Raw genomic sequence first — 51,972 nt, forward strand, 5'->3', positions numbered from 1 at the left:
TGACCCGCCCACCACCTAGATCTACCCCTCCCTCGGCACACACTTACCCTACACCACGCTCTCCCTATCTGCGCCCGCGCCCGTATCGGCGGTGCACGCGCGCGTGCACCGCCTCGGCTCACCTGGCACGCCCGGTGGGCCCGCCGGGCCGACCGGGCCGACCGGGCCGACCGCGCAGGGCACGTGCGGGAGCGCTGCGGCGTCGCGGAAAGGTGATGCCGTGGCGCTGACCGGCTCGCGCACCGGCGGGCGTACGGCCGGTGCACGTACGGCCGGTGGGCGACGAGGTGGTGCCAGGGGCCGGGTGCCGGCGGCTGCCCCGCCGCCCGGCGGGGGCCCGAGCAGGCTGCCCGGAGCCGGGCCCGGACCCGGCTCCGGGCCCCGGCTCGGCATCGGGATCGGGCTCGGGATCGCGGCGCTGGGCGTCGCCCTCGCCTGGGCCGTCCACCGTCTCGTGCCTGCCGTGCCGATGCTGACCGCAGCTGTCGTCCTGGGCGTCACGGCGGGCCATCTGCCCGGCGTGCGGGGGCTCGTACGGGGGCGCGGCTGTCCCGGGCTGTCCCTCGCCGCCAAGCGGCTGATGCGCCTCGGCATCGTGCTGCTGGGCCTGAAGCTGAGTCTGGACGACGTGCTCGGGCTGGGCTGGGCGACCGTGGTGATGGTGCTCGGCGTGGTGGCGGCCACCTTCCTCGGCACCTGGTGGCTCGGCCGCCGGATGGGTCTGCGCGGCGACCAGCCGCTGCTGATCGCGACCGGTTACGCGATCTGCGGGGCGTCCGCGATCGGGGCCGTCGGCGAGGTGACGGACAGCGACAAGGAGGACGTGGCGACCTCGGTGGCCCTGGTCACGCTGTGCGGCACGCTCGCGATCGCCGTGCTGCCGCTGCTCCAGGATCCGCTGGGGTTGAGTGACGCGCAGTTCGGGCGGTGGGCGGGGGCGAGCGTGCACGACGTGGGACAGGTCGTGGCGTCCGCGCAGTCGGCCGGTCCCGCCGCACTGGGGGATGCGGTGCTGGTCAAACTGATGCGGGTGGCACTGCTCGCGCCGCTGGTCGCGGCGGTCGCCCTGGCGGTACGGCGCCGGTACGGCGCGGCGTCGCCGGGGACGTCCCGCGGAGGCCGACGGCCCTCGCCCGTACCGCTGTTCGTCCTGGGATTCCTTGCGATGGTGGCGCTCCGGAGCACGGGCGGTGTTCCGGCGGGCGCGCTGCTCGGGGCCCAGACCGCGCAGGAACTCCTGCTCGCGGCGGCGCTGTTCGCCCTGGGCAGCGCGGTGCACCTGCCGTCACTGGCCCGTACGGGCGGGCGGGTCGCGGCGCTGGGGCTCAGCGCGTGGGCGGTGGTCGCCGGCGTCTCGTACGCGGGTGTGCTGCTGACGACCTAGGTGTCTGACACATCCCGCCTGGTCCGTGGCGCTCCCCGGACTCCGTCTGGGAGGTGCCCCAGGCACGCTCTCCCAGCCTTCGGCCGGGTGCGGGGGACCCCCCAGCGGTAGCCGGGGGAGGGCCCCAGTTGCGTTGTCGCATCGTCCGAGTAGCCCACTATGAGGACACTTCTCCGCCTTGCAGCTGCACGCACCAGACGCCAAGGGCCCCGCCTCGGGGCGGACGGGTGCCTTTTGTGGGACGGGGCCTAGGACCGACGACCGACCCGATTACGGTCCAGCGGCACGGGCGGGGGAGCAAGGTGCCGCCTACGGTTGCGGAATGGCCGCTTTCGACCCGGACGACGCCGCTCCCGACGCCGACCCAGACGCCGCTCCCGACCAACCACCGCTGCGCGGCACCGCCGCGACACGCAGGGCACCGGCCCGGCGCCCAACTGCCGCGGGACCGGGACCGGGACCGGGACCGGGAACAGGACCGGGACCCGGAACAGGACCGGGGACAGGACCAGGAGCAGGACCGGGGGCGATGGCAGAAGCAGGACCAGGACCAGGACCGGGGCCAGGACAGGACGCGCCGGCCGAGGCGCCGTCTCGCCCCGCACCGAGCGAGCCCCGGTCACCACGGCACCAGTCGGACAGCGCACCGCAGCCGGACGGTGACGGCACCATCCTCAGCCGCCCCTTCCGGGCGCTCACCTTCGGCATCATCTCCGTCGTATCCCTCATCGCCTTCGAGGCGAGCGCCGTACACACATCCATGCCCGTGGCCGCCCACGCCCTCGACGGCATCGGGCTCTACGCCTTCGCGTTCTCCGGCTACTTCACCGTCAGCCTCTTCGCCATGGCCCTGTCCGGCGAGTGGTGCGACCGCAAGGGCCCGCTCGCACCGCTCTTCACCGGGATCGCCGCCTTCGGCGCCGGGCTCGTACTCTCCGGATCCGCGCAGAACATGTGGACCTTCGTCGGGGGCCGCAGCGTGCAGGGCATGGGCGGCGGGCTGGTGATCGTCGCGCTGTACGTCGTCGTGAGCCGCGCCTACCCCGAGCGTCTGCGGCCCGCCGTCATGGCGTCGTTCAGCGCCGCCTGGGTGCTCCCGGTCGTCGTCGGCCCGCTCGTCGCCGGGACCGTCACCGAACAACTCGGCTGGCGCTGGGTGTTCCTCGCCATCCCCCTACTGATCCTGCTGCCGCTCGCTGTGATGCTGCCCGCCCTGCGCAAGCTTCCGGACGCCGACCGGACCCCGTCCATGAACCGCCGGCGTATCTACCTCGCGCTGGCCGTCGCCGCGGGCGCGGGACTGTTGCAGTACGCGGGCCAGGCCGTGTCCGACGGCGGCGTGACCTGGACCGCGCTCGTCCCGGCCGCGGCCGGGCTCGCGCTGCTCGTCCCGTGCGTCCTCCGCCTGCTGCCCCGCGGCACCTTCCGCGCCGCCCGCGGCCTGCCCTCCGTGATCCTGCTGCGCGGCATCGCCACGGGTTCCTTCCTCGGCGCGGAGACGTTCGTGCCGCTGATGCTGGTCACCGAACGCGGTCTGTCGGCGACCCTGGCCGGGCTCTCGCTCACCGGCGGCGGGCTCACCTGGGCGCTCGGCTCGTACGTACAGGCCCGGCCCCGTCTGGAGGCGTACCGCGAGCGGCTGATGACCCTGGGCATGACCCTTATGGCGCTCTCCATCGCCTGCCCCGCGCTCGCGCTCGTCGACGGGGTCCCCGCGTGGGCCGTCGCGCTGGCGTGGGTGGTCGGCGGCTTCGGGATGGGGCTGACCATCTCCAGCGGGAGTGTGCTGCTGCTCAAGCTGTCCCGGCCCGAGGACGCGGGCAGCAACTCCGCATCCCTCCAGGTCTCCGACGCCCTCGGCAACATCGCCCTGATCGGCCTCAGCGGCGTGATCTTCGTCGGCCTCGGCGGCGGGTCCGGCGCCATGGGCGCCCACGAGGTGCCGGCCGCGGGCATGAGCGGTACGGGCCACCCGGCGGCGTTCACCGCGGTGTTCCTGACGATGGCGGCCGCCGCCCTCGTCGGCGCGTACGTCACCACCCGCCTCCGGCCACAGGGCCGGCGCCGAGGGCAGGTGTGAGCTGGATCCCACTCCTGGGTGGTCCCGGGGCGTACCCCCGAAGCACGAAAGGCGCCACCGGTAGGCTGACGCGGTTCCCGAGCCCGATCCCGAACCCACGCCCGATCCCAAGCCCACGTCCGAGCCCGAACCGGAGCCCGCCGAGCACGAACCCTCGCGAGCCCGGGCCCGATCCTGATCCCCGAGCCAGCCCGAACCGGAGACCGTGTCTACCACCACCCCCAGCCACCATCTCTCACCCGCCTTCCCCGGCCGTGCTCCCTGGGGCACGGCCAACAAGCTGCGCGCATGGCAGCAACGCGCGGTGGATCAGTACGTCCAGAAGCAGCCGCGGGATTTCCTCGCGGTGGCGACCCCGGGCGCGGGCAAGACGACCTTCGCGCTCACCCTCGCCTCCTGGCTGCTGCACCACCACGTCGTGCAGCAGGTGACCGTCGTCGCGCCGACCGAGCATCTGAAGAAGCAGTGGGCGGAGGCGGCGGCACGGATAGGGATCAAGCTGGACCCGGACTACAGCGCGGGCCCGTTGGGCCGGGAGTACCACGGCGTCGCCGTGACGTACGCGGGTGTCGGCGTACGGCCGATGCTGCACCGCAACCGCAGTGAACAGCGCAAGACGCTCGTCATCCTCGACGAGATCCACCACGCCGGTGACTCCAAGTCCTGGGGCGAGGCGTGCCTGGAGGCGTTCGAGCCGGCGACCCGTCGGCTCGCGCTGACCGGCACCCCGTTCCGGTCCGACACCAACCCGATTCCCTTCGTCGAGTACGAGGAGGGGAACGACGGCATCCGGCGGTCCTCCGCCGACTACACCTACGGCTACGGCAACGCGCTCGCCGACGGTGTCGTCCGGCCGGTCATCTTCCTTTCCTACAGCGGCAATATGCGCTGGCGGACGAAGGCGGGCGACGAGATCGCGGCGCGCCTGGGCGAGCCCATGACCAAGGACGCGGTCTCGCAGGCCTGGCGTACGGCGCTGGACCCGCGCGGGGACTGGATGCCGAACGTGCTGCGCGCCGCCGACCGGCGCCTCGGCGAGGTCCGCAAGGCGATCCCTGACGCGGGTGGGCTGGTCATCGCCGCGGACCAGGACTCGGCGCGCTCCTACGCCAAACTGATCCGCGAGATCACCGGCAAGGGGCCGGCCGTCGTCCTCTCCGACGACAGCGGCGCCTCGCAGCGCATCGACGACTTCAGCCACTCCGACGAGCGCTGGATGGTCGCGGTCCGCATGGTGTCGGAGGGCGTGGACGTACCGCGGCTGGCGGTCGGCGTCTACGCCACGACCATCTCCACGCCGCTGTTCTTCGCGCAGGCGGTCGGCCGCTTCGTACGGTCGCGGCGGCGTGGCGAGACCGCGTCCGTCTTTCTGCCGACGATCCCGATGCTGCTCGGCTTCGCGAACGAGATGGAGGTCGAGCGCGACCACGTCCTGGACAAGCCCAAGAAGGACGGCGAGGAAGACCCCTACGCCGAGGAGGACAAGCTCCTCCAGGAGGCGGAGAAGGAGCAGGACGAGGACACCGGCGAGCAGGACCAGCTGCCCTTCGAGGCGCTGGAGTCGGACGCGGTCTTCGACCGGGTGCTGTACGACGGCGCCGAGTTCGGCATGCAGGCGCACCCGGGCAGCGAGGAAGAACAGGACTACCTGGGCATTCCGGGCCTTCTCGAGCCCGACCAGGTGCAGATGCTGCTCCAGAAGCGGCAGGCCCGGCAGATCGCGCACAGCCGGAAGAAGCCGGACGACGAGGCCGATCTGCTGGAGATGCCGGCGGAGCGGCGCCCGGTGGTCACCCACAAGGAACTGCTGGAGCTCAGGAAGCAGCTCAACTCCCTGGTCGGGGCGTACGTTCACCAGAGCGGCAAGCCGCACGGGGTCATCCACACCGAGCTGCGGCGGGTGTGCGGGGGGCCGCCGAGCGCGGAGGCGACGGCGGGGCAGCTCCGGGAGCGGGTCAAGAAGGTCCAGGAGTGGGCCACCCGTATGCGGTGACCGCTCGGGACCGGTGCCTTGTCCGCGCGTTCACGGTGCGCTCCCGGCGGCCGGGAGGGGGGTGGCGCTCTCGATCACCAGCGTGGGCACCGCCCCCGGGCCGGTCCGGGCCGGGGCCGCGCGGCCGACCCGGATTCCCCCGCCCCGCCGGAGGACGACGCCGAGGACCTTGGCGGTCCTCCTGCCACGCCGACGGGGCCGACTGTCCCGACTCCACGTAGTCGAACAGGACGACCTGGCATTCGGCGGCGACCGCCGGTGTCACGAGGCGCCACGGGTTTTGGTCACAGCCGAATCCGTGCGCCGGCATCACGGCGGGCCTGCCCGTCACTGCGCCCGGTGATCGTGACGTAGTTCCTGGTGCGCACATCCACGCGGATCACCCTTCCACCGCCTGCCGGGCCGGGCGACTGCTGACAGGCGTGCTCGCTCCACTCGCGCCGCCGTGGCCGGCCGTGGTGTCGCGGGCGGCGGATCGTGCGCGGAGGCAGGCGAGCGCCGAAAGAGCCGCCCGGTCTCGACATCTCGCGGTTGCAATGCGCGTAAACCGGCAGCGAACTGACCGGATTCTGGACGGACTCTTCCGCTGAGCGGGACAGGTCGCTACCTTTCCGGTACCCCACACGCCCCGTGGCAGCGCCGCCGCGGAGCGCAGCCGGTGCCATGCGACCGGCGGCCTCTCCGTGCGTTGCCGCTGGGACCGGCGCCGTACCCGCCGCGAGAAGCCGCCGTCACTCACACGAGGAGGGGGCGTCGTGACCGCGGAGACGTCTCAAACGCTCGACAGGGGACTGAGGGTCCTCAAGCTGCTCGCCGACACCGACCATGGGTTGACCGTGACCGAGCTGTCCAACAAGCTCGGCGTCAACCGCACCGTGGTCTACCGCTTGCTCGCCACCCTCGAGCAGCACGCCCTCGTACGCCGGGACATCGGCGGCCGGGCGCGGGTCGGGCTCGGGGTGTTGCGACTGGGCCGCCAGGTGCATCCACTCGTACGGGAGGCCGCGCTGCCGGTGCTGCGCGCGCTCGCCGAGGACATCGGGGCCACAGCCCATCTCACACTGGTCGACGGCACGGAGGCCCTGGCCGTGGCGGTGGTCGAGCCCACCTGGACCGACTACCACGTGGCGTACCGGGCGGGGTTCCGGCACGCCCTCGACCGGGGCGCCGCAGGGCGCGCGATCCTCTCCGCCCGGCGGGCTCCGGGCACCGACCCGGGCTTCTCGCTCACCCACGGTGAGCTGGAGGCGGGCGCCAGCGGCGCCGCGGCACCGCTCCTCGGTGTGACGGGTGTGGAGGGCAGCGTGGGCGTGGTCATGCTCACCGACTCCGTGCCGGAACGGGTCGGGCCGCGGGTCGTGGAGGCCGCGCGCGACGTGTCCGAGGCCCTTCGCTGACGCATCGCCCCGCGGGGGCGGAAGCCGGGCGGGGCAAGGCGGGCGACCATTGTGCAGCCGCGTCGCACGGCCCCGGACGCCGCGCAGCGCGTCGGCTCGCGCCCGCCTGCGGTCGCTCTGCGCACCGTTCGGCTGTGTGCTCCCGCGCTGGGGGGTGCGCCCTGCGCCGCGCCGTGGTGACCGGCCGGCTCGCTCGGTTGCTCGCTGGTTGCTCGCTCGGGTGGCTCGCGCGGAGTGGCTGCGCGGATGGCTGCACTCCGCGGGCCCTGCGCGCCTGCCCGGTCTCCGTACGTGCCCGGCTCCGCCGGGATGGCTGCGGAGGGGCGGGCTGTGAGGGCTCGGTCTTGGCGTGAACTAGATTCACTCCCATGCCAGCCGTCTTCCCCCTTCTCTCCGGCGGGGGTACCCGCAACCGCTTCCGGATCCTCGCTGTCTGCGCCGCACCGGTAGTCGCGCTGCTCGCCGTGGCCGCGTTCGCTCCGCTGCCGTTCTCCATCGCGCAGCCCGGCATGACCGCGGATGTGCTCGGATCGAATCAGGGCAAACCGGTGATCACCATCTCCGGTGCCGAGACCCGGAGGACGGACGGGCAGCTGCGGATGACGACCATCGCCGCGACCGGCCCGGACGCGGAGGTCGGCCTCGACGACGTCGTCGACGGCTGGTTCGCGTCCGACCGGGCCGTGCTGCCGCGCGACTCCGTCTACCCGGTCGGCGACACCACCAAGGAGATCGAGAAGCACAACGTCGAGGAGATGCGGAAGTCCCAGGGCACGGCCACCCAAGCCGCCCTGAGTCATCTCCACCGGTCGTCCGACGACGTACGGGTCACGTTGCGCCTCGCGGACGTGGGCGGGCCGAGCGCCGGGCTGATGTTCTCCCTCGGGATCGTCGACAAACTGGACGGCGACGGCCGCGGCGGCGACCTGACCGGCGGCCGTACGATCGCCGGAACCGGGACGATCACCGGCGACGGGAAGGTCGGCGCGGTCGGCGGCGTACCGCTGAAGACGCAGGCCGCCAGCCGGGACGGCGCGACGGTCTTCCTGGTTCCGAAGGCGGAGTGCGCCGATGCGCGGTCCGAGCTTCCGAAGGGTCTCCGGCTGATCCCGGTCACGACCCTCGACGGTGCGATCGACTCACTCAACGCACTGCAGTCGGGTGGCCGGGTCCCGCGCTGCTGACCCCCGGGTGCTGACCTCCGGGCCGCTGCTGACCCCGGGCCGGGTGCGTCGACCAGCAGTTGCTGGTGGCGGTTCCCGAGGTCGTCCCAGAAGCCCAGGAGAATCTCTTCGCCCGGTGACTCAGGGGAGGTCCTCCGACGCCTGCCGCACCAGCGGAATGATCCGGTGCGGCACCGGATTCTCCATGACGATCGCCGTCGAAGCCCGCACGATGCCATCAAAACCTACGACCCGGTCGATCACACGTTGGAGATCGGCGTTGGATCTGGCCACCAGACGGCAGAGCATGTCGCCGTGGCCGGTCGTGGTGTGCAGCTCCAGCACCTCCGGCACGGTGGCCAAATGGGTCCGTACGTCCGCGCCTTGGCCCTGCTTGATCTCCAGCGTCGCGAACGCGGTCACCGGGTAGCCCAGCGCCGCCGGATCCACCTCCGGCCCGAAGCCGCGGATCACTCCACTGGCCTGAAGCCGGTCCAGCCGGGCCTGTACGGTGCCGCGCGCCACCCCGAGCCGCCGGGATGCCTCCAGCACGCCGATCCGTGGCTCCTGCGCCAGCAGCTCGAGCAGCCGCCCGTCCAGCTCATCGATCCCCATGGCCCCGCCTTCCCGTGGTCATCATGTACAGAACGACCCGCTGTTCCCGTTGGTCGCTGTACAGAGTGTGCAGCGAATATCCCAACTCTTGCGCACCTTGTAAATCGGGGGGAGTCTGCCGATATGAGTGAGACCATCGATCACACCCCGGGCACCGCACGGCAGGCAGACCCCTTCCCGGTGAAGGGGATGGACGCGGTCGTCTTCGCGGTCGGCAACGCCAAGCAGGCTGCGCATTACTACTCCACGGCGTTCGGTATGACCCGCGTCGCCTATGCGGGACCGGAGAACGGCAGCCGCGAGACCGCCAGCTACGTCCTGGAGTCCGGCGGCGCACGGTTCGTCTTCACCTCGGTCATCAAGCCAACGACGGACCGCGGCCGGTTCCTCGCCGAGCACGTGGCCGAGCACGGCGACGGCGTCATCGACCTCGCCATCGAGGTCCCGGACGCGCGGGCGGCGTACACGTACGCGACCGCGCACGGCGCCATCGGTCTTGAGGAGCCGCACGAACTCAAGGACGAGAACGGCACCGTGGTCGCCGCCGCCATCGCCACTTACGGCAACACCCGGCACACCCTGGTCGAGCGCACCGGCTACGTGGGCCCGTACCTCCCCGGGTTCGAGGCCGTCGGCCCGATCGTGGAGCCCGGGCCCCGCCGCTTCCAGGCCATCGACCACTGCGTCGGCAATGTCGAGCTCGGCGAGATGAACAAGTGGGTGAGCTTCTACAACACCGTCATGGGCTTCACCAATATGAAGGAGTTCGTGGGCGACGACATCGCCACCGAGTACTCCGCGCTCATGTCGAAGGTCGTCGCGGACGGCACCCGTAAGGTGAAGTTCCCGATCAACGAGCCCGCCATCGCCAAGAAGAAGTCGCAGATCGACGAGTATCTCGAGTTCTACGGCGGACCGGGCGTGCAGCACATCGCCCTCGCCACCAACGACATCGTGGCGACGGTGCGGGCCATGCGCGCGGCCGGGGTGCAGTTCCTGGAGACCCCCGACTCGTACTACGACACGCTCGGCGAGTGGGTCGGCGAGACCCGTGTGCCGCTGGACGAGCTGCGGGAGCTGAAGATCCTCGCCGACCGCGACGAGGACGGCTATCTGTTGCAGATCTTCACCAAGCCGGTCCAGGACCGCCCCACCGTCTTCTTCGAGATGATCGAGCGGCACGGTTCGATGGGCTTCGGCAAGGGCAACTTCAAGGCGCTGTTCGAGGCGATCGAGCGCGAGCAGGACAGGCGCGGCAACCTCTGATCCCCCACAGCGCGGCAACCTCTGATCCACGCACCCGCGGAGGCCCGCCCCCCGTAACTGCGGCCCCACGGCTCCTGATCCGTGGGGCCGCAGGTCTGCCGTAGGTCCGTCCGTGCGCTCGCCGGTCGCCGATCTTCCCAGCCGGGCGGCCGAATGCAAGGGTGGATCCATGGACCAGTTGATCGATCTGCTGCGCGACGGTCTTCCGGACGAAGCCGTGCTGACCGACCCCGACGTCACCGCGGCCTACGCCAACGACATGGCCAGTTTCTGCGAGGCGGGGGCCCCCGCCGTCGTCGTCATGCCGCGCACCGTCGAGCAGGTCCAGCACGTGATGCGCACCGCTACCGCGCTGGGCGTACCTGTCGTGCCGCAGGGGGCGCGTACCGGCCTGTCGGGCGCTGCCAACGCCTCCGAGGGCTGCATCGTGCTGTCCCTCGTCAGGATGGACCGGATCATCGAGATCAACCCGGTCGACCGGATCGCGGTCGTCGAGCCGGGCGTTGTCAACGCCGTGCTCTCGCGTGCCGTCGCCGAACAGGGCCTCTATTACCCGCCGGATCCCAGCAGCTGGGAGCAGTGCACCATCGGCGGCAACATCGGCACGGCCTCCGGCGGCCTGTGCTGTGTGAAATACGGCGTGACGGCCGAATACGTCCTCGGCCTCGATGTCGTCCTCGCCGACGGCCGGCTGCTGACCACCGGCCGCCGTACGGCCAAGGGCGTCGCCGGATACGACCTGACCCGCCTCTTCGTGGGCTCCGAGGGCAGCCTCGGCATCGTCGTACGGGCCGTCCTCGCGCTCAAGCCCTCCCCGCCCGAGCAGCTCGCTCTCGCCGCCGAGTTCCCCTCCGTGGCCGCGGCCTGCGACGCCGTCTGCGAGATCATGGCCCGCGGCCACGCGCCGTCCCTGCTCGAACTCATGGACCGTACGACCCTGCACGCGGTCAACAAGATGGCTCAGATGGGTCTGCCGGAGTCCACCGCAGCGCTGCTGCTCGCCGCGTTCGACACCCCTGACCCGGCAAGCGATCTGGCGGCCGTCGGGGAGCTGTGCGCGGCTGCCGGGGCGACCGAGGTCGTACCGGCCGAGGACGCGGCCGAGTCCGAACTCCTCCTCCAGGCCCGGCGGCTGGCCCTCACCGCCCTGGAGGCCGTGAAGTCCGCGACCATGATCGACGATGTCTGCGTCCCCCGCTCCCGGCTGGCCGCGATGCTCGACGGCACCGCGGCGATCGGGGAGAAGTACGGTCTGACGGTCGGTGTCTGCGCCCACGCGGGCGACGGCAACACCCACCCGGTGGTCTGTTTCGATGCCGCCGATCCCGACGAGTCGCGGCGCGCCCGTGAGTCCTTCGACGAGATCATGGAGCTGGGCCTCGAACTCGGCGGCACGATCACGGGGGAACACGGGGTCGGCGTGCTGAAGAAGGAGTGGCTCGCGCGCGAACTCGGGCCGGTCGGCCTGGAGCTCCAGCAGAGCATCAAATCCGTGTTCGACCCGCTCGGCCTGCTCAACCCGGGGAAGCTCTTCTAGGGGGAAGCCCTTCCAGGGGTACGGGAACCCGACACGCGTCCCGTTCGTACCGCGGCTCTGCCCGCTGAACGCCCGGCTCAGAGCCGCCGGTACTGCTTCGGCATCACGGGTCAGGGGTGTCTCGGTGTCCGGCCCGTTGTCGGCCGCCCGCCCATCGCGTCGATCGGCGCTTGGCCGAGCGATGCGAACAGCGACTTCGCCGCGTCCCGCCGGATGCGCCGGTTCCGCTCGGCGTAGTCCCACAACTCGCCCTCGTACGCCGCGAACCCGCGACGGCACCGTCGGGCTCCGCGGCCGTCGGCTCCGTACAGATGGCCCTGATCTCCGGCATAACGATCCAGCACCTCTTCGACCCCGAAGGCGCCCCTCCGGCGCCCGACGTCGTGGCGGGGCTGCGCGGCCTCGTGCGTGCCGCCGGTCTGGGGCCCGCCGGCACGCAACGAGAGGACCTGAAGCCCCGATCCGCTGTGCCGCAGGGCCGAGCGGGACCCGGGATTGTCCTCGGCCGGGCATACGGAGGTGGTCGGTACACCGGGACCGGCACGAGGGGGCGGCGGGGTCTGGTATGTGTGGACACTGCGCGCCGGCCCGCGTGCGAAAGCGGGCGCAGGTGAGGCGAGGTACACCACTCCGCGCGTGTGCGGCACACTGCTCATTGCCCAACCGCACAGCACGGCCAGCAGACACGACGGGACACGGTCAATGAGCGCGCCAACCTCAGGATCCGCCGACGGCAGCCCCACACACGGCTATTACCCCGACCCGTCCATCCCCGGCTACATCCGGTACTGGAACGGCGTCTCGTGGGTACCGGGCACGAGCAGGCCGGCGCCGGTCGACGGCGAGGACATGCCGGGTCCGCCGCCGGGTTCCGCGCCGGCGGCTCCGGCGCCGGAGGAGACCCGTCCGGTGTTCTTCGACGAGGAGCCCGCCCGCGCCGAGTCCCCCTCCGTCGACACCGGCTCCGAGCCCGGTCCCGGCGGCCAGGGCACACCGCTGCCGGAGCTGCGCCCGCGCGGCGAGGTGGACGTACGCCCCGACTCCGTCGACTGGGACGACCCCCAGCGCCTCCACGGCTCCCGCCCCGAACCGGCCTCCGCCTGGCAAGCGGACGCCTCCCGCCAGACCGGCTTCGGCGGCGACCAGGACCACCGGGTCTCCTGGGGCGCGGACCCGGCGGCCGCTTCCGACCCCTCCGGCACGACCGGCGCGGGCACCCCGGCCTCCGGCACGGCGGGCACCCCGGCCTCCGGCACGGCGGGACCCTCCGGTTCCGGCAGCGGCGGTGCCGCCTCCGCGGACAGCTCTTTCGATCAGCGGTCGGCGCGGACTGACGGCGGCGGCCGGGGTTCCGCGGCGGGCGACGCCGGTACGGCGGATTCCGCCGGCTCCGGCTCCGCAGGGCCCGGGATCGCCACGGGCCGGACTCCGGATACGAGCGGTTCCGGTTCGGGCAGTGCGGCCGCGGCGGGGGACGGTCAGGAGGCCGCGGACAGCCGGCCTTCGCCCCGGTCCGCGGACGGCGGCAGGCCTGCCGCCGGTGACCGCGGCCGACGCGACGGCACGATGACCATCCGCCGGGCCGGGCGGGGCGGTGACTCCGGGTCAGCCGCGCAGGCTGACGGCACCATGGCCATTCGCCCGATCAGGTCGGCCGGGGAGGGCGGCGCGGGCACAGCCGGAGCGAGTGCTGTCCCTGCTGCCCGGGACGGCGACGACTCCGCCGCGGGCCGCGAAGGGGCCGCCGGCGCGGCGGCCCGGCACGACGGGACGATGACGATCCGCGCCACCGGCGGTGTGACATCCGGCGGTTCGGGTCCGCGTTCGGCGTCGGGTCCGGCGTCGGGTCCGGGGTCGACTGCGGCATCCGGGTCCGGTTCCGGTTCCGACTTCGGGTCCCGTTCCGGTCCCGGCGGTGCGGAACCCGCCGACGGCACCATGGCGATCCGTGTCACCCGGCCCGGCGCCGGGCAGGCACCCGCATCCGCGCCCGGTGGCACCGACGGCGGCATCCCCCCGCAGCCCGGTCCGGCTTCGCGGGCCCAGGCCCCGGGGTCCGGCCAGAACCCGCATGCCGCCCCGCAGGCCGGTCCTGTCCAGCAGCCCCATGCCCCCGCGCCGACCCCCGCTCAGCCTCCGGCCGCACAGGGCTCCGGCGGTGGGCAGCCCTCCTGGGCCCAGCAGGTGCACCAGCTCGCGGACCCCGGTCCCGCAGGCACTCGGCAGGGCTCGCCCGACGCCCCCGTCACCCCGTGGCGGCCCCCGGTCGCCGACCCCTTCCTGGCGGCCGCCCAGGCTCAGGCAGCCGTACGCCCCGCCTCGCTCGGCCGTCGCCTGGCGGCCAGGCTGATCGACACCGTGCTTCTCGGCGCCGTGGTCGCGGGCGCCGCCGTCCCGTTCGGCACCAAGGCCGTCGACCACGTCAACGACAAGGTCGAGGAGGCGAAGCTGAGCGGCGAGACCGTGACCGTATGGCTGCTCGACGGCACCACGTCCGGCTACCTCGGCATCGTCGTCGGCGTTCTGCTCCTCGCCGGAGTGCTCTACGAGGCCCTGCCCACCGCCAAGTGGGGCCGTACGCTCGGCAAGCGCCTTTGCGGGGTGCAGGTACTGGGCATCGAGTCCCACGACACCCCGCCCTTCGGCGCTGCCCTGCGCCGCTGGCTGGTGTACAGCGTGCTCGGTCTCCTGGCCATCGGAGTCCTCAACGTCCTGTGGTGCCTGTTCGACCGCCCGTGGCGGCAGTGCTGGCATGACAAGGCGGCCGGCACCTTTGTGGGCGGAACCGGCGGGGACGACTGACCGGACCGGATCCCCCGAACGGCTTGCGCCGGGCTGCGGCGACCCCGTTGCCGGGGTCGACTGATGGGCATGAGCACCGATCAGCCGACGCCGGGGTCCGGTGAGCCGTCGGACAACGACCCCTTCCGGAAGCGGCCGCCGGAGCCGCCTTCGGACAGCGGTCCCGGTGGCGGTTCGCCGTACGACAAGGAGCCGCCCCCGCCTGGTGGTGGTGAACCGCCCCCGCCGCCGTACGGCAGCGACCCGTACGGTGGGGGCCCGTACGGGCCGGGCGGCGGCCCGGGGCGCGACCCGTACGGCGGCTCCCCGTACGGCGCCGACCCCCTCGCCGGAATGCCCCCGCTCGCCAACCGCGGCAAGCGGCTGGTCGCTCGGATCATCGACGGTCTTCTCATCAGCATCCCGGTCGGCGCGCTGATGACCCTGATCGTCGGTGGCTACGACCCGACGGACACCGACGACACGGCCAAGTCCGTGAGCGTGCAGGGCACGGTGCTGCTGGTGTACCTGATCTATGAGGGGTTGATGCTGACCAACTCCGGCCAGACCGTGGGCAAGAAGCTGATGAAGGTACGCGTTGCCCTGCTGGAGAACGGTGGCGTACCGGCCGGGTCGGCGGGCTGGATCCGTGCCGCCGTCTACACGCTGCCCGAGTTCGTGCCGTGCTGCGGCTTCATCTTCTGGCTGGTGAACGTGCTGAACTGCACGTGGGACAAGCCATACCAGCAGTGTCTCCACGACAAGGCCGCGAAGACCGTGGTGGTGGCCGTGCCATGACGCGGTGCCGTGACCGGCCTGCCCTGACACCGGGCCCTGACACCGGGCCCTGACGTCGCGCCCTGGTCGTGAGCCCGGGCGCCGCCCCGACAGCCGACCGGCGACAAGTCCGTTCGGCAGAAGGCCCGGTGGGCAGCTCAGCGGCGCAGCGAGTGCTGCCCGACGCGTGACTCCGCCGCGCCCGCATGTGTCCTCGGACGGGGCACCCGGACGTGGTGCTGCCCGGGAGCGGCTGCCGGCCGCACGGCGCTGTCCGTACGAGCCGCCTGAGCCGTACGAGCGGTGCTCGCAGTGGGGGCGGTGCGAGCCGTGCGGGCGGTGCGAGCCGTACGGGCCGAGCGCGGAGTCGGCACCGTCATGGCCACGAGGAGCCCGAGCGAGAGCCCGGCGAAGGCGATGACCACGATTCCGATGCCCGAACGGGTCTGGGAGAGCAGCAGCATGGCCAGGGTCGAGAAGACGACCGTGACCGAACCGTAGGCATATTGTGCGGGAGTCGGACGCGGCATGGCGATTTCCGTCCTCGGGACGACGTCGGGGCTATGAGTCACCGTCCCGGGACCGCAGCTCCCGGGAGAAACGCTGTGTTCGCGCCGTCATATGACTCTACGGACCTTGTCTGCCCGAGCGGAACTGGTGGTAAGCGTGACCTAACACACGGTGCCGGTGCACAGGGGGCGCACGGAGTCATTCCGGATTCCAACTGGCGAGACGCGCGCGCCCGTTCGTCCATGGGATACGTGTCCGACTTTCAGGACATGTGAACCGAATAACGTATGCGTCCTGGCGTGTCCAAGTCAAGATCTGTCTTTTCTGCTGCCATTCCGGTCCAATGCCCCCCACAGAAGCAGTACTTGGGGGAACACTCGGGAGGACAGCAGCAAGTGAGCAGCCATCGGAGGACTCTGAGATCCACCGCCCTGGCAGCGGCGCTCGCCGCGATCGGCGCGGCCGCTCTGACGGCCGGTGCCGCGCAGGCTTCGGACCAGGCGGACGGTGACCGTACGACCGCCGGAGCGGCCTTAGCTGCCGCGGCGGACCGCCATGACCCGGCGCCCGCCAAGGGGAATGTCGAGCACGACCTGGAAGGCCCGTTCAGCGAGCGCCAGGAGGCGCAGCGCAAGGACGCGCTCCAGCGGGTGCTGCGAGGGGATGCGAGGGCCGAGAAGCGTGGCGCGTCGCAGGTGGTCAAGCTCGACCAGGGCAAGTACGTCGAGCTGGCCCGGGAGAAGACCGACAAGATCTTCACCATTCTCGTGGAGTTCGGCGACAAGGTCGACAGCACCACGATGTTCGACCCGGACGGGCCGGAGGGCCCCAAGCCGCCCGTCGAGAAGTACGGCGGCGAGGCCGGTCCGGCGCACAACCGGATAGCGGAGCCGGACCGTGCCGATGACAACAGCACGGCCTGGCGCAAGGACTTCAACCGCGAGCACTTCCAGGACCTGTACTTCTCGAAGGCCAAGGGCAAGCAGTCCCTGAAGAAGTACTACGAGAAGCAGTCCTCCGGCCGCTACTCGGTCGACGGCGAGGTCGCGGACTGGGTCAAGGTCAAGTGGAACGAGGCCCGTTACGGCTCGAACTACTGCGGCGACACCAACTGCGCCAACGTCTGGGACGCGGTGCGCGACGGGGTCAACCAGTGGGCCGCCGACCAGAAGGCCGCCGGCAAGACCCCCGCGCAGATCAAGGCGCAGCTGGCGAAGTACGACCTCTGGGACCGCTACGACTTCGACGGCGACGGCAACTTCAACGAGCCCGACGGCTACATCGACCACTTCCAGCTCGTCCACGCGGGCGAGGACGAGTCGGCCGGCGGCGGCGTGCAGGGCGAGACCGCGCTCTGGGCACACCGCTGGTACGCGTACGGCACCGACGCCGGCGACAGCGGCCCCGCGAACAACAAGTCGGGCGGAACCCAGATCGGTGACACCGGCATCTGGGTCGGCGACTACACCATGCAGCCGGAGAACGGCGGCCTCGGCGTCTTCGCCCACGAGTACGGCCACGACCTGGGCCTGCCCGACCTCTACGACACCACGGGCAAGGGTGAGAACTCCACCGGCTTCTGGTCGTTGATGTCCTCCGGCTCCTGGCTGGGCACCGGCAAGAAGGAGATCGGCGACCTGCCGGGCGACATGACCGCCTGGGACAAGCTGCAGCTGGGCTGGCTCGACTACGGCAAGGCCAAGGCCGCGACCAAGTCCACCCACAAACTGGGCGTCTCCGCGTACAACACGAGGAACAAGCAGGGACTCGTCGTCCAACTGCCCTCCAAGCCCGTCACCACCACCATCGTCAAGCCGGCCGAAGGCTCCAAGCAGTGGTGGAGCGACATGGGGGACGACCTCAAGAACACCCTGAGCCGGCCGGTCGACCTGACCGGCAAGTCCAAGGCTTCCCTGGAGCTCAAGGGCTGGTGGGACATCGAGGAGAACTACGACTACCTCTACGCCGAGGTGTCGACCGATGGTGGCGCCGACTGGACGCCGCTGGACGGGACCGCGGATGGCAAGGCCATCACGCGCGACGGCGGCGACAAGCCGGCGCTGACCGGAACCCCGGGCGGCTACAAGAGCCTCGTCTACCCGCTGGACGCCTACGCGGGCAAGAAGATCGACCTCCGTTTCCGCTACCGGACGGACGGCGGCGCGGCGCAGAAGGGCTTCGCGGCCGATGCGATCAGCGTTGTCGCCGATGGCACGGCGCTGTTCACGGACGGCGCCGAGGGTGACGCCAACGGCTGGACGGCCAAGGGCTTTTCGCGCATCGGTGAGTCCTTCACCAAGAAGTACCCGCAGTACTACATCGCGGAGAACCGGCAGTACGTGTCGTACGACAAGACCCTCGAGGTCGGCCCGTACAACTTCGGTTTCGCCTCCGCCCGGCCCAAGTGGGTGGAGCACTACCCGTACCAGAACGGTCTGGTGATGTGGCTGTGGGACACCTCGCAGCCGGACAACAACGTCGGCGTCCACCCGGGCAAGGGCCAGATCCTTCCCATCGACGCCCACGCCGAGCCGGAGAAGTGGGCCGACGGGACACTGATGCGCAACCGCATCCAGGCCTACGACTCGCCCTTCAGCCGGTACCGCACGGACGGCATCACACTGCACTCGGACGGCAAGGCCGCCAAGATCAAGTCTAAGAAGGGCGTCTCGGTCTTCGACGACCGGAAGGGCGTGTACTGGTTCGCGTCGAACCCCACCGCGGGTGTGCAAGTTCCTGACACCAACACCCGGATCAAGATCGTCAAGGAGGCCCGTGATGGCTCCACGGTGACGATCAAGGTCGGCTCCTCGGCGAAGTAATCGTTATAACCGCAGGTCAGACCGGCATTGGCCGTCGCCCTCTAGCGGGCGGCGGCCAATCGCGTTTAGATGCTCTGGCAAGCTTTCTTATTGACACGTCGTCTCACGGGGGAGATCCGAAGGCATGGCAGGTGGAGGTTTCATCAAGCTCCCAGGTGGCAGCGTCGTGGTCGCGCTGTCACTGCCGCGTCCGCCGGGCGCGGGGATATGCGAGGCCGTACGGGTCCGGGTGCTCGTGCACGCGGCGAACCGGGCCCGGGCACTGACCCGGCTGCGGAATCTGGGACTGCGGGCGGTCTATCTGCGGGGCAACGCGGAACCGCCGACGCCGGACGAGGTCACCGCCGTGCTGCACCACCCCGACGGCATCGTCTGGCGTGCGGCCCCGCACGACGACACGGAGTCCTGGCATCCGATGCGGACACTCCTGCGACCTCCGCCGCAGGCCACCGCCCCCGTGAGACCCGCCGCGCGGCCGTGGCCGGACCTCTCGGCCCCGCCGTTCGCACCGCCCGCGCCGCCCGCACCCTGGGACATCCCCGCCGCCCCGTAACTCCTGCGCGGGCTGCGCAGGCAACCGGGCACGCGGGCCGGGCCGCGGCGCAGCCTCGTACGGACCGTCCGTAACGCCCGGGAACAGGCCGCGGCCGGGGCGGGCAGCGCTCGCCGGGGCGACCCGCTCGGACGTCGGAGGCTATGGCTCCGCGCTCAGACGACGGGCTTGCCGCTGAGCTCCACGCCCGCCTGGCGCAGCTCCTCCAGGGCCCGCTCGGTGGTGTGCTCGGCGACGCCCGCGGTCAGGTCCAGCAGGACGTGCGTGGCGAAGCCCTCCCGTACGGCGTCGAGCGCGGTGGCCCGTACGCAGTGGTCGGTCGCGATGCCGACCACGTCGACCTCGGTCACGTGGTGCGCCCGCAGCCAGTCGGCGAGCGATGTGCCGTTCTCGTCGGTCCCCTCGAAGCCGCTGTACGCCCCGGTGTAGGCGCCCTTTTCGAAGACGGCGTCGATCGCCCCGGAGGCGACGGCGGGCGCGAAATTCGGGTGGAAGCTGCTGCCCTCGGTGCCCGCGACACAGTGCGGTGGCCAGGAGCGCTCGTAGTCCGGCCTCTCCGAGAAGTGTTCACCGGGCTCGATGTGGAGGTCACGGCTGGCCACCACGTGGCGGTACCCGGCGGGCGCCTCCGCCACCAGGTCGGTGATCGCTGCGGCCACGTCGGCGCCGCCCGCGACCCCGAGGCTGCCGCCCTCGCAGAAGTCGTTCTGCACATCAACGATGATGAGTGCCCGGTGCATGGTGCTGCCCTTCGGCTGGTGAGCGGCGGGGGTGGGGAGGCCGGCCGGTGCCGACCCGGAGTCCGGGGACCGCCCCGTCCCCGTCCCCGTCCCTGAGCGTAGAGACTCGGACGCCCTTGCGGGAGGGGCCTCCGGCTGCTAAGTGCTGTCCGGTAAGTGCTGTCCGGGCGCGAGGGATCCCCGCGCGCGCCCACGCGCTGCCCGTGCTGCGTGGAGGCCCGCCGCAGTTCCCGGCCCGCAGGCGGCAGACTCCCGGCTGCGCACACGGGCTACAGGTACACCGTGGGGAGCACCGGCTCGCCCTTCGACAGCTGCGTCGCCGACATCGGCAGGCCCGCGCGGGCCGCCTTATGGCGGTCGCGGACCGCCTCCAGCGGTTCGCGGCGCAGCACCTTGCCGTCCTGGACGAGATCGACCAGCAGTTGGCGCCCGGCCAGTTCCGGCGGGACCTCGCCGGTGCCGATGACCTCGGCTTCTGCGACGCCGTCGGCGTCCAGCCGCCGCGCGGCCCACTTGCGGCCGCCGATCGAGGTCTTCCCGCCCAGCGCCTTCTTCGCCACCGGGAGCAGCGGCGCCCCGGGATCCGCGGACTCGGCGCGCGCGACCAGCTTGTAGACCATCGAGCAGGTCGGGTGGCCGCTGCCGGTCACCAACTGGGTGCCCACGCCGTAGGCGTCGACCGGGGCCGCGGCCAGCGAGGCGATGGCGTACTCGTCCAGGTCGCTGGTCACCACGATCTTGGTGCCCTCGGCGCCCAGGGCGTCGAGCTGCTGCCGCACCCGGTGCGCGACCAGCAGCAGGTCGCCGGAGTCGATCCGTACGGCGCCCAGCTCCGGCCCCGCGATGTCCACGGCGGTCCGTACGGCCTCGGCCACGTCATAGGTGTCGACCAGCAGCGTGGTGCCGCGGCCGAGCGAGTCGATCTGCGCGGTGAAGGCGTCCCGCTCGCTGTCGTGCAGCAGGGTGAAGGCGTGGGCGCTGGTGCCGACGGTCGGGATGCCGTAGCGGAAGCCCGCCGCGAGGTCGGAGGTGGAGGCGAAGCCGCCGAGGTACGCGGCGCGCGAGGCGGCCACCGCGGCCAACTCATGGGTGCGGCGCGCGCCCATCTCGATCAGCGGCCGCGACCCGGCCGCCACCGACATCCGGGACGCCGCGGCGGCCACCGCGGAGTCATGGTTGAGGATCGAGAGGATCACCGTCTCCAGCAGCACGGCCTCGGCGAAGGTCCCCTCGACCCGCAGGACCGGCGATCCGGGGAAGTAGACCTCGCCCTCCGGATAGCCGCGGATGTCGCCGCGGAACCGGAACCCGGCGAGCCACTCCAGCGTCGGCTCGTCCACCACCCGCCGACTGCGCAGGAATCCGAGCACGCCCGCGTCGAAGCGGAAGTTCTCCACGGCGTCCAGGACGCGGCCGGTGCCGGCCACGACGCCGTAGCGGCGGCCCTCGGGCAGCCGGCGGGTGAAGACCTCGAAGACGGAGCGCCGGTCGGCGGTGCCGGCCTTCAGCGCGGCTTGCAGCATCGTCAGTTCGTACTGATCGGTGAAGAGCGCGGTCGACGGCACGGTGACCGGCAGCCCCAGGTCCGCAGTGTTCATAAGAGGAGCGTACCCCGAATACTCGTCACTTTGACGATTTCTGCCGTCTCCCGGATCCCCGGTGCCGCGCGGCCCGTTTGTGCGATGGCCCATCCCGGGTGGCAGCATGGGACGCGTGAGCGCCCACCCGTCACCTATCGCCACCCCTCAGTGGCAGCGCTGCACGCTGAGCGTTGCTCCTGCCGAGATCGAGCGTCCCGAGTCGAGCGAGGCACCCTTCGCGGTGCCGGAGCCCGATGTCCCCTGGGTGACGCTGGTGCACAACGACCCGGTCAATCTGATGAGCTATGTGACCTACGTCTTCCAGACGTACTTCGGTTACTCCAAGGACAAGGCGCACAAGCTGATGCTCGACGTGCACCACAAGGGCCGCGCCATCGTCTCGCAGGGCACCCGCGAGGAGATGGAGCGCGATGTACAGGCGATGCACGGGTACGGCCTGTGGGCGACCCTGCAGCAGGACCGCTGATGGCCGGACAGTTCGATGCCATCCCCGGCGGCGGGGCCTCCGTGGTGCTCGATGAGGTCGAGATCGCGATCCTGCGCAGCCTCGCCGTACAGCTGCTGGAGCTGGTGGGGCCGGGGGACGAGCCGGTCGACGGCGAGGACCCGCTCGCCACGCTCTTCTCCGAGGGGCCGAGCGAGCCCCCTGCCGACCCCGCGCTGGCCCGGCTCTTCCCGGACGCCTACGGGGGGCCGGATGTGAAGCCGGACGACGAGGAGTCGCGTGCCTTCTCGGCGGAGTTCCGCCGCTACACCGAGAACGATCTGCGGGCCCGTAAGCGCGACGACGCCCTCGCCGTCATTCGCGCGCTGGATGCCCTCACCCTCGTGGGTGACGAAGGCGCCGTGCTCAAGCTGTCGCCCGAGGAGTCACAGCGTTGGATCGGCGCGCTCAACGACCTGCGGCTGGCGATCGGCACCCGGCTCGAGGTGACGGACGAGGACGACGGCGGTGAGCTCTACCGGCTGCCGGACTCCGACCCGCGCAAGCCGATGGTGATGGCGTACCTCTGGCTCGGCGGACTCCAGGAATCTCTCGTCGAGACCCTCATGCCCTGATCGTTCCCGAAGTGTTCGCTCAGAGGACACTCAAATCCGGATAACGATCCAGTCACCGAACCCGCGGTCAATCTCTTTTCTTGGGAGCTTTGTCCGCTTTTCTTTGTGGCCCGTCTCACAGTGCGTCGCCGAAACGGCGTTGCGGGCGTGATAGATCTTCACGATCTGCCGTCCGTGACGCCATCCCTGTCGCGGTCGGGAGTGCTGAGCCGGCAGACCGTCGGCGTGCAGGAACTCCATCCGGGGGGTCGGGACCCGATCCGGACAAACCGGGTCGGCATGGAGAAAGGCGCATCACTCATGACCTCAATGCAGGTCGCGCAGCACAACGACGGCGATGGGGCCGGAGGCCACCCACCGGAAGAGGGCTACCAGCGGGGGCTGGGCAGCCGCCAGGTGCAGATGATCGCCATCGGCGGCGCCATCGGCGTCGGTCTCTTCATGGGTGCCGGGGCGAACATCGCCAAGGCCGGCCCCAGCATCATCCTTATGTACGCCCTCGCGGGCGTCGTCATCTTCTTCATCATGCGAGCGCTCGGCGAGCTGCTCCTCTACCGCCCGGTGTCCGGCAGCTTCGCGGAGTACGCCCGCGAGTTCCTGGGCCCGTTCTTCGGCTATGTGACCGGCTGGACGTACTGGCTCATGTGGGTCGTCACCGGCATGGCCGAGCTCACCGCAGCCGCCATCTATATCCACTTCTGGTTCCCCGAGATCCCGCAATGGGTCAGCGCCCTGGTCTTCCTGGTGGTGCTCTTCGGCGTCAACCTGATCTCGGTGAAGATCTTCGGCGAGGTCGAGTTCTGGTTCTCGATGGTCAAGGTCACCGCGATCATCGGCATGATCGTGATCGGTCTCGGCGTGCTCACCCTGGGCTTCTCCGACGCCGGTGACACCGCCAGCACCAGCAACCTCTGGTCCCACGGCGGCATCTTCCCCGAGGGCATCGGCTCCAGCCTGATGACCCTCCAGGGCGTCATGTTCGCCTACCTGGCCGTCGAACTCGTCGGCGTCACCGCGGGCGAGTCCGAGGACCCGGAGAAGACGCTCCCCAAGGCGATCAACACCCTGCCCTGGCGCATCATCATCTTCTACGTGGGTGCCCTGACGGTCATCCTCTCCGTGGTGAAGTGGACCGAGTTCTCCGAAGGCGAGAGCCCCTTCGTCCATGCCTTCAGCGAGATCGGCATCCCGCTCGCGGGCGGCATCGTGAACTTCGTCGTGCTCACCGCCGCGCTGTCCTCCTGCAACTCCGGCATGTACTCCACCGGCCGGATGCTGCGTGACCTCGCCTCCAACAGCGAGGCCCCGAAGGCCTTCGGCAAGCTCAATGCGCGCCAGACCCCGGCGGTGGGCATCGCCGTCTCGGTCGCGCTGATGGGCGTCGGCGTGGTGCTGAACTACGTCGTCCCGGAGAAGGCCTTCGGATACGTCGTCTCGGTCGCCACCGCGGCGGGTATCTGGACGTGGATGATGATCCTCGTCAGCCACATCCTCTACCGGCGCGCGGTGAAGGCGGGCCGCCTTCAGGCCTCCTCCTTCCCGGCCCCCGGCGGGTCCGCCTTCAGCTGGGTCGCGCTGCTCTTCCTGGTCTTCGTCACCGGGCTGATCGCGTACGACTCGGAAGCCCGGGTGTCGCTGTACGTCGGCGCGGGCTGGGCGGTCGTCCTCGGCATCGGCTGGGTCCTGCTGAAGAACCGCGACACGGGGTCGGCGGCCGGGCAGACCGCGGACCGCACGCTCGTCTCGAAGTAGCGGCATCTCGCCAGACGGCCTCCGGATCTCGATCCGGGGGCCGTCTGCTTATGCTCGTCCCCATGCTCACCATCACCCAGGATCTGTTCGACCGGATCGTCGCGCACTCCCGCGCAGACCACCCCGACGAGGCGTGCGGCGTCATCGCGGGTCCGGCCGGCTCCGACCGCCCGGAGCGCTTCGTCCCGATGCTCAACGCGGCCCGCTCGCCCACGTTCTACGAGTTCGACTCGACGGATCTGCTGAAGCTCTACCGCGAGATGGACGACCGCGACGAGGAGCCCGTCGTGATCTACCACTCGCACACCGCCACCGAGGCCTACCCGTCCCGTACGGACATCTCCTACGCCAATGAGCCGGGGGCACACTACGTCCTCGTCTCCACGGCGGAGTGCGGAAACGACGAGGGGCCCGTGGAGTTCCGCTCCTTCCGGATCGTGGCGGGCGAGATCACCGAGGAAGAGGTGAAGGTGGTCACCGCGTACTGACCGGCCCGGCGGCCCTCCGGGGCCGTACCGGGGGCCATGCCCCCTCCGACGTGCCCTTCAGGCGTGCCCCATGAACGCACTCCACCCGCCGGGCCCGGGACGTGTCCAAAGCGACGTCCGCATCCTGGGACCGGATCTCGGAGCGCGGACGGGGAATCGATACGATGACCCCATGGTTGACCACGACGTGAGCGAGAAGACGCCGGGCATGCTGCTCGTAGCGCGGCTGCACGTCGACCTGTGCCGCCTCGCCAGCGCCATGTGTCCGCCCCGCAGCGCAAGCCGCACGGCCTGATCCCTGAGCCGCGGCGCACCGCACCCCCGGCACCCCCGCCTTGTCCCGCCCGCCGGCGCCGGCCGCCGCGCGCCCTCCGCCTCGCCCGCTCATCCGACAGGAGCCCCACTCATGGCCATCGAGGTCCGCATCCCGACCATTCTCCGCAGCTACACCGACGGCCAGAAGGCGGTCGACGCCAGCGGCGCCACCATCAAGGAGCTCTTCGACGACCTCGAGTCGCGGCACGCCGGAATCCACGAGCGACTTGTCGACAGTGAGGCAGGCGGCGAGCTGCGCCGCTTTGTGAACGTCTACCTCAACGACGAGGACGTCCGCTTCCTCGACGGCATCTCCACCAAGCTTGCCGACGGCGACAGCGTCACCATCCTCCCGGCCGTCGCGGGTGGCAGTCGCTGATGCGTTACGACTCCCCGCTGGCGGCGGTCGGCAACACTCCGCTGGTACGCCTGCCGCGGCTGTCCCCCACCGAGGATGTCCGGATCTGGGCCAAGCTGGAGGACCGCAATCCGACGGGTTCCGTGAAGGACCGGCCGGCCCTCCACATGATCGAACAGGCGGAGAAGGACGGCCGGTTGACGCCCGGCTGCACGATTCTCGAGCCGACGTCCGGCAACACGGGGATCTCGCTGGCGATGGCGGCCAGGCTCAAGGGCTACCGCATCGTGTGCGTCATGCCCGAGAACACCTCCTCCGAGCGCCGCGAGCTGCTCGCCATGTGGGGCGCGGACATCATCTCCTCCCCGGCGGCCGGGGGCTCCAACACGGCCGTACGGGTCGCCAAGGAGCTCTCCGCCGAGCACCCGGACTGGGTGATGCTCTACCAGTACGGCAACCCGGACAACGCGGGCGCGCACTACGCGACCACCGGCCCGGAGATCCTGGCGGACCTCCCCTCCATCACCCACTTCGTCGCGGGACTGGGGACCACCGGCACGCTGATGGGTGTCGGCCGCTTCCTGCGGGAGCACATCCCCGGCATCAAGATCGTCGCCGCCGAGCCGCGGTATGACGACCTCGTCTACGGGCTCCGGAACCTGGACGAGGGCTTCGTCCCCGAGTTGTACGACGAGTCCGTGCTCACCACGCGCTTCTCGGTGGGGTCGCAGGACGCGGTGCGCCGTACACGTGAACTCCTCCAGCAGGAGGGCATCTTCGCCGGCATCTCCACCGGCGCGGCACTGCACGCGGCGATCGGCGTCGGCCGCAAGGCGGTCAAGGCCGGGGAGCCCGCGGACATCGTCTTCGTGGTCGCGGACGGCGGCTGGAAGTACCTCTCGACGGGTGTCTACACGGCCGAGTCGACCGAGGCGGCGGTGGAGGCCCTGCACGGGCAGCTCTGGGCGTAGCCGTGTCCTCGCCGGGCGGCCCGTTCCCCGTCGGGTGCGCGCCCTCACCGGGCGGCCCGGTGAGCGGTCGGCAGGCTCACGGCACCCCGGGGACAGCGGCTGGGACAACGGCTGGGACGGCGGCTTCGCGACCGGGTCCGCGGGCCATTCGTACGGCGCCCCGAGGGCTGTTGCCGGCACCCCGTTCCCGCACGGCGGTCCGAACCCGCGTGGCATCGCCCCCCGTACCGGTGAAGTGCCGGGTGAGTTCCCCCACAACAGCGCCCTGCGGAGGAGCGACCAGCCGTTTCGCGCCTTACGCTCGATCCACCGCGCACCCCCCGGACCCGTCCCCCCGACCGCCGCCGAGGGGGACCACCCGCCTCGGAGGTTCCTGCTCAATGAAGCTCACCGTCGTCGGCTGCTCGGGGTCGTTCCCGTCCGCGGACTCGGCCTGCTCGAGCTACCTCGTCGAGGCCGACGGCTTCCGGCTGCTCCTCGACCTGGGCAACGGTGCCCTGGGCGAGCTGCAGCGTCACTGCGGTCTCTACGACCTCGACGCCGTGATCCTGAGCCATCTGCACGCCGATCACTGCATCGACATGTGCGGCTACTTCGTCGCCCGCTACTACCGGCACGACGGCGGCCGCGCCGACGCCCTGCCGGTCTACGGCCCCGAAGGCACTGAGCAGCGGCTGATCACCGCGTACGACGACGTGCCGTCCGAGAAGTCGATGAGCGAGGTCTTCGACTTCCGCACCCTGGAGCCCGGCAGCTTCCGGATCGGCCCGTTCACCGTCGTGACGGACCGGGTCTCGCACCCCATCGAGTCCTTCGGATTCCGCGTCGAGCACGGCGGCCGGTCGCTGACGTACTCCGGGGACACCGGCCCGACCGCGGTGCTGGACGGGCTGGCGGAGGGCGCCGACCTCTTCCTGTGCGAGGCGTCCTTCACCCACGGCAAGGAAGACGTGCCGGACCTGCACCTCAACGGCAGGGAGGCCGGCGAGTACGCGCAGCGGGCAGGCGCCCGGCGGCTCGTACTGACCCACATCCCGCCGTGGACCGACCCGGAGACCAATCTGCGGGACGCCGCCGAGGTCTTCGACGGCCCGGTCGAACTGGCCAGGCCGGGCGCCGTCTACGAGCTGTAGCCGGCCGTGGTCATCGGTCGTGCCACTGGTCCGGCAGATCGTGCCGGCCGGACAGGAACTCCTGGAACTTGATCTTCGCGCTGATCACCGGGTGCCGCCAGCGCTGCTCGCGATGGACCGCCCGGGCCAGCCGCTTGGGCTTGTTGCGGTACCGCCAGCGCGCCCAGGGCGCCTCCGGACGGCTCAGCCGGAACGCCCCGACGAGCAGCAGCGGGATGAAGAACAGGCCCAGCAGCCCGGTCCACACCTTGCCCTTGAGCAGGGTGATCACCGCCAGGCCCAGCTCCAGCAGCAGGAAAACGCTCAGCAGGATCCCGTTTCCGACCGAGGGGTCCGACTGGTAGTCGGACCAGTCGATCACCCCGATGGGGCGGAATCCGAGCAGCACCAGCCCACAGAGGGCGACAGCCACGAAGACCGCGTCGACCGACGTACGGCCCGCCTCCGTCCAGTAGACGTCACGCAGATGCAGGATCAGCGCGAATTCGTCGAGGACGAGCGCCGCGCCCACGCCGAAGACTCCGGCGAGAACGGACTTCACCTCAGTGGACGGGTCGGTCACCAGAATCATTGACACCCCGCTGATCAGCATGAAGACCATGCCGAACACCACGTGGTGGATATGCAGCCCGCCCGGCTTGACGTTCCGGGGCCACCACCGGACCTCGGCCCGGATCATTCGCACACTGAAGCGAATGGCGCCGAATCCGGCGATGAAGGAGCAGAGGAAGACGAAGAGCGGCAGCAGGCCGGGGTCGACGATCTCCTGCCGGAACCAGCCGCCCTGCGCCAACGTCACCACACTGAAACGCTATCCGACAGCTGGGGGAATTCCTCGGCGGGCGGCCCGCAAGCTGCCTCCCTGGAGTGTGCGCATGAGCGTCACCGTCGAGGGGACCGGGCCATCAGCCCCGGCGGGGGAGCCGCCGCAGGTTCTCCTGCACAGGATCCCCGAGGCGTTCGGGGCCTTCTTCGGAATCCTCGCCCTCTACTGCGCGATCACGGCTCTCATCCCCCCGCTGCGCCGCCTGTGCGACCGGGCCGGGGTCCCGCACATCCCCGAGGACACCCGCGGCGACATCGTCCTGGAGATGTACGAGCGGCTCGTGGAGGAGCGCACCCGACTGCCCACCTTCTACAAGGACTTCCCCACGGAGGTCTCCCCGCTCACCCGGCAGCACCGCAAGGACCCGCGGCTCGCCGAGCGCTGGGACCTGGTGGCCTTCGGTACGGAGCTGGGCACGGCGTACTCCGAACTGACCGACCCGGTCGAGCAGCGCCGCCGCCTCACCGCCCAGTCCCTGCTGGCGGCGGGCGGCGACCCGGAGGCGATGGAGCTGGACGAGGACTTCCTGGCGGCCCTGGAGTACGCGATGCCGCCGACGGGGGCCTGGGTCTCGGCGTCGACCGGCTGGTGATGTTCCTGACCGGTCTGACGATCCGCGAGACGCTGCCTTTCCCGCTGGTCCGGCGGCGCTGAGGGCGGGCGCTGAGGGTGGGCGCTGAGGGTGTGTGCGGAAAAGCCCCCGGAACGGGCGGGTTCCGGGGGCCTTCGCGCGCCGCGGGGGTCAGGCCTTGGTGAGGTCCTCGATCTCCTCCTCGGGTTCGCGGCCCGGGGTGGCGAGATTGAATTTGGTGATCGCGAAGCGGAAGAGCGCGTAGTAGACCGCGCCGAACACCAGGCCTATCGGAATGATCATCCAGGGCTTGGTGGCGAGGTTCCAGTTCAGGAAGTAATCGATGGCACCGGCCGAGAAGGTGAAGCCGGCATGCACGCCGAAGGCCCAGGTGACGGCCATCGAGAGGGCGGTCAGCACTGCGTGGATACCGTAGAGCACCGGGGCGATGAACAGGAACGAGAACTCGATCGGCTCGGTGACGCCGGTGACGAACGAAGTCAGGGCCAGCGAGATCATCATGCCGAGGACGGCCTTGCGGCGCTCGGGACGGGCGCTGTGCGCGATGGCGAGCGCGGCGGCCGGGAGGCCGAACATCATGATCGGGAAGAAGCCCGACATGTACTGCCCGGCGCTCGGGTCACCCGCGAGGAAGCGGTTCAGGTCTCCGTGGACGACATCGCCCGCGGCGTTGGTGAAGTCACCGAGCTGGAACCAGGAGACGGTGTTGACGAACTGGTGCATGCCGATCGGGATCAGTGCGCGGTTGATCAGGCCGAACACACCGGCGCCCGCGGCGCCCAGACCGGTCATCCACTCGCCGAAGGCGGTGATCGCGTCGCCGATCGGCGCCCAGCCCAGGACGACGAGGACGCCCATGGCCGTACCGACGAAGGCCATGATGATCGGTACGAGACGGCGGCCGTTGAAGAAGCCCAGCCAGTCCACCAGCCTGGTGCGGTGGTACCGCTGCCAGAGGATCGCGGTCAGCAGACCCATGACGATGCCGCCGAGGACACCCGGGTTCTGGTAGCCGGCCGCGGTGACCTCGGAGCCCTTCACCCACGCCCCGCTGAGGAAGCTGGTGGGGACGAACTCGGCGCCGTCCGGGCCCTCGACCGGGAACTGGTGGATCACGGAGTAGTAGACGAGGAAGCCCGCCACCGCGGCCAGCGCCGTGGACCCGTCCGCCTTCTTCGCGAAGCCGATCGCCACACCGATGCAGAACAGCAGCGGCAGGGCGAGCGAGGAGTCCAGCAGCGCGCTGCCGGCTCCGGCGAAGACCTTCGCCACGCCGTCCCAGGCGAGGCCGTCCTTGCCGAAGACATCCGGCTGGCCGAGGCGGAGGAGAATGCCGGCCGCCGGGAGGACGGCAATCGGCAGCTGGAGGCTGCGGCCGACCTTCTGCAGGCCCTGGAACAGGCCGGCGCCCCGCTTCTTGGCGGGCGCCGCGTTCGCGGTCGTCGTACTCATGGGGGTTCCTTCGGGAGCGCGTTCGGGCCTGCGGACGGGGCCCGGGGACAGAGAGGCACTCCACCTTGTGGTCTACACCACTCAGTGGTTTAGACCTGTTGTAGCACGGTGAGGGCCGACTGAGGAACCCATCTGAGCCTGCCTGCGGATCACAACTCCGCACACCCATGAAACGGCACGCGAAGGCCCCCGGACGCGGTGCTCCGAGGGCCTCCCCCAGCGGCCGGGGCGCGAATCCCGGAATGCCCGGACTACTTGACGATCTCCTTCTCGATCTCCTCCTCCGGCTCCTCCGGTTCGCGCCCAGGTGTCTGGATGTCGAACGCGGTGATGGCGAAGCGGAAGACCACGTAGTAGACCACCGCGAAGCATGCGCCGATCGGAACGATCAGCCAGGGCTTCGTATCCAGATGCCAGTTGACGACATAGTCGATCAAGCCCGCCGAGAAGCTGAATCCGGCGTGCACACCGAGCGACCAGGTGATCGCCAACGATGCGCCGGTGAGCAGTGCGTGCACCCCGTACAGCAGCGGAGCCGCGAAGAGGAAGGAGAACTCCAGTGGCTCCGTGACCCCCGTGACGAACGAGGTCAGGCCGACCGAGAACATCATCCCGGCCACGGCCTTGCGCCGCTCCGGGCGGGCACAGTGCGCGATGGCCAGCGCCGCCGCCGGGAGGCCGAACATCATGATCGGGAAGAACCCGGACATGAACTGGCCCGCGCTCGGGTCCTCCGCGAAGAAGCGCGTCAGATCCCCCTGCACCGTCTTCCCGTCCGGAGCGGTGAACTCGCCCGCCTGGAACCAGAAGAAGGTGTTCAGGAACTGGTGCATCCCGATCGGGATCAGCAGCCGGTTCACCACGCCGAAGATCCCCGCGCCGAACGAGCCCATACCGATCAGCTGCTTCCCGAACGAGGTCAGCGCATCGCCCACCGGCTCCCACAGCAGACCGAAGACCACGCCCAGAATCGCGCACAGGAATGCCATGATGATCGGCACCAGCCGGCGGCCGTTGAAGAAACCGAGCCAGTCCACCAGTTTCGTACGGTGATAGCGCTGCCAGACGACGGCCGTCAGCAGGCCGATGATGATGCCGCCGAGCACGCCCGGATTCTGTGGGACACCCTCCGGCTCCGCGGCCGTGACCGAGCCGCCCACCGGATAGGCCGTCAGTACGCTGTGATAGACGAGGAAACCCGCCACCGCGGCCAGTGCCGTCGAACCGTCAGCCTTCCGCGCGAAGCCGATCGCCGCACCGATGGCGAACAGCAGCGGCAGCCCGAGGTTGTTGTCGAGCAGCGCCGTACCGCCCTTGGTGAGAACCATCGCCGTCTTGGTCCAGAAGTCGCCCCCGAGGTAGGCGGAGAAGAGATTGCCCAGACTGACCAGCAGACCGGCGGCCGGCAGTACGGCGATGGGCAGTTGGAGGGACCGCCCCATCTTCTGCAGGCCCTGGAAGAGGGCTGACGTCCAATTCTTCAGCGGTGGCTGCTGCGCCGCCGTACCTGCGTCGGAACTCATCGGCGTCCTCCCGGTGGCTGCCGGTTTGGCGGGCGCGGAAAACTGGTGTAGACCAGTTCTCGGCGCGGCTTGGCACCGCACCCGCGGGCGCCCGACCGTGTCGCTATCATTCGCCAGATAGTCGACATATGCCCGCGAAAATGGGCCAATCGTGCATTACCGTTTCGAACCGTCGGCGACCTCGCCGAAGCCCCGAACACGCAGGAGTGGGACATGGCCACCAAGGCTGAGAAGATCGTCGCCGGGCTCGGCGGGCTGGAGAACATCGTCGAGATCGAAGGCTGCATCACCCGCCTCCGCACCGAGGTCGAGGACGCCTCCCTCGTCGACGAGACCGCGCTCAAAGCCGCCGGCGCACACGGTGTCGTCAAGATGGGCAATGCCATCCAGGTCGTCATCGGCACCGACGCGGACCCGATCGCCGCCGACATCGAAGACATGATGTGACCCATTGCACAAACTGGGCGGCCGAGTCCTGACCCGCTGCACTGCTGCCACGCAGCCCTGCCGGCCCGCTGGACTGCCGAGCGCCTGCACTGCGAAGGCACCGAGCAGCACGACCCCAGCCACCCCGGGCCCGGTTCCGCCACCCCCGCCCCCGGCCGCTGATATGACGGTCGGAACGGGGCCCCCGGCGCAGCCGATAGGGTCGTCCCCATGTCCCGTATCGACGGTCGGACCCCCGACCAGCTGCGCCCCGTCACCATCGAGCGCGGATGGAGCAAGCACGCCGAAGGCTCCGTCCTCATCTCCTTCGGCGACACCAAGGTCTTCTGCACCGCCAGCGTCACCGAAGGCGTGCCGCGCTGGCGCAAGGGCAGCGGCGAAGGCTGGGTCACCGCCGAATACTCGATGCTGCCCCGCTCCACCAACACCCGCGGCGACCGCGAGTCCGTACGAGGCAAAATCGGCGGCCGCACCCACGAGATCTCCCGGCTCATCGGCCGCTCGCTCCGCGCCGTGATCGACTACAAGGCCCTCGGCGAGAACACCATCGTCCTCGACTGCGACGTCCTCCAGGCCGACGGCGGCACCCGCACCGCCGCCATCACCGGCGCGTACGTCGCCCTCGCCGACGCCATCTCCTGGGCCCAGGCCAAGAAGCTCGTCAAGCACGGCCGCAAGCCGCTCACCGGCACCGTCTCGGCCGTCAGCGTCGGCATCGTCGACGGCGCCCCGCTCCTCGACCTCTGCTACGAGGAGGACGTCCGCGCCGAGACCGACATGAACGTCGTCTGCACCGGCGACGGCCGCTTCGTCGAGGTCCAGGGAACGGCGGAGGGCGAGCCCTTCGCCCGCAAGGAGCTGAGCGCCCTGCTGGACCTCGCCGTCGCGGGCTGCGCCCAGCTCGAATCCGCCCAGCTCGAAGCGCTGGCCAAGACGCTCTAGCCGAGCCCCGGCTATGCATAGCCGAGCCCCGGCCGACGCGTCAGCCGAGCCCCGGCCGACACCGTCCGGCAACCGCCGGGCAGCGTTTGCGCGTTCTCATAGGCATGGGCGTACGGGACATCCGTCCGCCCGCCCGAAACCAGGGAGGAACCGTTCCATGGCCCTGCGCCACCGAAGCCGTCCGAATCACCGCACCACCGCCCTCGCCGCCGTGACCCTCATGGCGCTCGCCGTACCGGCAGTCGCCGGCTGCGGCGCCATCGACAAGGCACTGGACTGCGCCCAGACCGCGGTCACGATCTCCAACAGCGCCGAGGACCTCAGCCGCGCCGCCTCGGACGCTGCCGAGAATCCCGCGGAGGCCCAGCAGGCCCTGGACCAGATCGACAAGAACCTCGACGACCTCGGTGACAAGACCGACAACACCGACATCAACAAGGCCGTGAACGATCTGAACCAGGGTGTGCAGGACGCCCGCGAGGCGATCAACCAGGGCAAGAACCCGGACGTCACTCCCGTCACGGAAGCGGCCTCCGAACTGTCAAAGGTCTGCAGCCCCTGACAATCCCGCGGCCCGGGCGGCGATAATCGGCTCCATGCAGCGTCTGATCCTCGCCACCCGCAATGCCAACAAGGTCACCGAACTCCGCGCCATCCTGGCGGGGGCCGGCCTGTCCGTCGAACTCGTCGGCGCCGACGAGTACCCCGACATCCCGGACGTACCGGAAACCGGCGTCACATTCGCCGAGAACGCGCTCCTGAAGGCCCACGCCCTGGCCCGGGCCACCGGCCTTCCGGCGGTGGCCGACGACTCCGGCCTGTGCGTGGACGTCCTGGGCGGCGCACCCGGCATCTTCTCCGCCCGCTGGGCGGGGAAGCACGGCGACGACAAGGCCAACCTCGAGCTGCTCCTCGCCCAGCTCGCCGAGATCGGCGACGAACACCGAGGCGCCTGCTTCGCCTGCGCGGCGGCCCTGGCGCTCCCGGACGGCACGGAGCAGGTGGTCGAGGGCCGCCTCCACGGCACCCTCCGCCACGCTCCCGTGGGGGAGGGCGGCTTCGGCTACGACCCGATCCTCCAGCCCGAGGGGGAGACCCGCACCTGCGCGGAGCTGCCGCCGGGCGAGAAGAACGCGATCAGCCACCGAGGCAAGGCTTTCCGCGCCCTGGCCCCCGTGATCCGCGATCTCCTGGGCTGACCGCGCGCTCTGCCACCTGAAGACGGAGAAGCGGCCTGCGGCTCGTGGACGAGTCGCAGGCCGCTTTTCGTTTCGGTGCGGCGGAAGGGATTCGAACCCTCAAACCCTGTCACGGGTCACTGGACCTAAACCAGCTGTGTCACCTCTGCACCACCGCCGCTAGCCGCCAGCCATGGTAGCGGGCTGGCGACAGACGTGGCACGTGGATGGACGCCGTTTGGTGGCTCAGCGTTTGTTCCTGCGGTTACGGCACCAGGTACTGGTGATCGCATGGCAGTTTGGGCAGAGATAGCGCAGGTTCTCCGGACGGTTGTCCAGCCAGTCACCATTGATGTGGTCGATCTGTAGCGTGATCGGCTGCCCGTGCCACGTGCCGGGGTTGTCGCAGCGAACGCAGTGGTAGGGCACGCCGATCTCAGCGAGGGCGCGATGCAACCGGTCACGGTTGACACGTGGCGATCCTTCGGAGCGTACACGGAGTACCTCATGGGCGATCGGCTTCGGCGCTGCGGCCCGTGTCGTACGTCTGCTCCTCCGCTTGAATCGCGACGTGTCCAGCCCGAGTTGGAGAGTGCGACGCTGAACTCGGCGGTGGTTCACGTCATTTACAGGAAGCCCCAGAGCCCGCATGACGTCGGCATAACTGGTGGCGTGGGAGACCGCTTCACGGAGCTGATCCTCAGGGATGGTGAGCTGCACGTGCCTGAAATGAGTGACGTCCACCTTCAACTCGCTGACCATGCGTCGGAGTACAGCGCGTGACCTGCCGTCGTCAGGTACGCCAAGGATGCGTGCCATGCTCCGAATGCTGTCTGCGGAAGCGGCGGCTGCTGCGAGTTCCTCCCGCGTGAAGGGCAGATCGAGTTGTGGTCGATTCAAGCCTGGGAAGTGACTGACGTCGATTCCAGCGGCTGCAATGCGACGTCGGATGTGAGAAAGCGTCCCGGTCGCAGGCTTTGCGCCAAGTTTGGTCACGACTTCGCGCAGCGTCGTGGACGAGGCAACAGCTCTTGCTATCGCTTCGTCGGAGTATTTGCGCCACGGGCTCTGCTGTTTGAAGTGACGCGTATCGATGCCGTACTCGACAACCATCCGCTGAAGAACCCGTCGTCTCCAGCCGGTGGGATGGACGCTCAGCGCGCGCATGAGATCGGCCCAGGTTGACGATTTGGCCACAGCCTTGGCGAGTACGTCGCGCGGATACGCGCTGACCGGCATGAATGCCCCCTGATCGAATGATCGAACGTCTGCAACAGTCTCGAACCTCTTAACGATGGAGTGATCGGAGGGTTACTTCGTGTGAGCGATCGGAGGCCGAAGAAGGCCCCTCGCCCGGCGGGCGAGGGGCCTTGGTGGGCGGAGTGGAGTCGTCAGATGCCGAGGTCCTTGATCAGTTTGGCTACGTGGCCGGTGGCCTTGACGTTGTGGAGGGCGTGTTCGACCTTGCCCTGTTCGTCGACGATCACCGTGGACCGGATGACGCCGGTGACGGTCTTGCCGTAGAGCTTCTTCTCGCCGAAGGCGCCGTACGCCTCGAGGACCTTCTTCTCCGGGTCGCCGACGAGGGTGACCTTGAGGTCCTCCTTGTCCCGGAACTTCGCGAGCTTCTCGGGCTTGTCGGGGGAGACGCCGATGACGTCGTAGCCCGCCCCGGCCAGCAGCTCCAGGTTGTCGGTGAAGTCGCAGGCCTGCTTGGTGCAGCCGGGGGTGAGGGCCGCCGGGTAGAAGTAGACGATGACCTTGCGGCCGGCGTGGTCGGCGAGCGAGACCTCGTTGCCGTCGGCGTCGGGCAGGGTGAACGCCGGGGCGGTGTCGCCCGGCTGCAGTCGCTCGCTCATGGCTCTGGCTCTCCTCGTCGGATGCGGTTCCTGGAGGAGAGATTAGTCCGCGGAGATGGGGGTGCCATGGGGCGCCTCCCCGGGGGAGCTGACAGACTGTTCACCGACCAGTGAAGACGACGACGGAGGCAGCGCGGTGTCGGAAGACAGGACCCCGGCGCAGATCGAGGCGGATATCGCCCGCAGGCGTCAGGAGCTCGCCGTGACGCTCGACGAGATCGCGGTGCGGGTGCACCCGCGGACGATCGTGGGCGACGCGAAGGCGAGGGCTGCCTCGGCGGTGGACCGGACGGCGGGCAGGGCGTATGTGGCCGCGAACCGCGCGGTGACCGACGTCCGCGGCAAGCTGGTCTCCCCGGACGGGCAGCCGCGTATGGACCGGATAGTGCCGGTGGCGCTGGCCGCCGTGGCCGTGGTGGGCCTGCTCGCCTTCACCACGCGGCGCCGCCGGCTCTAGAGACCGGCCCACCAAGCGGGCGGGCCCGTGGATCCGGGCCCTGGGGCCCCCTGCCCGGGCGTCGGAAGGTACGGTCTTGGCGTGAGCACGAACGCGACGACCCACGACAAGCTGCCCATCCGGATGCTGCACGACCGCGTGCTGGTCCGTACCGACATCCCCGAGGGTGAGCGCCGTTCCACCGGCGGCATCGTCATCCCCGCCACGGCGGCGGTCGGCCGTCGGCTGGCCTGGGCCGAGGTGGTCGCGGTCGGGCAGAACGTGCGGACGGTGGAGCCGGGGGACCGGGTGCTGTACGACCCGGAGGACCGGGCCGAGGTCGAGGTCCGCGGGGTTGCGTACATCCTGATGCGGGAGAGGGACCTGCACGCGGTCGCGGCCGAGCGGCTGGAGGGTTCCGAGGACTCGACGGGGCTGTACCTGTAGACCGGGGGTCCTGCCCTCAGCCCGCGGGCTGAACCCGCAGAGCCAGCGTCGGCGGCCGCCGCGGCGTCAGCGTCGGCGGCATCCGCAGCGGTCTCCCTCGGCATCCGTCCCGTCTCCGGTGCTGCTCTAGAAGCTGCTCGGGAAGAAGGCGTCCTCCTCCTGTGTGGTGACCGGTGAGCTGGGGACTTCCGTCGGTTCCGTGGTGGGGGCGCTCGTGGGCGGCGTCGTCGGGAAGTCCGTGGGCGGCACGAACGTCGGCGGCGCCGTGGACGGCGTCTCCTCGGACGGTGTGAGGGAGTCGGACGGCTCCTCGGAGGAGGGGATCTCCTCGGGGAGGGTCGGCTCCACGGCACCGCTCTCCAGCTCGAGGTCGAACGACTGCTCAGGGCTGCCCTCGAGGGCAGCCGCCGTGTACTGGCCCCAGATCTGCGCCGGGTAGCCGCCGCCGTTGATACGGGGCAGGCCGGTGGCTCCGTAGAGCGGCTTCTGCACCCCGCTGTCGGGATCCTGGCCCATCACCGCGACGACGGTGGCCAGATCCGGTGTGTAGCCGGCGAACCAGGCGGCCTTGTCCTCCTCCGCGGTGCCGGTCTTGCCCGCGGCTTCGCGGCCCGCCGACTGGGCGGCGGTTCCGGTCCCGCCCTCGACCACGCTCTGGAGGATCGAGGTGGTCGTGTCGGCGGCCTCGCGCGGGACGGCCTGCTTGCTGTTCAGTTTCGGCAGCGCGGTGTCCTGGCCACCCTTGGTGACCTTCTGGACGAGGGCGTACGTGCCGTGCTTGCCGTGGTTGGCCAGGGTCGCGTACGCCTCGGTCATGTCGAGGACGCTGGCGTTGACGACACCGAGGGCGACGGACTGCTGGGCGCCCCTCAGCCCCGGTGCGTCCTTCGGGACGCCGAGCTGGACGGCGGTCTCCTTCACCGCCTCCGGGCCGACGTCCTCGCCCATCTGCGCGTAGACGGCGTTGACGGACAGGTCGGTCGCGGTGGCGACGGTGATGTCGCCGTAACTGCGGTCGTCCTCGTTCGCCGGGTCGTAGCCCGTCGGCCCGTCCGGTCCCTGCACCATGCGCTTGTTGGTGCCGTCGTAGACGGTGTTCGGGGTGATCTTCTCGCCGTCCTGGGTGGTGGAGTCGTTCTGGACGGCCGAGGTGAAGACGAAGGGCTTGAACGTGGAGCCGACCTGGTAGTCGCGGCGGGTGGCGTTGTTGACGTACTGCTTGGTGTAGTCGATGCCGCCGTACATGGCGACGACCTTGCCGGTGGCGGGGTCGATCGAGGCGCCGCCGGCCCGGACATACCGGTCGACCTTGCGGGAGTCGCTCAGCTTGCTCATGAGCTGCTCCTTCACCGCGCCTGCCAGGGCGTTCTGCTTGCTCTTCTGGAGGGTGGTGGTGATGCGGTAGCCGCCGGCCCGGAGGGTGTCCTCATCGATGATCCCGTGGTCGGCCAGATAGGCGTTGACCGCCTCGACGAGATAGCCGCGCTGGCCGGACATGCCGGACGGGACCTTGCTCCTGCCGGGGGGCGGGAACTTCATCGCGGAGCGCTGGGTCTGCTCGAGCCAGCCCTCCTTGACCATGCCGTCGAGCACGTAGTTCCAGCGCTGGAGGGCCTTGCTCCGGTTCTCCGGGTGGGCCACGACGTCATAGGCGCTGGGGGCGTTGACCAGCGCGGCGAGGTACGCGCCCTCGGCGGTGCCGAGATCGTCGGAGTCCTTGCCGTAGTAGGCCTGGGCGGCGGCCTGGATGCCGTAGGCGTTGCGTCCGAAGTAGCTGGTGTTCAGATAGCCGGTGAGGATGTCGTCCTTGGTCTGCTCGCTGTCGAGTTTGATCGCGATGAAGAACTCCTTCACCTTGCGGGTGACGGTCTGCTCCTGCGCCAGGTAGTAGTTCTTGACGTACTGCTGGGTGATGGTCGAGCCGGACTGCTTGCCCTTGCCGGTGACGGTGTTCCAGGCCGCGCGGAGCATCGCTTTGGGGTCGATCGCGGACTCGGAGTAGAAGTCGCGGTCCTCGGCGGAGAGCACGGCGTGCTGAACGGTCTTGGGGACCTGGCTGAGGGGGACGTTCTCGCGGTTGATCTCGCCGTCGCGGGCGAGCTGGGACCCGTCCGCGTAGAGGTAGACATTGCTCTGCTTGAGGGCGGCGGAATTGGCCGCCGGGATGTCGACCAGCATGTATCCGGCGACGAAGCCACCTGTGAGGAGCAGCAGGATCAGCAGCGCTCCGCCGAGGACCGTGCGCCAGGTGGGGATGACCCGGCGCAGCCCGGTGCGCCGGGGGTGCGGTGGTGGGGCGTCCCTCCGTGCCCAGCCCGGAGCAGTGGCCCCCCGGTTGGTCTGGTGCTGCGGAACGTCGCTCATGTACTTAGGGACTCCTCGGCCACCGCCCCGGGTTGCGCCGCGGCGGGGTGTCGTGGGCGTTCGTGTCGGGCGATTCGCGTCGTACGCCCCGTAAGGAACTGTCGCATCAACGGACCTGTACGGGATCGGTGGCGCGCACTTGTGACGGCTCTGTGACAGGCCTCTCGGCCTTTCGAAACCACCCCATCGCGTGATAGTCGATGGCACAGTGTCCGCCGCCTGACGTAGGCTCCTGGGCTTCCGGAGCGAGCGGCGGGGGCGGGACGCGATGCGGTTGTACGTTGCCGTGGCGGTGAGCGGTTTCCGGCGTTATGCGACGTACCGGGTGGCCACCGCGGCGGGCGTGTTCACGAATACTGTGTTCGGTTTCATCATGGCCTACACCTACACGGCGCTGTGGGATGAGAGGCCGCGGCTGGGCGGCTACGACCTGCCGGAGGCGCTCACCTATGTGTGGCTGGGGCAGGCGCTGTTGATGACGTCGGCGATGATGGGCGGCGGCTTCTCGGACGAGCTGGTGGAGCGGATCCGTACCGGGGACGTGGCGATCGACCTGTACCGGCCGGCGGATCTGCAGCTGTGGTGGCTCTCGGCCGATCTGGGGCGGGCGGCGTTCCATCTGCTGGGGCGCGGGATTCTGCCGATGGTGTTCGGCGCGTTCGCCTTTGAACTCCTGTTGCCCGCCGATCCGCTGGTGTGGTTCGCGTTCCTGCTGTCGGTGGCGCTCGGTGTGGTGGTGAGCTTCGCGATCCGCTATCTCGTGGTGCTGACCGCGTTCTGGCTGATGGACGGCAGCGGTGTGGCCCAGGTCGCCAATCTCACGTGCGTGTTCTTCTCGGGGATGCTGCTGCCGTTGCCGCTGTTCCCGGGGCTGCTGGGCGAGTTGGCGCGGGTGCTGCCGTGGTCGGCGCTGTTACAGGTGCCGGCGGATGTGTTTCTCGGCAGGCACACGGGGTGGGGGCTGGTGCGGGCTTTCGGGTTCCAGGCGGCGTGGGCGGTGGCGCTGCTCGGGGCCGGGCGGGCGTTGCAGTCGGTGGCCACCAGGAAGGTGGTGGTTCAGGGTGGCTGAGGCGGGAGGTGGTGAGGCGCGAGGTGAGGTTCGGGGTGGTGAGGCGGGAGGCGGGCTGAGGCGCGCGGTGGTTGAGGACGGTCCGCTGGTGACCGGGGTGCGGGCGTACGGCCTGATCGTCGCGATGTGGATGCGGTCGACGATGACCTACCGGGCGTCGTTCGCCATGACGGCGCTGGGGAACTTCGCGGCGACAGGTCTGGACTTCGTGGCGATCATGCTGATGTTCTCCCATGTCACGGTCCTGGGCGGTTTCACGCTGCCCGAGGTGGCGTTCCTCTACAGCACGGCGGGGGTGGCGTTCGGTCTGGCGGATCTGGTGATGGGCAGCATGGACCGGCTGGGGCGGCGGGTTCGGGACGGGACGCTGGACACGCTGCTCGTACGGCCCGCGCCGGTGCTGGCGCAGGTGGCCGCCGACCGGTTCGCGCTGCGCCGGCTGGGGCGTATCACCCAGGGGCTGCTGGTGCTGGGCTGGGCGCTGACGCAACTGCAGGTGGTGTGGACGCCACTGAAGGTGCTGATGGTGCCGGTGATGCTGCTGAGCGGTGCGGCGATTTTCGCGTCGGTGTTCGTGGCGGGGGCGGCGTTCCAGTTCTGGGCGCAGGACGCGTCGGAGGTGCAGAACTCCTTCACCTACGGCGGGAACACGCTGTTGCAGTATCCGCCGACGCTCTTCGGCAAGGAGCTGCTGCGCGGGGTGACGTTCGTCGTGCCGATCGCCTTCGTCAACTGGCTGCCCGCGCTCCATGTGCTGGGCAGGGAGGACCCGCTGGGGCTGCCCGGCTGGCTCGATTTCGCCCCGCCGCTGGTCGCGGTGGGCTGCTGCGCGCTGGCGGGGGCCGCGTGGCGGGCGGGACTGCGTTCGTACCAGAGCACGGGGAGTTGAGGAGCGGTGGACGGTTTCATCGAGCTGGACGCGGTCGAGAAGGTCTTCGTAGTACGGCGGAAGGCGGGGCTCCTGCGCCGTACCAAGCACGAGGTGCGGGCGGTGGACGGTCTGACGTTCAGCGTGCCGCGCGGCGAGATGGTCGGCTACATCGGGCCGAACGGCGCGGGCAAGTCCACGACGATCAAGATGTTGACCGGGATCCTGGTGCCCAGCGGTGGCCGGTTGCGGGTGGCGGGCATCGATCCGGCGCGGGAGCGTACGCGTCTGGCGCGCCGGATCGGCGTGGTTTTCGGCCAGCGGACCACGCTGTGGTGGGATTTGCCGCTGCGCGACAGTTACGCCCTGGTGCGCCGGATGTACCGGATTCCCGACGACCGTTACCGCGCCAACCTGGAGCGCTGTGTCGAGCTTCTGGACCTGGGCAAGCTGCTGGACACGCCGGTCCGGCAGCTCTCGCTCGGCCAGCGGATGCGTGGCGACATCGCGGCCGCTCTGCTGCACGACCCCGAGGTGCTCTATCTCGACGAGCCGACGATCGGGCTGGATGTGGTGAGCAAGGCGAAGGTGCGCGGCTTTCTGCGGGACATCAACGCCGAGCGCGGCACGACGGTGTTGCTGACCACCCACGACCTGACCGATATCGAGCAGCTGTGCCGGCGCGTGATGGTGATCGACCATGGGCGGCTGATGTACGACGGGGGTCTCGACGGGCTGCATGCGGTGGGGGAGAGCGAGCGGACGCTGGTCGTCGATCTGGAGCGGGAGCTGCCGCCGATCTCCGGGGTGCCGGGGGTGCGGACGGTGAAGGTGGACGGGCCGCGGCAGTGGCTGGCCTTTCCTGCGACGCAGAGCGCGGCGCCGGTGGTCGCAGCGGTGGCCGCGGACTATCCGCTGGTGGATCTGTCGGTGCGGGAACCGGCGATCGAGGAGGTCATCGCCAAGATGTACGTGGACGGATCGGTGGTGTGAGGGGTCGGTCCGCGCTGTGAGGAACGGTCCGGGCTGCGTAGGGTGTTGTTCATGAGCGAACGCCCTGAACTGCCCGAGTTGCGGGCCTCCGACGCCGATCGCGAGCGGGTGGCCGAGGTGTTGCGCGAGGCCGTCGCGGAGGGCCGGCTGGACATGGAGGAGTTCGACGAGCGACTCGGGCACGCGTACAGGGCCCGTACGTACGCCGAGCTCGAGCCGCTGACCCGGGACCTTCCGGCCGCGGGCGCCGCAGCGCCCGTGGCGGCCCCCTCGGGCGAGCCCGCCGGCCGTACCTCCTGGGCGGCCAGGATCGGCGGCCGCGGTACGTCGAGCACCGCGATCGCGGTGATGGGCGGCTTCCAGCGCAAAGGGAAGTGGACTGTGCCCCGCCGCTTCACTGCCTTCGCGTTCTGGGGCGGCGGCGGGATCGACCTGCGGGAGGCGCGGTTCGCGGAGCGGGAGGTCGTGATCCGCTGCTTCGCGCTGATGGGCGGCATGCATGTCATCGTCCCGCCCGGCGTGGAGGTCGAGGTGCGGGGCACGGGGATCATGGGCGGCTTCGACCACACCGCGAGCGGCGACGGCGATCCCGGCGCGCCGCGGGTCGTGGTCACCGGCTTCGCGTTCTGGGGCGGGGTGGGCACGGAGCGCAAGCGCGTCAAGGGGGACGACCGGCAGCGGCTGGAGGGGCAGGAACAGCGCAAGTCCCTGGAGTGAGGCTCTTCTCCGCAGTCCGGAGTGAGGGGCGATTCCCCGGAGCCCGGGGTGACGGCCGATTTCCCGGAGCCCAGGGTGACGGCCGCTCCCGGGGTGAAGCGCTGGGCCCGCGGGACAGGGCGGCGGGGCACGGCGGCGGGAAGGGCTGGACGGGCCGGATGGGCTGTGTGGGCCGGAAAGGCTGTGTGGGCCGGACGGGTTGTGTGGGCTGGACGGGCCGGACGGGCTGTGTGGGCCCCCGGCGTGATACGCGGGGGCCCGCTGACCCGACGGCCGACGCCGTCAGCCGTCGGCGTCGGCCTCAGAGCGCGGCCGGGGCGGAGCCCTTCAGATGCGCCAGGTTCAGCGCCATCGCCATCGCCCGGTAGCCGTCGTCGCTCGGGTGCAGATGGTCGCCCGAGTCGTAGCGCGGAAGGAGCCGCTGCGGGGCGGCGGGGTCGCGCAGCGCCTGGTCGAAGTCCACGACGTCGTCGAACACCTGACCGGCTCGGATCTCGGCGTTGACCTGCTCCCGTACGGCATTGAGTCCCGGCGTGAAGCCGCGGTGGCCACCGAAGGGCAGCAGTGTGCCGCCGACGACCCGCATCCCGCGCGCGTGCGACTGCTGCACGAGTCGGCGCAGTCCGTCGGTGATCTTCTGCGGGTCGGTCACGTGCGGGGTGCGCAGGATGTCGTTCACGCCCATCTCGATGACGACGGCCTTCGCTCCCGTGCGGGTGATGACGTCGCGCTCGACGCGGCTGAGGGCGCTGGGGTTGTCCGGTGGAAACCGGAATCCGTCGCTGAGTACGCGGTTGCCGCTGATGCCCTGGTTGAGCACCCCGTAGCTGGGCGCGCCCGGTTCGGTGCGCAGCCGCTCGGCCAGGAAGTCGGTCCAGCGGCGGTTGGCCCCGGCGGTGGAGGTGATGCCGTCGGTGATCGAGTCGCCGAGTACGACGACCGCGCCCCGTGCCTCGCTGGTGAGGACGTCGACGGCGGTGACGTACCGCCAGGACGGGGTCTGCTCGGTGAACGTGGTGCCGGCCGTGTCCTCCGCCCGGTCGCCGCGGGCCAGGTAGGACGTCTGCCGGGCGTGCGGGTGGTAGGTGACCGGTCCGGACGGGGTCGGGGAGTAGGTGGTGATCAGCAGGTCCGCCGCGGCGGGGACGTCCAGCCGGGCCGGGTCGCTGACGACGGACTGCCCGCTGGGAATCGTCACCCCCGGATTGCCCGAGAAGGTCAGCCGGCGCATCGTGCCGGCCGCGGCGGTGGGGTTGCTGGGCGCGGCGGCGACGGCGAGCGAGGCGTGGGAGATGGTCAGCGGGCCGCTGCCGTAGAGGTTGGAGAGCTGGATGCGGGCGCCGCTGCCGCCGATGCTGGTGCGGACCACGTTGCGGATGGACATGCCCGCGTAGCCGTCCGGAGTGTTGGGCTCGGCCGCGGCGGGCGAGGTGGCCCAGGTGCCGACCCAGTTGCCCGCGGAGGCGGGCGCGGCGGAGTCACGGCGCTTGCTGGTGGTCGCGCTCATGCCCTCCTCGCTGTCGCCGATCCCGACGAAGATCGCGGTGGAGATGAGGACCACGACTGCCGCGAGTGCGGCGAGCCAGGCAAGGTGCTTGCCTGAGATGCGAGCGTGGCGCATGGCCATGCGCGGTGTGTCTCCTCGGACAGGGGAGCCCCAGGCTCCGGTTCGGCAGGTTGTGACATCCGGTCGGCGGCGGCTGCGGTGGCGCGGCCCGACGGGGCTACAACATGATCCCACGATCGGAGGTCCGCCCGGCGGCGGGGCCGGGTTCCGGCCTCGCCCACACAGACGCAGGGAACTCCTGGTCCGTTCCAGTAGTAAGCCAGTTAGTGCGTCACAGGGGAACACTGCACAGGGAAAGGCTCGAACGGTTCGACCGGATGGAGCGGATGATCGCGGATGAACGCGGATGAACCGGGTACGGCCCCTGGGGCCGGAGGAGTGAAGACCGCCGCCGGAGGTCCCCAGTCCGGCACAGGGGTGCCGAGCGTCCCGCGCGGCGCCTTCATCTACAGCGCCGCGGACGAGGAGAAGCGCCGCGGTGTGCGCCGTATGAAGACCTTCGCCACCGCGCTGCTGCTTCTGGTGGCCGTGGTCTACGTGCTGGCCAAAGGGGCGCAGTCCACGGGGGCCGGGGCCTGGGCGGGCTATGTGGCCGCCGCGGCCGAGGCGGGCATGGTCGGCGCGCTGGCCGACTGGTTCGCCGTGACGGCGCTGTTCCGCCGCCCGCTGGGCCTGCCCATCCCGCACACCGCGATCATCCCCACGAAGAAGGACACGCTGGGCCGGACCCTGGGCGATTTCGTCGGTGAGAACTTTCTCTCCTCGGATGTCGTACGGGAGCGGCTGCGGGCGGTCGGCATCGGCAGCCGGCTGGGCGGCTGGCTCGCCGAACCGGCGAACGCCGACCGTGTGACGGCCGAGCTGTCCACGGCGCTGCGCGGTGCCCTGACGGTGCTTCGTGACTCCGACGTCCAAGCGGTCGTCGGTGAGGCGATCACCCGTCGCGCGGACGCCCAGGAGGTCGCGCCGGGCATCGGCAAGATGCTGGAGAGGCTCGTCTCGGACGGTGGGCACCGCAAGGTCGTCGACCTGGTGTGCGTACGGGCCCACGACTGGCTGGTGCTGCACGGGGAATCGGTGATGGAGGCCGTGACGGGCGGTGCCCCGGGCTGGACGCCGCGCTTCGTGGACAAGAGGGTCGGGGAGCGCGTCTACAAGGAGTTGGTGCGCTTCGCGAGCGAGATGCGCGATATGCCCGACCATCCGGCGCGTGGGGCCATCGACCGTTTTTTGGCGGATTTCGCGGGTGATCTCCAGTCGGACACGGACACGCGGGCGCGCGTGGAGCAGCTGAAGGGGGAGGTGCTGGGGCGGCGCGAGGTGCAGGAACTGATCGCCTCCACCTGGGGCTCGGTGCGCGCGATGGTCGTGGCGGCGGCGGAGGACGAGCGCAGCGAGCTGCGGTTGCGGACGCGGACCGGGCTGCTGTCGCTGGGCGCGCGGCTGGCGTCGGACGACCGGTTGCAGGAGAAGGTGGACGGCTGGCTGGAGGACGCGGCCGTCCATGTCGTGACGACGTACCGGGACGAGATCACGTCGCTGATCACGGACACGGTGGCGGGCTGGGACGCGGAGCACACGTCCCGGAAGATCGAGGCGCACATCGGCCGGGATCTGCAGTTCATCAGGATCAACGGCACGGTGGTGGGCGCGCTCGCCGGACTCGTGATCTTCATGGTGTCGCGGGCGTTGGGGGCGTAGCCGGCGCCTGCCGTACGGGCATCGGGTGGTGGTGTCGGCGGCGTGAGCCGTACGGCGAGGGGGTCCGGCGTAGGGCTGGTGGCCGTACGGCTACTGGGTCCGGGTGCCGGGCTGGTGGCCGTACGGCTACAGAGTCCGGGCGCGTGCGGCCTGACGGGACGGCGAAGGGCCGGCGAGGGGCTGGGCCGGCGAGGGGCCCGGCGACGGGCCTGCCGCCGGGAGATGCCGTGATGGCACATCCCCCGGCGGCTGCCGCCAGGGCCGCCGTCAGACCTTCGCCAGGGCTGCCGCTCCGTCAGTGGAAGAGCTGCCCGCGGACGGCGCCGTCGGGGAACTCGGCGGTGTGCAGGTTGGAGTAGTAGTCGGAGGGGTTCCGGCGGACCCGGTCGACGACCTTCGGGTCCTGGTTCTCCAGGGTGCCGGAGACGGCGAAGATGTTCTGCGGCACCGGGTTGTTGAAGAAGTTGAACTGAATGTCGCCGTTCTTGCCGAACCGGCCCTTGTGGATGTGGCCGAGGCTGGGCGGGGCGATGTTGACCCAGGCGAAGGAGTAGTCGACGGCGCTGCCCTTGGGGTGGATGAAGGTGATGGCGTGCCCGTCCGGGTCGCCGACCTTCGAGGCGTCGTCCTTCGGCACCTCCTGGCCGCCGTCGGACAGCGCGAGCAGCTTGCCGCCCTTGAGGATGTCCAGCGGGTTGACGGGCTTGTGCAGCGGCTGGAGCTGGCCGCGGACCGCGCCGCCCGGGAACTCCTTGCTGTGCAGGTTGACGTAGAAGCCGGCCGGGTCGGTGCGGATCTGCTGCGCCAGTGCGGCGTCGGTGACGGTGGTCTGGCCCGCGGCGGAGTGCACGGTGTCCGGCATCGCGGTGCCGAACAGCGGGACCTTCACGTCGCCGTTGGCGCCCGCCTTGCCTTGGTGGATATGGCCGAGGGTGGGCGCGCCGATGCCCTTCCAGCGGAGAGCGAAGGTGACGCGGTCGCCCTTGACGCGTACGAGGGCATCGGCCTTGCCGTCGGCGTCGCCCACGGCGGGGCCGCCGGCGACGGGCACCTCTTCGGCGCCGGAGAGCGTGGCGGCGAGGAAGACCTGTGGCCCCCGCGCCGGGGTCTTGGGCGTCGTGTCGCCGTAACCGCCCTGGGCGGAGCCGTGGTTGCCGTGCGAACCCTGTGAACTGTGCGAACCCTGGGAACCGTCCGTGCCCTGCGAACCGTGCGTGCCCTCGTGCCCGTTGTGCGCGGCCGCGGGTGAGATGCCGACGGTTCCGAGGGCGACCGCCGCGGCGGCGAGGGCCAGAATGCGCTGGCGCATTTTATTCGTCCTTCCGTAATCAATCCGAGACCGACTTCGTGTGCGGCCTGCTACCCGGACTTACGCGGCGGCCCGCCGGATTGCTCAAAGGGATTTCTTTCGAAGCCTGTTGAACCCGGTGTCAGTTGCTCGCGTAGTAGTCGGTGGCGACGTCTACGGGGACTCCCGGAACGCCTCACCGGCACCGCGCGCCAATTGATCTCGACTCTTCGATGACGGGGAACGGAAATCATGCGTACTCGAAACGCTCTGCTCGCGGCGCCGCTTGTACCGCTGGCGCTGCTGACTCTCTCCGCCTGCGGTGGCGGCGGCGACGCGAAGGACGGCGGCGACACCGCCAAGGCGGCGGCCGCGCAGCCCGTTTCGGTCAAGGTGGCCGACTCGGACGCGGGCCCGATCCTGGTCGACCAGTCGGGCCGTACGCTCTACGGCTTCACCAAGGACAAGGGCAGGGGCGAGGACGGCGCGAACAGTTGCGACGCCGACTGCATCGCCGTCTGGCCCGCTCTGACCAGCACATCCGATGTGAAGGCGGGCAAGGGCACACAGCCTTCGCTGCTCCGCGGGACCGAGCGCGGCGAGGGTGCCACCCAGGCGACGTACGGCGAGTGGCCCCTCTACTACTACGTCGGCGACTCGGCTCCGGGTGACGTCAACGGGCAGGGCCTGGACGGCGAATGGTTCGTGGTGGCGGCCGACGGCAAGCTCGTCAAGAAGACCGTCTGAACAAACGGGTCATCGGGGGTGGGAGGCGTACTGCCATGCATGGCAGTACGCCTCCTGTGTGAATTCTGGGCGTCGGGCGGATGTCGAATTACTCACACGTTACTCACGTCACTCGCGCATCTCACCCGCCTCATGGCCGCCGTACAGAATTCGCCAATTCTTCCGTTGATGTGGCGGGGAATTGAGGGTGGCGTACGGGCATGCCGCGTACGGGGTGCCGAATCAATGCATCGGACCGGCAACGGAGTTGTCACGGTTCGTCGACGGAATTCGGCGCCGCGGAACGTCGGCCCGGTCCCATGAAGAAGCGCCGGCCCGGTAAAGAATCGCCGACCCGGTACCGAAGCGCGGCCTCGATCTATCGCCGCGCCTGGATCAGGGCGTGCGTGCCGCTCGTACGCCACTCCCGGCCGGTCGCCTCGAGTTCGTTCAGCATCCGCTCGCTCAAGCCCACGATCACGTCGCACTTCAGGGTGCGCAGCGCCACGACCGGCCCGGGGAAGTACGCCGTGGGATCCGCGAACGGGGTCGTCGGTGCCCACAGTTGGTCGCCGACGAGACGGCGGTAGTTCAAGTCACCCTTCATGATCGTGAGCGCGCAGGCCCCGAAGACCTCTCGCAAGTCCTCCGGCATCTCCTTGTAGGGCAGCGGCGCGCAGAAGAACGGATGGGCGCGCACATCAAGACGCCCGGCCTCCATGGCGGCCCACAGGCGCTTACCGATCTCCCCCGCCCGGCCCGGCGCCCGGACGAGGCGGCGCATGCAGTCGAGGACGTCCGCCATCGTCGCGTCGGAGACGTAGTACGGGTACGGCTTGATGTGCAGGACGACGTCCGACGCGTGCCCCTGGCTGATCAGATGGTCGATGAGGATCAGATCGGGGACGAGCTCCCGCCCCGCGTTGTCGGCAACCACGGAGACGGTCGCCGGTGCTCCGGTGGTGAGGAGCGACCACATCACCGCGCTGTCGTCGGCGACGAGCTTCGCCGTGGTGTCGCTGTCCGTCGTGTCTCCCGCCGAGATGCGGAAGCCGAGATCGGCGCGGTTGCCCCAGAGCGAGGCGTGGAGGAGCGCCTCGGCCTGTTCATCGGCCGGCCGGGAGGCGAGTTCGTCGAGGGCCCCGAGTTCCTCGTCGACGGTCGAGCTGTGCAACTCGGCCTGTTTGAAGGGAGCGAACGGGTCGACGCCGTGCCATGGCCTGGGATCGAAGTATCCGATGGCCGCGAGGAGTCTGCGGTAGAAGAAGCTCTCGGCCCAGAGGAACGGGACGTCGAACCACGATCGTCCGAAGTGTTCCCGTCCCAGGACGGACCAGGTCTCGTGGTCGTGTGCGGAGGTGTCGAGTGGCTGGATGTCGCCGCCGGTGATCTCCTCCAGGAGGGCGTCGAGCGCCTGCTGTTGGTGGGGCGTGAAGGGGAAGGCTTCGCGGATCTGCCGGATCAGGGCCGGATGGCGCTCGGCGAGGACGCTGTGGGAGAACGAGCCGGGGTTATTGCTCAAGATCACTGGAGCGCTGTTCTCGCCGCTGACCCGCTCCGGTCTCGAATCGGTCCTGCCGGACCGGCTGTTCCGGTCGTCTCCGCTGTCCCCGCTGTCTACGCCGTGCCGTGCTTCCCCGCTCATCGTTCGCGCGCCCTTCGTATACGGCTCATCCGTCGCCGACGTCAGCAACCACCCGCGCCAGCACCAGCACCCGCACCCCGCACCCCGCACGAGCACCTGGTCCTGCCGACGCCGCTGCTCCGCCGACTGCTCTGGGCCGGAGCCCTGGGGTCGATGGTTGCATCCCCAGGCAGGGGATCACGCCTTTCAGCCGAGCCGAGCCGAGCCGAGCCGAGCCGAGCCGAGCCGAGCCGGGCCGGCCCGAGGCGAGCCGGGCTGCGCCGGGCGGGCGCTGACGCTGCGACTGCCCCTATGCGAACCGCCGTTCTATAGCGTGTTGCAGAAGGCACAACCGTGCCATGGCCCGGATGCGATGATCGGGCCATGGCACGGGACACGCGGGGCACTCGCGACGTGGGGTACCTCCTGGACAATCGGCAGGCCGAGGCGGGGGAGCGGTTCACCGCGCTGTCGGCGCTCTTCGACCCGACGACGTTCCGGCACTTCGAGACGGTCGGGGTCGGCGAGGGGTGGCGGTGCTGGGAGGTCGGCGCCGGTGGCCGCACCGTGCCGGCCTGGCTGGCCGAGCGCGTCGGCCCGACCGGGCACGTGGTGGCCACCGACATCGACACCTCCTGGATGCGGGAGGCAGGCTTCGAGGTGCTGCGCCACGACGTGGTGGCCGAGGCGCCCCCGGCCGGGGGGCCGTTCGACCTGATCCATGCCCGGCTCGTGCTGGTCCACGTCGCCGACCGCAACAAGGCCCTGCGGTCGATGGTCGAGGCGCTGCGCCCTGGCGGGTGGCTGGTTCTGGAGGATGGCGACCCGGCGTTGCAGCCGCTGATCTGCCCCTACGAGTACGGGCCCGAGCAGGAGCTGGCCAACAGGCTGCGCCGCGGCTTCCGCGAGCTACTGCAGCAGCGCGGCGCGGACCTGGCGTACGGGCGCAAGCTGCCGTGGCTGCTGCGCGAGGCCGGGCTGGCCGACGTCGAGGCCGACGCCTACTTCCCGATCACTTCGCCCGCGTGCACCGTGCTGGAGAAGGCCACCGTCCATCAGGTCCGCGACAAGCTCGTCGCCGCGGGGTTGGCCACGGACGAGGAGATCGACCGCCACCTGGCCAACATCGCCGCGGGCGGCCTCGACCTGGCCACCTCGCCGATGATCTCCGCCTGGGGCCGCCGCCCGGCGGCCTACGGTCTATCGTCAATGTGATCTTGATTGGTGAATCATGGTGGGGTGATACGTCGCCATGAACTGTCCGATGCCCAGTGGAGTTGTTGCAGCCGTTGCTGCCGCGGACCTCGATGGGGAGTCCGCGGCTGGATGACCGGACGGTGTTGAACGGGATCGTGTTCACGTTCCGTGCCGGGGTGGCCTGGCGGGATGTGCCCGAGCGGTACGGGTCCTGGGCCACGTTGCACACCCGGTTCCGCCGCTGAGCCAAGGACGGCACGTTCGAGCAGATGCTTCACGCAGTGCAGGCCGAGGCGGATGCGGCCGGGGACATCGACTGGCTGGTGGCGGTCGACTCGAGCATCGTGTGGGCCCATCAACATGCCGCCGGCGCACCAAAAGGGGGCACTCGGGCACTCGGACCCGGCGCTCGGACGCTCCCGAGGCGGGCTGACCGCCAAGATCCACCTGGCCTGCGACGGGCGGGGCCGGCCGCTCGCCTTCGGCCTGACCGGCGGCAACGTCAATGACTGCACCCGGCTCACGGCCGTGATGGCCTCGATACGCGTGCCCGCATCGGGCCGGGACACCCGCGCTCTCGCCCCGATCACGTCATCGGCGACAGGGCTACAACTCCAAGGCCATTCGGACCTGGTTGCGGCGCCGAGGCATTGCCGACACCATCCCCGAGCGGGCGGACCAGGCGCGCAAACCGAGCCCGGCGCGGCAGCTGGGGCGGGCGCCCACCCGGCTTCGACACCAGCTCTACCAGCGACGCAACGTCGTGGAAAGGAGCAAGCCGTAATGCCCACATAGATGTGCCCGAGGAGGGGAACAGCCCTGTCATAGGGGTTGATGGCCTGCTCAACACTGCTGCCTTTG

The 51,972-nt window shown here is 70.2% G+C and carries 45 protein-coding genes, 1 tRNA gene and 4 pseudogenes; 34 read left to right on the forward strand and 16 right to left on the reverse strand.

Going from position 1 to position 51,972, the window contains the following annotated elements; all coding sequences use genetic code 11:
* The first annotated feature begins 346 nt into the window (after positions 1-346).
* From ABZW18_RS23385 to ABZW18_RS23395, 3 genes are all read left to right on the forward strand, one after another.
* Positions 347-1,384, forward strand: coding sequence for a putative sulfate exporter family transporter (locus ABZW18_RS23385; RefSeq protein WP_356190573.1), 1,038 nt, complete (start codon positions 347-349; stop codon positions 1,382-1,384).
* Between the two features lie 529 nt (positions 1,385-1,913).
* Positions 1,914-3,464 (forward strand): MFS transporter, encoded by a 1,551-nt coding sequence (locus tag ABZW18_RS23390; RefSeq protein WP_356190477.1) that lies wholly within the window; start codon positions 1,914-1,916, stop codon positions 3,462-3,464.
* 205 nt (positions 3,465-3,669) lie between these two features.
* A complete protein-coding gene (locus ABZW18_RS23395; protein ID WP_356190479.1) occupies positions 3,670-5,457 on the forward strand; it encodes a DEAD/DEAH box helicase in 1,788 nt (595 codons plus the stop codon).
* A 172-nt stretch (positions 5,458-5,629) separates the two neighbouring features.
* Here the strand turns inward: ABZW18_RS23395 and ABZW18_RS23400 are convergent.
* Positions 5,630-5,831: pseudogene (locus ABZW18_RS23400) on the reverse strand (alpha/beta hydrolase); the annotation flags it as partial.
* Between the two features lie 381 nt (positions 5,832-6,212).
* On the opposite strand from ABZW18_RS23400, the gene ABZW18_RS23405 reads away from it, so the two are divergent.
* A complete protein-coding gene (locus ABZW18_RS23405; protein WP_356190481.1) occupies positions 6,213-6,854 on the forward strand; it encodes a helix-turn-helix domain-containing protein in 642 nt (213 codons plus the stop codon).
* A gap of 368 nt (positions 6,855-7,222) precedes the next feature.
* Positions 7,223-8,038 (forward strand): S16 family serine protease, encoded by an 816-nt coding sequence (locus ABZW18_RS23410; protein WP_356190484.1) that lies wholly within the window; start codon positions 7,223-7,225, stop codon positions 8,036-8,038.
* Positions 8,039-8,158: 120 nt separating this feature from the next.
* Here ABZW18_RS23410 and ABZW18_RS23415 read toward each other — a convergent pair whose 3' ends face one another.
* Positions 8,159-8,632 carry an Lrp/AsnC family transcriptional regulator gene (locus ABZW18_RS23415; protein WP_356190487.1) on the reverse strand — a complete coding sequence of 158 codons (474 nt, stop codon included), beginning with the start codon at positions 8,630-8,632 and terminating at the stop codon, positions 8,159-8,161.
* Positions 8,633-8,755: 123 nt separating this feature from the next.
* Between ABZW18_RS23415 and hppD the strand changes: the two genes are divergently transcribed.
* A complete protein-coding gene (gene hppD / locus ABZW18_RS23420) occupies positions 8,756-9,898 on the forward strand; it encodes a 4-hydroxyphenylpyruvate dioxygenase (RefSeq protein WP_356190489.1) in 1,143 nt (380 codons plus the stop codon).
* A gap of 169 nt (positions 9,899-10,067) precedes the next feature.
* The gene (locus tag ABZW18_RS23425; RefSeq protein ID WP_356190491.1) at positions 10,068-11,435 is read left to right on the forward strand and encodes an FAD-linked oxidase C-terminal domain-containing protein; all 1,368 of its coding nucleotides are present in this window, start codon (positions 10,068-10,070) and stop codon (positions 11,433-11,435) included.
* A gap of 110 nt (positions 11,436-11,545) precedes the next feature.
* On the opposite strand, the gene ABZW18_RS23430 is transcribed toward ABZW18_RS23425, so the two are convergent.
* A complete protein-coding gene (locus ABZW18_RS23430) occupies positions 11,546-11,875 on the reverse strand; it encodes a hypothetical protein (protein ID WP_356190494.1) in 330 nt (109 codons plus the stop codon).
* A 262-nt stretch (positions 11,876-12,137) separates the two neighbouring features.
* On the opposite strand from ABZW18_RS23430, the gene ABZW18_RS23435 reads away from it, so the two are divergent.
* Positions 12,138-14,237, forward strand: a complete 2,100-nt coding sequence (locus ABZW18_RS23435) for an RDD family protein (protein ID WP_356190496.1) — start codon at positions 12,138-12,140, stop codon at positions 14,235-14,237.
* A gap of 69 nt (positions 14,238-14,306) precedes the next feature.
* Entirely contained in the window at positions 14,307-15,014 is a 708-nt protein-coding gene (locus ABZW18_RS23440; RefSeq protein ID WP_356190498.1) for an RDD family protein, read from the forward strand.
* A 137-nt stretch (positions 15,015-15,151) separates the two neighbouring features.
* Here the strand turns inward: ABZW18_RS23440 and ABZW18_RS23445 are convergent, their stop codons facing one another.
* Positions 15,152-15,523 (reverse strand): hypothetical protein, encoded by a 372-nt coding sequence (locus tag ABZW18_RS23445; protein ID WP_356190501.1) that lies wholly within the window; start codon positions 15,521-15,523, stop codon positions 15,152-15,154.
* A gap of 375 nt (positions 15,524-15,898) precedes the next feature.
* Here ABZW18_RS23445 and ABZW18_RS23450 point away from each other — a divergent pair, with 375 nt between their 5' ends.
* Both ABZW18_RS23450 and ABZW18_RS23455 read left to right on the forward strand, forming a co-directional pair.
* Positions 15,899-18,325 carry an immune inhibitor A domain-containing protein gene (locus ABZW18_RS23450; RefSeq protein WP_356190503.1) on the forward strand — a complete coding sequence of 809 codons (2,427 nt, stop codon included), beginning with the start codon at positions 15,899-15,901 and terminating at the stop codon, positions 18,323-18,325.
* A 124-nt stretch (positions 18,326-18,449) separates the two neighbouring features.
* A pseudogene (locus ABZW18_RS23455) lies at positions 18,450-18,758 on the forward strand (hypothetical protein); the annotation flags it as partial.
* A 275-nt stretch (positions 18,759-19,033) separates the two neighbouring features.
* On the opposite strand, the gene ABZW18_RS23460 reads toward ABZW18_RS23455, so the two are convergent.
* Positions 19,034-19,618, reverse strand: coding sequence for an isochorismatase family protein (locus ABZW18_RS23460; RefSeq protein WP_356190505.1), 585 nt, complete (start codon positions 19,616-19,618; stop codon positions 19,034-19,036).
* Positions 19,619-19,887: 269 nt separating this feature from the next.
* The gene (locus tag ABZW18_RS23465; protein WP_356190507.1) at positions 19,888-21,216 is read right to left on the reverse strand and encodes a nicotinate phosphoribosyltransferase; all 1,329 of its coding nucleotides are present in this window, start codon (positions 21,214-21,216) and stop codon (positions 19,888-19,890) included.
* Between the two features lie 166 nt (positions 21,217-21,382).
* On the opposite strand from ABZW18_RS23465, the gene clpS reads away from it, so the two are divergent.
* The 8 genes from clpS (at position 21,383) to ABZW18_RS23505 (ending at position 27,295) form a co-directional block, all read left to right on the forward strand.
* Positions 21,383-21,685: an ATP-dependent Clp protease adapter ClpS gene (gene clpS / locus ABZW18_RS23470; protein ID WP_356190575.1), complete on the forward strand. Its 303-nt coding sequence runs from the start codon at positions 21,383-21,385 to the stop codon at positions 21,683-21,685.
* Positions 21,685-22,278 (forward strand): DUF2017 domain-containing protein, encoded by a 594-nt coding sequence (locus ABZW18_RS23475; RefSeq protein ID WP_356190509.1) that lies wholly within the window; start codon positions 21,685-21,687, stop codon positions 22,276-22,278. Before clpS ends, ABZW18_RS23475 begins: the two co-directional genes overlap by 1 nt.
* A gap of 300 nt (positions 22,279-22,578) precedes the next feature.
* Entirely contained in the window at positions 22,579-24,030 is a 1,452-nt protein-coding gene (locus ABZW18_RS23480; RefSeq protein ID WP_356190511.1) for an amino acid permease, read from the forward strand.
* A 62-nt stretch (positions 24,031-24,092) separates the two neighbouring features.
* The gene (locus ABZW18_RS23485; RefSeq protein WP_356190513.1) at positions 24,093-24,518 is read left to right on the forward strand and encodes a M67 family metallopeptidase; all 426 of its coding nucleotides are present in this window, start codon (positions 24,093-24,095) and stop codon (positions 24,516-24,518) included.
* A gap of 172 nt (positions 24,519-24,690) precedes the next feature.
* Positions 24,691-24,813, forward strand: coding sequence for a putative leader peptide (locus tag ABZW18_RS23490; RefSeq protein WP_356190516.1), 123 nt, complete (start codon positions 24,691-24,693; stop codon positions 24,811-24,813).
* 111 nt (positions 24,814-24,924) lie between these two features.
* Positions 24,925-25,212 (forward strand): MoaD/ThiS family protein, encoded by a 288-nt coding sequence (locus tag ABZW18_RS23495; RefSeq protein ID WP_356190519.1) that lies wholly within the window; start codon positions 24,925-24,927, stop codon positions 25,210-25,212.
* Positions 25,212-26,162 (forward strand): cysteine synthase, encoded by a 951-nt coding sequence (locus tag ABZW18_RS23500; protein ID WP_356190522.1) that lies wholly within the window; start codon positions 25,212-25,214, stop codon positions 26,160-26,162. The genes ABZW18_RS23495 and ABZW18_RS23500 overlap by 1 nt, the downstream gene beginning before the upstream one ends.
* A 380-nt stretch (positions 26,163-26,542) precedes the next feature.
* The gene (locus ABZW18_RS23505; protein WP_356190524.1) at positions 26,543-27,295 is read left to right on the forward strand and encodes an MBL fold metallo-hydrolase; all 753 of its coding nucleotides are present in this window, start codon (positions 26,543-26,545) and stop codon (positions 27,293-27,295) included.
* A 10-nt stretch (positions 27,296-27,305) separates the two neighbouring features.
* On the opposite strand, the gene ABZW18_RS23510 is transcribed toward ABZW18_RS23505, so the two are convergent.
* Positions 27,306-28,097 carry a hypothetical protein gene (locus tag ABZW18_RS23510; protein ID WP_356190581.1) on the reverse strand — a complete coding sequence of 264 codons (792 nt, stop codon included), beginning with the start codon at positions 28,095-28,097 and terminating at the stop codon, positions 27,306-27,308.
* Here ABZW18_RS23510 and ABZW18_RS23515 point away from each other — a divergent pair.
* Positions 28,009-28,775: pseudogene (locus tag ABZW18_RS23515) on the forward strand (amino acid--tRNA ligase-related protein). The gene ABZW18_RS23510 and the pseudogene ABZW18_RS23515 sit on opposite strands and share 89 nt — an antisense overlap.
* Positions 28,776-28,863: 88 nt before the next feature.
* Here the strand turns inward: ABZW18_RS23515 and ABZW18_RS23520 are convergent.
* Positions 28,864-30,165, reverse strand: a complete 1,302-nt coding sequence (locus ABZW18_RS23520) for a PTS transporter subunit EIIC (RefSeq protein ID WP_356190526.1) — start codon at positions 30,163-30,165, stop codon at positions 28,864-28,866.
* A gap of 251 nt (positions 30,166-30,416) precedes the next feature.
* Positions 30,417-31,688 (reverse strand): PTS transporter subunit EIIC, encoded by a 1,272-nt coding sequence (locus ABZW18_RS23525; protein WP_356190528.1) that lies wholly within the window; start codon positions 31,686-31,688, stop codon positions 30,417-30,419.
* A gap of 69 nt (positions 31,689-31,757) precedes the next feature.
* On the opposite strand from ABZW18_RS23525, the gene ABZW18_RS23530 reads away from it, so the two are divergent.
* The 4 genes from ABZW18_RS23530 (at position 31,758) to rdgB (ending at position 34,276) form a co-directional block, all read left to right on the forward strand.
* Positions 31,758-32,135, forward strand: coding sequence for a PTS glucose/sucrose transporter subunit IIB (locus ABZW18_RS23530; RefSeq protein WP_356190530.1), 378 nt, complete (start codon positions 31,758-31,760; stop codon positions 32,133-32,135).
* Between the two features lie 210 nt (positions 32,136-32,345).
* Positions 32,346-33,077 (forward strand): ribonuclease PH, encoded by a 732-nt coding sequence (gene rph / locus ABZW18_RS23535; protein WP_356190533.1) that lies wholly within the window; start codon positions 32,346-32,348, stop codon positions 33,075-33,077.
* A 157-nt stretch (positions 33,078-33,234) separates the two neighbouring features.
* The gene (locus ABZW18_RS23540) at positions 33,235-33,639 is read left to right on the forward strand and encodes a hypothetical protein (protein ID WP_356190535.1); all 405 of its coding nucleotides are present in this window, start codon (positions 33,235-33,237) and stop codon (positions 33,637-33,639) included.
* A gap of 34 nt (positions 33,640-33,673) precedes the next feature.
* Positions 33,674-34,276 (forward strand): RdgB/HAM1 family non-canonical purine NTP pyrophosphatase, encoded by a 603-nt coding sequence (gene rdgB, locus ABZW18_RS23545; RefSeq protein ID WP_356190537.1) that lies wholly within the window; start codon positions 33,674-33,676, stop codon positions 34,274-34,276.
* A 76-nt stretch (positions 34,277-34,352) separates the two neighbouring features.
* Here rdgB and ABZW18_RS23550 read toward each other — a convergent pair.
* The 3 genes from ABZW18_RS23550 to bcp form a co-directional block, all read right to left on the reverse strand.
* Positions 34,353-34,436, reverse strand: a tRNA-Leu gene (locus ABZW18_RS23550).
* Positions 34,437-34,501: 65 nt separating this feature from the next.
* Complete coding sequence (locus ABZW18_RS23555) at positions 34,502-35,494, reverse strand: HNH endonuclease signature motif containing protein (RefSeq protein ID WP_356190539.1); 993 nt, start codon at positions 35,492-35,494, stop codon at positions 34,502-34,504.
* A gap of 152 nt (positions 35,495-35,646) precedes the next feature.
* The gene (bcp, locus tag ABZW18_RS23560; protein ID WP_356190542.1) at positions 35,647-36,114 is read right to left on the reverse strand and encodes a thioredoxin-dependent thiol peroxidase; all 468 of its coding nucleotides are present in this window, start codon (positions 36,112-36,114) and stop codon (positions 35,647-35,649) included.
* Positions 36,115-36,250: 136 nt separating this feature from the next.
* On the opposite strand from bcp, the gene ABZW18_RS23565 reads away from it, so the two are divergent.
* On the forward strand, positions 36,251-36,571 hold the full coding sequence (locus ABZW18_RS23565) for a DUF3618 domain-containing protein (RefSeq protein WP_356190545.1): 321 nt from the start codon (positions 36,251-36,253) through the stop codon (positions 36,569-36,571).
* Positions 36,572-36,694: 123 nt separating this feature from the next.
* Positions 36,695-36,997, forward strand: coding sequence for a co-chaperone GroES (locus ABZW18_RS23570; RefSeq protein ID WP_356190578.1), 303 nt, complete (start codon positions 36,695-36,697; stop codon positions 36,995-36,997).
* A 126-nt stretch (positions 36,998-37,123) separates the two neighbouring features.
* Here the strand turns inward: ABZW18_RS23570 and ABZW18_RS23575 are convergent, their stop codons facing one another.
* Positions 37,124-39,361, reverse strand: coding sequence for a transglycosylase domain-containing protein (locus tag ABZW18_RS23575; protein WP_356190547.1), 2,238 nt, complete (start codon positions 39,359-39,361; stop codon positions 37,124-37,126).
* Between the two features lie 268 nt (positions 39,362-39,629).
* Between ABZW18_RS23575 and ABZW18_RS23580 the strand changes: the two genes are divergently transcribed.
* From ABZW18_RS23580 to ABZW18_RS23595, 4 genes and pseudogenes are all read left to right on the forward strand, one after another.
* The gene (locus ABZW18_RS23580; RefSeq protein WP_356190549.1) at positions 39,630-40,430 is read left to right on the forward strand and encodes an ABC-2 family transporter protein; all 801 of its coding nucleotides are present in this window, start codon (positions 39,630-39,632) and stop codon (positions 40,428-40,430) included.
* Positions 40,423-41,319: an ABC transporter permease gene (locus ABZW18_RS23585; protein WP_356190551.1), complete on the forward strand. Its 897-nt coding sequence runs from the start codon at positions 40,423-40,425 to the stop codon at positions 41,317-41,319. The genes ABZW18_RS23580 and ABZW18_RS23585 overlap by 8 nt, the downstream gene beginning before the upstream one ends.
* A 6-nt stretch (positions 41,320-41,325) precedes the next feature.
* The gene (locus tag ABZW18_RS23590) at positions 41,326-42,291 is read left to right on the forward strand and encodes an ATP-binding cassette domain-containing protein (RefSeq protein WP_356190554.1); all 966 of its coding nucleotides are present in this window, start codon (positions 41,326-41,328) and stop codon (positions 42,289-42,291) included.
* A 51-nt stretch (positions 42,292-42,342) separates the two neighbouring features.
* Positions 42,343-43,005 (forward strand): annotated as a pseudogene (locus tag ABZW18_RS23595) (DUF1707 domain-containing protein); the annotation flags it as partial.
* Between the two features lie 304 nt (positions 43,006-43,309).
* Here ABZW18_RS23595 and ABZW18_RS23600 read toward each other — a convergent pair.
* Positions 43,310-44,635: an SGNH/GDSL hydrolase family protein gene (locus ABZW18_RS23600; RefSeq protein WP_356190556.1), complete on the reverse strand. Its 1,326-nt coding sequence runs from the start codon at positions 44,633-44,635 to the stop codon at positions 43,310-43,312.
* 276 nt (positions 44,636-44,911) lie between these two features.
* On the opposite strand from ABZW18_RS23600, the gene ABZW18_RS23605 reads away from it, so the two are divergent.
* Positions 44,912-46,276, forward strand: a complete 1,365-nt coding sequence (locus ABZW18_RS23605; protein WP_356190559.1) for a DUF445 domain-containing protein — start codon at positions 44,912-44,914, stop codon at positions 46,274-46,276.
* A 295-nt stretch (positions 46,277-46,571) separates the two neighbouring features.
* Here ABZW18_RS23605 and ABZW18_RS23610 read toward each other — a convergent pair whose 3' ends face one another.
* Entirely contained in the window at positions 46,572-47,585 is a 1,014-nt protein-coding gene (locus ABZW18_RS23610; RefSeq protein ID WP_356190562.1) for a CHRD domain-containing protein, read from the reverse strand.
* Between the two features lie 231 nt (positions 47,586-47,816).
* Here ABZW18_RS23610 and ABZW18_RS23615 point away from each other — a divergent pair, with 231 nt between their 5' ends.
* A complete protein-coding gene (locus tag ABZW18_RS23615) occupies positions 47,817-48,311 on the forward strand; it encodes a hypothetical protein (RefSeq protein ID WP_356190564.1) in 495 nt (164 codons plus the stop codon).
* Between the two features lie 358 nt (positions 48,312-48,669).
* Here the strand turns inward: ABZW18_RS23615 and ABZW18_RS23620 are convergent, their stop codons facing one another.
* Positions 48,670-49,935 (reverse strand): damage-control phosphatase ARMT1 family protein, encoded by a 1,266-nt coding sequence (locus ABZW18_RS23620; RefSeq protein ID WP_356190567.1) that lies wholly within the window; start codon positions 49,933-49,935, stop codon positions 48,670-48,672.
* 363 nt (positions 49,936-50,298) lie between these two features.
* Between ABZW18_RS23620 and ABZW18_RS23625 the strand changes: the two genes are divergently transcribed.
* Both ABZW18_RS23625 and ABZW18_RS23630 read left to right on the forward strand, forming a co-directional pair.
* On the forward strand, positions 50,299-51,129 hold the full coding sequence (locus ABZW18_RS23625; RefSeq protein WP_356190569.1) for a methyltransferase domain-containing protein: 831 nt from the start codon (positions 50,299-50,301) through the stop codon (positions 51,127-51,129).
* Positions 51,130-51,185: 56 nt separating this feature from the next.
* The gene (locus ABZW18_RS23630) at positions 51,186-51,356 is read left to right on the forward strand and encodes a transposase (protein WP_356190571.1); all 171 of its coding nucleotides are present in this window, start codon (positions 51,186-51,188) and stop codon (positions 51,354-51,356) included.
* The last annotated feature ends 616 nt before the right edge of the window (positions 51,357-51,972 follow it).

Origin of the sequence: Streptomyces sp. NPDC004647, assembly GCF_040609575.1 — a bacterium.
In the GTDB taxonomy this organism is placed as follows: Bacteria; Actinomycetota; Actinomycetes; order Streptomycetales; family Streptomycetaceae; genus Streptomyces.

What these genes read in the sequence shown, in the direction of transcription:
- ABZW18_RS23570 (WP_356190578.1), top strand. Translation starts at nt 36,695, where the DNA reads ATGCTGCACGACCGCGTGCTGGTCCGTACCGACATCCCCGAGGGTGAG.
- ABZW18_RS23435 (WP_356190496.1), top strand. Translation starts at nt 12,138, where the DNA reads ATGAGCGCGCCAACCTCAGGATCCGCCGACGGCAGCCCCACACACGGC.
- ABZW18_RS23440 (WP_356190498.1), top strand. Translation starts at nt 14,307, where the DNA reads ATGAGCACCGATCAGCCGACGCCGGGGTCCGGTGAGCCGTCGGACAAC.
- ABZW18_RS23445 (WP_356190501.1), bottom strand. Translation starts at nt 15,523, where the DNA reads ATGCCGCGTCCGACTCCCGCACAATATGCCTACGGTTCGGTCACGGTC.
- rdgB (WP_356190537.1), top strand. Translation starts at nt 33,674, where the DNA reads ATGCAGCGTCTGATCCTCGCCACCCGCAATGCCAACAAGGTCACCGAA.
- ABZW18_RS23525 (WP_356190528.1), bottom strand. Translation starts at nt 31,688, where the DNA reads ATGAGTTCCGACGCAGGTACGGCGGCGCAGCAGCCACCGCTGAAGAAT.
- ABZW18_RS23580 (WP_356190549.1), top strand. Translation starts at nt 39,630, where the DNA reads ATGCGGTTGTACGTTGCCGTGGCGGTGAGCGGTTTCCGGCGTTATGCG.
- ABZW18_RS23505 (WP_356190524.1), top strand. Translation starts at nt 26,543, where the DNA reads ATGAAGCTCACCGTCGTCGGCTGCTCGGGGTCGTTCCCGTCCGCGGAC.
- ABZW18_RS23425 (WP_356190491.1), top strand. Translation starts at nt 10,068, where the DNA reads ATGGACCAGTTGATCGATCTGCTGCGCGACGGTCTTCCGGACGAAGCC.
- ABZW18_RS23625 (WP_356190569.1), top strand. Translation starts at nt 50,299, where the DNA reads ATGGCACGGGACACGCGGGGCACTCGCGACGTGGGGTACCTCCTGGAC.
- hppD (WP_356190489.1), top strand. Translation starts at nt 8,756, where the DNA reads ATGAGTGAGACCATCGATCACACCCCGGGCACCGCACGGCAGGCAGAC.
- ABZW18_RS23520 (WP_356190526.1), bottom strand. Translation starts at nt 30,165, where the DNA reads ATGAGTACGACGACCGCGAACGCGGCGCCCGCCAAGAAGCGGGGCGCC.
- ABZW18_RS23485 (WP_356190513.1), top strand. Translation starts at nt 24,093, where the DNA reads ATGCTCACCATCACCCAGGATCTGTTCGACCGGATCGTCGCGCACTCC.
- ABZW18_RS23460 (WP_356190505.1), bottom strand. Translation starts at nt 19,618, where the DNA reads ATGCACCGGGCACTCATCATCGTTGATGTGCAGAACGACTTCTGCGAG.
- ABZW18_RS23555 (WP_356190539.1), bottom strand. Translation starts at nt 35,494, where the DNA reads ATGCCGGTCAGCGCGTATCCGCGCGACGTACTCGCCAAGGCTGTGGCC.
- ABZW18_RS23600 (WP_356190556.1), bottom strand. Translation starts at nt 44,635, where the DNA reads ATGGCCATGCGCCACGCTCGCATCTCAGGCAAGCACCTTGCCTGGCTC.
- ABZW18_RS23390 (WP_356190477.1), top strand. Translation starts at nt 1,914, where the DNA reads ATGGCAGAAGCAGGACCAGGACCAGGACCGGGGCCAGGACAGGACGCG.
- bcp (WP_356190542.1), bottom strand. Translation starts at nt 36,114, where the DNA reads ATGAGCGAGCGACTGCAGCCGGGCGACACCGCCCCGGCGTTCACCCTG.
- ABZW18_RS23610 (WP_356190562.1), bottom strand. Translation starts at nt 47,585, where the DNA reads ATGCGCCAGCGCATTCTGGCCCTCGCCGCCGCGGCGGTCGCCCTCGGA.
- ABZW18_RS23490 (WP_356190516.1), top strand. Translation starts at nt 24,691, where the DNA reads ATGGTTGACCACGACGTGAGCGAGAAGACGCCGGGCATGCTGCTCGTA.
- ABZW18_RS23575 (WP_356190547.1), bottom strand. Translation starts at nt 39,361, where the DNA reads ATGAGCGACGTTCCGCAGCACCAGACCAACCGGGGGGCCACTGCTCCG.
- ABZW18_RS23410 (WP_356190484.1), top strand. Translation starts at nt 7,223, where the DNA reads ATGCCAGCCGTCTTCCCCCTTCTCTCCGGCGGGGGTACCCGCAACCGC.
- ABZW18_RS23415 (WP_356190487.1), bottom strand. Translation starts at nt 8,632, where the DNA reads ATGGGGATCGATGAGCTGGACGGGCGGCTGCTCGAGCTGCTGGCGCAG.
- ABZW18_RS23480 (WP_356190511.1), top strand. Translation starts at nt 22,579, where the DNA reads ATGACCTCAATGCAGGTCGCGCAGCACAACGACGGCGATGGGGCCGGA.
- ABZW18_RS23615 (WP_356190564.1), top strand. Translation starts at nt 47,817, where the DNA reads ATGCGTACTCGAAACGCTCTGCTCGCGGCGCCGCTTGTACCGCTGGCG.
- ABZW18_RS23475 (WP_356190509.1), top strand. Translation starts at nt 21,685, where the DNA reads ATGGCCGGACAGTTCGATGCCATCCCCGGCGGCGGGGCCTCCGTGGTG.
- rph (WP_356190533.1), top strand. Translation starts at nt 32,346, where the DNA reads ATGTCCCGTATCGACGGTCGGACCCCCGACCAGCTGCGCCCCGTCACC.
- ABZW18_RS23605 (WP_356190559.1), top strand. Translation starts at nt 44,912, where the DNA reads ATGAACGCGGATGAACCGGGTACGGCCCCTGGGGCCGGAGGAGTGAAG.
- ABZW18_RS23540 (WP_356190535.1), top strand. Translation starts at nt 33,235, where the DNA reads ATGGCCCTGCGCCACCGAAGCCGTCCGAATCACCGCACCACCGCCCTC.
- ABZW18_RS23495 (WP_356190519.1), top strand. Translation starts at nt 24,925, where the DNA reads ATGGCCATCGAGGTCCGCATCCCGACCATTCTCCGCAGCTACACCGAC.
- ABZW18_RS23620 (WP_356190567.1), bottom strand. Translation starts at nt 49,935, where the DNA reads ATGAGCGGGGAAGCACGGCACGGCGTAGACAGCGGGGACAGCGGAGAC.
- ABZW18_RS23500 (WP_356190522.1), top strand. Translation starts at nt 25,212, where the DNA reads ATGCGTTACGACTCCCCGCTGGCGGCGGTCGGCAACACTCCGCTGGTA.
- ABZW18_RS23465 (WP_356190507.1), bottom strand. Translation starts at nt 21,216, where the DNA reads ATGAACACTGCGGACCTGGGGCTGCCGGTCACCGTGCCGTCGACCGCG.